This is a genomic window from Mesonia aquimarina (genome assembly GCF_003667275.1).
In the GTDB taxonomy this organism is placed as follows: domain Bacteria; phylum Bacteroidota; class Bacteroidia; order Flavobacteriales; family Flavobacteriaceae; genus Mesonia; species Mesonia aquimarina.
This window is the reverse complement of sequence record NZ_RCNV01000005.1, coordinates 1-57,671: the sequence shown is the minus strand read 5'-3', so window position 1 is coordinate 57,671 and position 57,671 is coordinate 1. Positions and strand designations below refer to the sequence as shown.

At 35.8% G+C, this 57,671-nt stretch carries 45 protein-coding genes and 1 tRNA gene (1 of these 46 running past the window's edge); 32 read left to right on the top strand and 14 right to left on the bottom strand.

The window, feature by feature from the left end; all coding sequences use genetic code 11:
• A protein-coding gene (locus D9R05_RS08305; protein WP_121666762.1) for an NAD kinase crosses the window boundary here: on the bottom strand, window positions 1-660 show its 5' portion. The gene continues 225 nt to the left of window position 1, outside the view; only the first 660 of its 885 coding nucleotides appear in the window; the start codon lies at window positions 658-660; its stop codon lies beyond the left edge, outside the window.
• Window positions 661-662: 2 nt separating this feature from the next.
• A complete protein-coding gene (locus tag D9R05_RS08300; protein ID WP_121666761.1) occupies window positions 663-1,322 on the bottom strand; it encodes a CBS domain-containing protein in 660 nt (219 codons plus the stop codon).
• A gap of 85 nt (window positions 1,323-1,407) precedes the next feature.
• Between D9R05_RS08300 and D9R05_RS08295 the strand changes: the two genes are divergently transcribed.
• From D9R05_RS08295 to D9R05_RS08255, 9 genes are all read left to right on the top strand, one after another.
• Window positions 1,408-2,124: a pyridoxine 5'-phosphate synthase gene (locus D9R05_RS08295; protein ID WP_121666760.1), complete on the top strand. Its 717-nt coding sequence runs from the start codon at window positions 1,408-1,410 to the stop codon at window positions 2,122-2,124.
• Between the two features lie 15 nt (window positions 2,125-2,139).
• Complete coding sequence (locus tag D9R05_RS08290; RefSeq protein WP_121666759.1) at window positions 2,140-2,907, top strand: alpha/beta fold hydrolase; 768 nt, start codon at window positions 2,140-2,142, stop codon at window positions 2,905-2,907.
• Window positions 2,908-3,014: 107 nt separating this feature from the next.
• The gene (locus tag D9R05_RS08285; protein ID WP_121666758.1) at window positions 3,015-4,271 is read left to right on the top strand and encodes an OmpP1/FadL family transporter; all 1,257 of its coding nucleotides are present in this window, start codon (window positions 3,015-3,017) and stop codon (window positions 4,269-4,271) included.
• 11 nt (window positions 4,272-4,282) lie between these two features.
• Window positions 4,283-5,869 (top strand): SGNH/GDSL hydrolase family protein, encoded by a 1,587-nt coding sequence (locus tag D9R05_RS08280; protein WP_121666757.1) that lies wholly within the window; start codon window positions 4,283-4,285, stop codon window positions 5,867-5,869.
• A gap of 73 nt (window positions 5,870-5,942) precedes the next feature.
• Window positions 5,943-6,293: a phage holin family protein gene (locus tag D9R05_RS08275; protein ID WP_121666756.1), complete on the top strand. Its 351-nt coding sequence runs from the start codon at window positions 5,943-5,945 to the stop codon at window positions 6,291-6,293.
• Window positions 6,294-6,362: 69 nt separating this feature from the next.
• Entirely contained in the window at window positions 6,363-7,685 is a 1,323-nt protein-coding gene (gene tig, locus D9R05_RS08270) for a trigger factor (protein ID WP_121666755.1), read from the top strand.
• A gap of 110 nt (window positions 7,686-7,795) precedes the next feature.
• Window positions 7,796-8,485, top strand: a complete 690-nt coding sequence (gene clpP, locus D9R05_RS08265; protein ID WP_121666754.1) for an ATP-dependent Clp endopeptidase proteolytic subunit ClpP — start codon at window positions 7,796-7,798, stop codon at window positions 8,483-8,485.
• Window positions 8,486-8,488: 3 nt separating this feature from the next.
• A complete protein-coding gene (gene clpX, locus D9R05_RS08260; RefSeq protein ID WP_121666753.1) occupies window positions 8,489-9,721 on the top strand; it encodes an ATP-dependent Clp protease ATP-binding subunit ClpX in 1,233 nt (410 codons plus the stop codon).
• 46 nt (window positions 9,722-9,767) lie between these two features.
• Window positions 9,768-11,627 carry a mucoidy inhibitor MuiA family protein gene (locus D9R05_RS08255; protein ID WP_121666752.1) on the top strand — a complete coding sequence of 620 codons (1,860 nt, stop codon included), beginning with the start codon at window positions 9,768-9,770 and terminating at the stop codon, window positions 11,625-11,627.
• A gap of 79 nt (window positions 11,628-11,706) precedes the next feature.
• Here the strand turns inward: D9R05_RS08255 and groL are convergent, their stop codons facing one another.
• The 7 genes from groL to miaB all read right to left on the bottom strand — a co-directional run bounded on the left by groL (window position 11,707) and on the right by miaB (window position 18,341).
• Complete coding sequence (gene groL, locus D9R05_RS08250; RefSeq protein WP_121666751.1) at window positions 11,707-13,347, bottom strand: chaperonin GroEL; 1,641 nt, start codon at window positions 13,345-13,347, stop codon at window positions 11,707-11,709.
• A gap of 21 nt (window positions 13,348-13,368) precedes the next feature.
• On the bottom strand, window positions 13,369-13,644 hold the full coding sequence (locus D9R05_RS08245) for a co-chaperone GroES (RefSeq protein WP_121666750.1): 276 nt from the start codon (window positions 13,642-13,644) through the stop codon (window positions 13,369-13,371).
• Window positions 13,645-13,798: 154 nt separating this feature from the next.
• The gene (gene secG, locus D9R05_RS08240; protein WP_121666749.1) at window positions 13,799-14,155 is read right to left on the bottom strand and encodes a preprotein translocase subunit SecG; all 357 of its coding nucleotides are present in this window, start codon (window positions 14,153-14,155) and stop codon (window positions 13,799-13,801) included.
• Window positions 14,152-15,000: a hypothetical protein gene (locus D9R05_RS08235; protein WP_121666748.1), complete on the bottom strand. Its 849-nt coding sequence runs from the start codon at window positions 14,998-15,000 to the stop codon at window positions 14,152-14,154. The genes secG and D9R05_RS08235 overlap by 4 nt, the downstream gene beginning before the upstream one ends.
• A 3-nt stretch (window positions 15,001-15,003) precedes the next feature.
• Complete coding sequence (locus tag D9R05_RS08230; protein WP_121666747.1) at window positions 15,004-15,528, bottom strand: LptE family protein; 525 nt, start codon at window positions 15,526-15,528, stop codon at window positions 15,004-15,006.
• Window positions 15,528-16,793, bottom strand: a complete 1,266-nt coding sequence (locus D9R05_RS08225) for a sigma-54 interaction domain-containing protein (protein WP_121666746.1) — start codon at window positions 16,791-16,793, stop codon at window positions 15,528-15,530. The genes D9R05_RS08230 and D9R05_RS08225 overlap by 1 nt, the downstream gene beginning before the upstream one ends.
• 102 nt (window positions 16,794-16,895) lie before the next feature.
• Window positions 16,896-18,341, bottom strand: coding sequence for a tRNA (N6-isopentenyl adenosine(37)-C2)-methylthiotransferase MiaB (miaB, locus tag D9R05_RS08220; RefSeq protein ID WP_121666745.1), 1,446 nt, complete (start codon window positions 18,339-18,341; stop codon window positions 16,896-16,898).
• 136 nt (window positions 18,342-18,477) lie between these two features.
• On the opposite strand from miaB, the gene D9R05_RS08215 reads away from it, so the two are divergent.
• From D9R05_RS08215 to D9R05_RS08180, 8 genes are all read left to right on the top strand, one after another.
• On the top strand, window positions 18,478-19,233 hold the full coding sequence (locus tag D9R05_RS08215; protein WP_121666744.1) for a hypothetical protein: 756 nt from the start codon (window positions 18,478-18,480) through the stop codon (window positions 19,231-19,233).
• A 147-nt stretch (window positions 19,234-19,380) separates the two neighbouring features.
• Complete coding sequence (gene topA, locus D9R05_RS08210) at window positions 19,381-21,885, top strand: type I DNA topoisomerase (protein ID WP_121666743.1); 2,505 nt, start codon at window positions 19,381-19,383, stop codon at window positions 21,883-21,885.
• Window positions 21,885-23,054 carry a formimidoylglutamase gene (locus D9R05_RS08205; RefSeq protein WP_121666742.1) on the top strand — a complete coding sequence of 390 codons (1,170 nt, stop codon included), beginning with the start codon at window positions 21,885-21,887 and terminating at the stop codon, window positions 23,052-23,054. The genes topA and D9R05_RS08205 overlap by 1 nt, the downstream gene beginning before the upstream one ends.
• A gap of 117 nt (window positions 23,055-23,171) precedes the next feature.
• Window positions 23,172-24,581, top strand: coding sequence for a T9SS ring complex lipoprotein PorK/GldK (gene porK, locus D9R05_RS08200; RefSeq protein ID WP_121666741.1), 1,410 nt, complete (start codon window positions 23,172-23,174; stop codon window positions 24,579-24,581).
• An 80-nt stretch (window positions 24,582-24,661) separates the two neighbouring features.
• Window positions 24,662-25,300 carry a type IX secretion system motor protein PorL/GldL gene (gene porL / locus D9R05_RS08195; RefSeq protein ID WP_121666740.1) on the top strand — a complete coding sequence of 213 codons (639 nt, stop codon included), beginning with the start codon at window positions 24,662-24,664 and terminating at the stop codon, window positions 25,298-25,300.
• A gap of 48 nt (window positions 25,301-25,348) precedes the next feature.
• A complete protein-coding gene (porM, locus tag D9R05_RS08190; protein WP_121666739.1) occupies window positions 25,349-26,908 on the top strand; it encodes a type IX secretion system motor protein PorM/GldM in 1,560 nt (519 codons plus the stop codon).
• A 20-nt stretch (window positions 26,909-26,928) separates the two neighbouring features.
• Window positions 26,929-27,825: a type IX secretion system ring subunit PorN/GldN gene (gene porN, locus D9R05_RS08185; RefSeq protein WP_121666738.1), complete on the top strand. Its 897-nt coding sequence runs from the start codon at window positions 26,929-26,931 to the stop codon at window positions 27,823-27,825.
• Window positions 27,826-27,889: 64 nt separating this feature from the next.
• Entirely contained in the window at window positions 27,890-28,927 is a 1,038-nt protein-coding gene (locus D9R05_RS08180; RefSeq protein WP_121666884.1) for an NAD(P)/FAD-dependent oxidoreductase, read from the top strand.
• Between the two features lies 1 nt (window position 28,928).
• Here the strand turns inward: D9R05_RS08180 and D9R05_RS08175 are convergent, their stop codons facing one another.
• Entirely contained in the window at window positions 28,929-29,312 is a 384-nt protein-coding gene (locus D9R05_RS08175; RefSeq protein WP_121666737.1) for a DUF983 domain-containing protein, read from the bottom strand.
• Between the two features lie 68 nt (window positions 29,313-29,380).
• Between D9R05_RS08175 and D9R05_RS08170 the strand changes: the two genes are divergently transcribed.
• The 5 genes from D9R05_RS08170 to D9R05_RS08150 all read left to right on the top strand — a co-directional run bounded on the left by D9R05_RS08170 (window position 29,381) and on the right by D9R05_RS08150 (window position 37,231).
• Window positions 29,381-31,300 (top strand): ABC-F family ATP-binding cassette domain-containing protein, encoded by a 1,920-nt coding sequence (locus D9R05_RS08170; RefSeq protein WP_121666736.1) that lies wholly within the window; start codon window positions 29,381-29,383, stop codon window positions 31,298-31,300.
• An 86-nt stretch (window positions 31,301-31,386) separates the two neighbouring features.
• Complete coding sequence (locus tag D9R05_RS08165) at window positions 31,387-32,520, top strand: efflux RND transporter periplasmic adaptor subunit (protein WP_121666735.1); 1,134 nt, start codon at window positions 31,387-31,389, stop codon at window positions 32,518-32,520.
• Window positions 32,520-35,720 (top strand): efflux RND transporter permease subunit, encoded by a 3,201-nt coding sequence (locus tag D9R05_RS08160; RefSeq protein ID WP_121666734.1) that lies wholly within the window; start codon window positions 32,520-32,522, stop codon window positions 35,718-35,720. The genes D9R05_RS08165 and D9R05_RS08160 overlap by 1 nt, the downstream gene beginning before the upstream one ends.
• Window positions 35,707-37,041, top strand: coding sequence for a TolC family protein (locus D9R05_RS08155; protein WP_121666733.1), 1,335 nt, complete (start codon window positions 35,707-35,709; stop codon window positions 37,039-37,041). Before D9R05_RS08160 ends, D9R05_RS08155 begins: the two co-directional genes overlap by 14 nt.
• Before the next feature lie 10 nt (window positions 37,042-37,051).
• A complete protein-coding gene (locus D9R05_RS08150) occupies window positions 37,052-37,231 on the top strand; it encodes a CPXCG motif-containing cysteine-rich protein (RefSeq protein WP_121666732.1) in 180 nt (59 codons plus the stop codon).
• A 90-nt stretch (window positions 37,232-37,321) separates the two neighbouring features.
• Here the strand turns inward: D9R05_RS08150 and D9R05_RS08145 are convergent, their stop codons facing one another.
• The 3 genes from D9R05_RS08145 to D9R05_RS08135 all read right to left on the bottom strand — a co-directional run bounded on the left by D9R05_RS08145 (window position 37,322) and on the right by D9R05_RS08135 (window position 38,977).
• Window positions 37,322-37,483 (bottom strand): DUF1328 domain-containing protein, encoded by a 162-nt coding sequence (locus D9R05_RS08145; RefSeq protein ID WP_121666731.1) that lies wholly within the window; start codon window positions 37,481-37,483, stop codon window positions 37,322-37,324.
• 58 nt (window positions 37,484-37,541) lie between these two features.
• Window positions 37,542-37,841, bottom strand: coding sequence for a hypothetical protein (locus D9R05_RS08140; protein ID WP_121666730.1), 300 nt, complete (start codon window positions 37,839-37,841; stop codon window positions 37,542-37,544).
• A 98-nt stretch (window positions 37,842-37,939) separates the two neighbouring features.
• Complete coding sequence (locus tag D9R05_RS08135) at window positions 37,940-38,977, bottom strand: helix-turn-helix domain-containing protein (RefSeq protein ID WP_121666729.1); 1,038 nt, start codon at window positions 38,975-38,977, stop codon at window positions 37,940-37,942.
• Window positions 38,978-39,093: 116 nt separating this feature from the next.
• Here D9R05_RS08135 and D9R05_RS08130 point away from each other — a divergent pair, with 116 nt between their 5' ends.
• Both D9R05_RS08130 and D9R05_RS08125 read left to right on the top strand, forming a co-directional pair.
• Window positions 39,094-40,176: a glycosyltransferase gene (locus tag D9R05_RS08130; RefSeq protein WP_121666728.1), complete on the top strand. Its 1,083-nt coding sequence runs from the start codon at window positions 39,094-39,096 to the stop codon at window positions 40,174-40,176.
• Between the two features lie 61 nt (window positions 40,177-40,237).
• Window positions 40,238-40,310: transfer RNA gene (locus D9R05_RS08125), tRNA-Met, on the top strand.
• 1,023 nt (window positions 40,311-41,333) lie between these two features.
• Here D9R05_RS08125 and D9R05_RS08115 read toward each other — a convergent pair.
• Window positions 41,334-41,717 carry an HU family DNA-binding protein gene (locus D9R05_RS08115; protein WP_121666726.1) on the bottom strand — a complete coding sequence of 128 codons (384 nt, stop codon included), beginning with the start codon at window positions 41,715-41,717 and terminating at the stop codon, window positions 41,334-41,336.
• A gap of 435 nt (window positions 41,718-42,152) precedes the next feature.
• On the opposite strand from D9R05_RS08115, the gene D9R05_RS08110 reads away from it, so the two are divergent.
• The 8 genes from D9R05_RS08110 to D9R05_RS08075 all read left to right on the top strand — a co-directional run.
• Entirely contained in the window at window positions 42,153-43,778 is a 1,626-nt protein-coding gene (locus D9R05_RS08110) for a tetratricopeptide repeat protein (protein WP_162984928.1), read from the top strand.
• A gap of 71 nt (window positions 43,779-43,849) precedes the next feature.
• Entirely contained in the window at window positions 43,850-45,379 is a 1,530-nt protein-coding gene (locus tag D9R05_RS08105; protein WP_121666724.1) for a tetratricopeptide repeat protein, read from the top strand.
• Between the two features lie 515 nt (window positions 45,380-45,894).
• Entirely contained in the window at window positions 45,895-46,821 is a 927-nt protein-coding gene (locus tag D9R05_RS08100) for a T9SS type A sorting domain-containing protein (protein WP_121666723.1), read from the top strand.
• A gap of 34 nt (window positions 46,822-46,855) precedes the next feature.
• Entirely contained in the window at window positions 46,856-49,417 is a 2,562-nt protein-coding gene (locus D9R05_RS08095) for a T9SS type B sorting domain-containing protein (protein ID WP_121666722.1), read from the top strand.
• Between the two features lie 428 nt (window positions 49,418-49,845).
• Window positions 49,846-50,754, top strand: a complete 909-nt coding sequence (locus tag D9R05_RS08090) for a PorP/SprF family type IX secretion system membrane protein (protein WP_121666721.1) — start codon at window positions 49,846-49,848, stop codon at window positions 50,752-50,754.
• Window positions 50,755-51,179: 425 nt separating this feature from the next.
• Window positions 51,180-53,090 carry an OmpA family protein gene (locus D9R05_RS08085; RefSeq protein WP_121666720.1) on the top strand — a complete coding sequence of 637 codons (1,911 nt, stop codon included), beginning with the start codon at window positions 51,180-51,182 and terminating at the stop codon, window positions 53,088-53,090.
• A 564-nt stretch (window positions 53,091-53,654) separates the two neighbouring features.
• A complete protein-coding gene (locus tag D9R05_RS08080; protein ID WP_121666719.1) occupies window positions 53,655-53,936 on the top strand; it encodes a hypothetical protein in 282 nt (93 codons plus the stop codon).
• A 461-nt stretch (window positions 53,937-54,397) separates the two neighbouring features.
• Window positions 54,398-57,671, top strand: a 3,274-nt coding sequence (locus tag D9R05_RS08075; RefSeq protein ID WP_240463008.1) for a PKD domain-containing protein, incomplete at its 3' end; no start/stop codon positions are given.

The following is a 57,671-nucleotide window of genomic DNA, read 5'->3' as shown; positions in this document are numbered from 1 at the left end:
TGCGTTAAGGTTGTGCGGGGCAATGGGTGTAATTGCTAAAGCATTTGTTTTTGGGTTAATGATCGGTCCGCCGCAACTGAGAGAATAACCGGTAGATCCGGTTGGGGTAGAAACAATGAGGCCGTCTGCCCAATATGCATTAAGGTATTTTCCGTCTAGCCAAGTTTGTATGGTTATCATAGAGGTTGTGTTTTTCCGACTTATGGCAATTTCATTTAAAGCGAAATTGATATCAGAAAGACTTTCGTTTTTTGGGGATGTTGCAATTTCTAACAAACTTCTTCTGGAGATGCTGTATTTTTTTTGAAGAATAGAATTTATGGTTTGACTAATTTCTTCTTTTTGGATCGTGGCTAGAAAACCCAATCTTCCGGTGTTAATACCTACAATAGGAATGTCTAAACTTTTAATGTAGTTAATACTTTTTAGAATAGTGCCATCTCCACCAATGCTAAAAAACAGGTCGTAACTATTGTCTAATTCTTTAAAAGTAGAAAATTCGTTATATTCTTTTTTGATCTCTTCTTTTTGATGAATGATCTCTAAAAATTCTTCTTCAATACGAACTTCTATGTTTTGCTCTTCTAATAGATCTAACAGTTCTTGAATGTACTTCCCGGAATTTTCGTGGTAAAATTGTCCGTAAATGCCTACTTTCATATTTAAATATTCAGGTATTTATTTAGATAGTCAGATCTATCTTTTAAATTCTTTAAAAAAGCGTCTTCTTGGTGAGTGCTCAGCACTTTGTAATTGTATCTTCTAAACGATTGAATAACTTCATTAATACTGGATAACCCGATTTTTATAGTTATTTGAGCAACATCATTTTCTAATTCACTAATAAAAAGACCTAAAATTTTAGCTTCATTAGATTCTACAATTTGGCTTATTTCACTAAACGAATAATCTTTAAAGCCTTTTTCAATAACTAAAATAGAGCCGGCTTCGCTTAAAAAAGGGGTTTCATTAAAAATGGAAATCACATCGTTTAGCTCTAAATAGCCTAGGTATTTGTTATTTCCTTCCTCTAAAACCGGCATAATATTGCTATTGTATCGTGCAAACTTTTCAAGAATATCTAGCCAGTTATCATTTTCGTGTACATAAAAAACCTCAATAGCGTGTTTGTATTCACTAATTTTATTATTATTTTCAAAACAACGAATATCGTTTTCAGATATACTACCTATAAACTCTCCTTCGCTTACAATTGGTAAATGGCTGTATGTAAGTTGATTAAAAAGCTTTTGAAGCTCTTTTACCGTATTTTTTACAGGCTGAATTTCAACATCATTAATTATATAGGTTTGTATATTCATAGCCAAGAGTTTTCTTGCAAATTAATTAAAATATAGCACATGAAAGCTGGTTAACTTTGTATTTTTGTAGTTAAAAATTGTAAAAATGACAAAGCTTAGTGTTAACATAAATAAAATTGCCACGCTTAGAAATGCCCGTGGAGGAAACGTGCCTAATGTTGTTGAAGCTGCTAACAACATCGAGAGGTTTGGTGCTCAAGGAATAACTGTTCATCCCAGGCCGGATGAACGTCATATTAGATATCAAGATGTTCGCGATTTAGCTCCAATTGTTTCAACTGAATTTAATATTGAAGGAAATCCCGTGGATGATTTTATAAGTTTAGTTTTAGAAAACAAACCAACACAAGTCACCTTAGTGCCTGATGATGAAAACGTGCTAACGTCTAATGCGGGTTGGGATACTCTAAAACACCGCGATTATTTGAGGGAGATAATTTCTGAATTTAAAAAACATAATATTCGTACCTCTATCTTTGTAGATCCGATAAAAGAAATGATTGAAGGAGCTGCTCAAACTGGAACCGATAGAATTGAACTTTATACCGAAGATTATGCTACGGGATTTGCTAAGGGAAATAAAGAAAAAGCAGTAAAACCTTATGCAGACTGTGCTAAATTGGCGCAAGAGCTAGGCTTGGGAATTAATGCTGGGCATGATTTATCGCTTCAAAATATTCGTTTTTTTAAAGAAAGTGTTCCTGGTTTGCAAGAAGTTTCAATTGGGCACGCCCTAATAGCAGAAGCCTTGTACGAAGGTTTAGCAACTGTTATTCAGGAATATTTATCTTTATTGAAATAATTGAACTGGTTTTTTATGAAATTACATTCGAATATTATAGGAGAAGGAAGGCCTTTTTTAATTCTTCACGGGTTTTTAGGAATGGGCGATAATTGGAAAACTTTAGCTAAAAAATTTGCAAAGGAAAATTATCAAATTCATTTAATAGATCAGCGAAATCACGGTAGAAGTCCGCACACAAAAGAGTTTAGTTACCAGTTAATGGCAGAAGATATTCAAGAATATTGTAAAACACATCAGCTAGAAAATATTGTTTTGCTAGGACATTCTATGGGAGGAAAAACAGCGATGAAAGTTGCGGTTGATTTTCCTGATCTTATTGAGGAGTTAATAATAGTTGATATAGCGCCGAAATACTATCCGCCACATCATCAAACAATTTTGGAAGGTTTAACGATGTTGAGTGAAAGTGAATTGACTTCACGTGGGGACGCAGATGAAAAATTAAAAGAGTATATTCAAGAATGGGGGGTTCGTCAATTTTTACTGAAAAACTTATATTGGAAAGAAAAAAATAAACTTGCATTACGAATGAATTTGCCGGTTTTGAAAGAAAACATCGAGCAAGTAGGAATTTCATTAAGCGATAATGCAAAGTATAACGGAAGAACATTGTTCATAAAAGGTCAAAAATCCGGTTATATAAAAGAAGAAGATAAGGGCTTACTCAAAAAACACTTTCCAAAAAGCAATCTTGCCACCATAAAAGATGCCGGGCATTGGGTTCATGCCGAAAAAATGGAAGAATTCTACACTATTTGTATAGGGTATCTAAATAATTAATGTTAAATTTTGCTATGCAAGCATAATATTTTAAGATTTTATTCGTGTTTTTTAATTTAATTGTTAAATTAGGCTGCAAATCAATTAATCAATAATTTACTTTACTTATGAGAAAATCGTTACTTTTCATGCTAATCGCATTACTCTCGGCATCGGTTTATGCTGGCGGTTATCGTGTAAGCACGCAGGGACAACGCGCTCTTGCAATGGGGCACGCTGGAGTGGCTGTTGTTAATAGTGCAGAACTGGCATTTTTTAATCCTGCTGGTTTGGTGTACCTAGAAAACAAATTGAATGTGTCTGCTGGAGTTACCGGTGTTATTTCTAATGTTCGCTGGCAAAACGGTGAAACCGGTCAATTTGCAGAAACTGAAAATAATTTAAGTACTCCTTTCTATTTATATGCTTCTTATCAAGTAACCGACTGGTTTACGGTGGGCTTAAGTGCATATACACCTTATGGAAGTAGTGTAGAATATCCAACTGATTGGGCTGGCTCTCATTTAGTTAATGATATTGACTTACAAGCTATTTATATTCAGCCGTTAGTTTCTTTTAAGTTGTCTGAATATTTTAGTGTAGGTGGTGGACCAATTTTCGTTACAGGCGGGGTGAATTTTAATAGAAATATTAACCGAACACTGACCGATGAAAATGGAAACCGATCTAATGTAGAAATTGATGCTTCTAATGTAACCAATATGGGGTGGTCTGCTAGCTTTATGTTTAATCCTACTGAAAACTTACGGATAGGGATGAACTATCGTTCAGAAATTATATTGGAGGCAGAAAATGGCGATGCAACGTTTAGTAATGTGCCTAACTCTCCTTTGGCTCCGGTAGAAAATGGGACTGTAGCATTTGATGCTTCGTTGCCTCTTCCGGCAGAATTTACAGTAGGACTTTCTTATAAATTTTGTGAAAAATGGCTTTTTGCATTTGATTATAATCGTACTATTTGGGAAGTGTATAATTCATTAGATATCGATTTTGCTCCTGAGGGTGTACCGGATTCTTTTAATCCTAGAAATTATAAAAACGCTTCAACTTATCGTTTTGGATTACAATACCAAGCCTTAGATAAATTAACCTTACGTGTTGGGTACTATTTTGATGAAACTCCGGTGCGTTCCGGGTATTTTGCGCCTGAAACGCCAAGAAACGATTCTCATGGATATACCGGTGGTTTATCTTATCAAATCACGCCGGCTATTGCTGTAGATGCTTCATTTGTTTACTTACGATTTGAAGAAGTACAAGAATCATATGATTACTATCAAGAAAACGGACAAAATGTTCCTTTTGGAGGTACTTATAAAAGTAATGCCTTCCTACCGGGTCTTGGGGTGACTGTAAATCTATAAAATTAAAATACATGAAAAATTATATCAAATATATAACTGCAATTTCGCTTGGAGTAGCTTTAGTTTCTTGCGAACCTGAATTTGACAATTCTGTAGAAGACGGAGATTTATATACAAGTGGTGAAGCAGATTTTAGTAATTATGTTGCTTTAGGAAATTCACTGACGGCTGGTTTTGCAGATAATGCTTTATATATCCAAGGTCAAAAAAACTCTTATCCTAATATTTTAGCTCAACAATTTGAACACGTGGGAGGAGGTGAATTTACACAACCTTTAATGGCAGATAATATTGGAGGTTTACTGCTAAATGGAAATCAAATAGTTGATACAAGATTAATATTAGATGTTGGTGCAAGTGGAAGCCCGGCGCCTACAAATATTGAAGGAACACCATCCACAGAAATAACTAACACACTTTCCGGATCATTTAATAATATGGGCGTTCCCGGAGCGAAGAGCTTTCATTTGTTAGCATCCGGTTACGGAAATGCTTCAGGTGTAGCTACGGGGCAGGCAAATCCTTATTTTGTCAGATTTAGATCCTCTGCTGAAGCAACAGTTTTAGAAGATGCGGTTGCGCAAAACCCGAGCTTTTTTTCGCTTTGGATTGGGAATAATGACGTGTTAAGTTATGCCACTTCTGGAGGCATTGGTGTAAACCAAACGGGAAATTTAGATCCAACAACTTATGGGTCTAATGATATTACAGATCCTAATGTATTTGCTAGTGTTTACTCGCAAGAAGTGGAGGCGTTAATGTCTTCAGCTAGTGGAGGGGTGTTGATTAATATTCCGGATGTTGCAGCAACTGCTTTTTTTACTACGGTTCCTTATAACCCTTTAACACCAGCTCTTTTAGGAGATCAATTAGCGACACTAAACGCAACTTATGCTCAGTTAAATCAAGCGTTTGCAGCCTTAGGTGTGCCGGAACGGTCTATTCAGTTTTCTACTACGGGACCAAGCGGAATCGTTGTGCAAGATGAATCTTTAACTGATATTTCTCAACAGTTAACACAAGCCTTAGTAGCCGGTGGGCTTCCGGCACCTACGGCTGCAGTTTACGGCCAGCAATACGGTCAAGCACGTCAAGCTAATGAAAATGACTTAGTATTATTAACTAGCCAGAGTGCTATTGGAGTTGTGAATACTGATCGAGTTCAAGAATTGGTTGGCTTGGGAGTGCCGCAAGAATTAGCAGGACAATTGTCTGTCAATGGTGTTTCTTACCCGATGCAAGATCAATTTGTTTTAATTCCGGCAGAGCAGGAAGAAATTGCTGGCATCACAGCAACCTACAATGCAACTATAGAAGGTATTGCTAATGCAAATAATTTGGCATATGTTGATGCTAATGAATTGCTTAACAATGTGGCCAATGGAGGCGTGATGTATGACGGCGGAATGATAACATCTGAATTTGCAACCGGTGGGGCTTTTTCTTTAGATGGCATTCACTTAACTCCTCGCGGTTATGCGGTAGTTGCTAATAGAATTATTGAGGAGGTTAACCAAACTTATAGCGCAACTGTTCCTAAAGTAAATGTTGGAGCATATAACGGTGGTCCTTCAATCGGATCTGGTGTAACAGAATAGAAAATACTGTTTAAAAAAATAAAAAAGTGCCGAAATTCCTCGGCACTTTTTTATTTTTATAAAAAGAATTGTTATGAATTTACTTTTACGCATTTTAGTGACTGCCTTTATTGTAGTTGCTTTAGCAAATTTATTGCCGGGTGTGGCGGTAGAAAGCTATTTTACGGGAATTGTTATTGCTATTGTTTTGGGCTTGATGAATATTTTAGTAAAACCAATACTTATTTTATTCACCCTACCCGTTACGGTTGTAACTTTTGGTTTGTTTTTACTTGTAATTAATGCCTTAATTATTTTAATGGTTACCGGTTTAGTTGGTGGTTTCTATGTAGATGGTTTTTGGTGGGCGCTACTCTTTAGTTTATTACTTTCTTTTTGTCAATCTATTCTATTTAAAGCTTTTGAAAATTCAAAATCGAACTGATTAAAAACTTGGTTGGCAGGTAAATAAATTGTAATTTTGCACTCCAATTTTTAGAAAGAATAGTTAAGAATGAACATCACAAGAGAAAATATTGACGAGCTCAATGCAGTGGTTAAGGTTGAAATCGCTAAAGAAGATTACAATCCTAAAGTAGAAAAAGTTTTAAAAGACTATCGTAAATCGGCTAATATTCCTGGTTTTAGAAAGGGGCACGTTCCTATGGGGTTGGTCCAAAAGCAATATGGAAAAGCTGTACTTGTTGATGAAGTGAATAAACTTCTTCAAGAATCGTTGAATAAGTATTTAACCGAAGAAAAATTAGATGTTTTAGGGAATCCGCTTCCTAAAGAACAAGAAAATTTCGATTGGAGTGATGATAATTATGAATTCGAATTTGAATTAGGGCTTTCTCCTAAATTTGAAGTTGAGTTAAATACCAAAAAGGCAATCACCCATTATACAATTGTTGCTGATGATGAAATGATTGAAAATCAAATCAAAACCATTCAGAAACAATATGGTAAATTAGTGGCTAAAGATGAAGCTGCAGAAGGCGATCAAGTTACCGGAACCTTCAAAAATGAAGAAGAAGGAATTGAAAATACTACAACGCTTCCTTTAGAAAAGATTAAGGGAAAAAGAAATCTTAACAAATTTGTTGGAGCAAAAGTTGGAGATACAATCAGTCTAAAAACTAAAAACTTATTTGAGAACGATCACGAATTAATGGAGTTCTTAAAAGTTGAACATGAGAAAGCGCACGATTTAGATATTGAAGTGACTTTTGAAATTTCTGAAGTAAATGAGCAAATTCCTGCTGAATTGGATCAAGAATTATTTGATAAATTATTTGGAGAAGGAAAAGTAACTTCAGTAAGCGAGTTAAAAGAGAAAATTAAAGAAGATGCTGAAGGACAGTTTGTGCAACAAAGCGATCAGCAGTTGTTAAATGATGTAACTGAGCGTCTTATAGAGCAAACAGAATTTGATCTGCCAAAAGAATTTCTTCAACGTTGGATTCAAGTAAGCGGTGAGAAAGAATTAACTGCAGATGAAGCTAAGGAAGAATACGAAAAAAGTGAAAAAGGACTTCGTTTTCAGTTGATCGAAGGAAAATTAATTCAAGAAAACGAGCTTCAGGTTCAGTTTGAAGAATTAAAAGAAATGACCAAAGAACGCATCAAGATGCAAATGGCGCAATTCGGTCAGATGGATCCTTCAGACAAAGATTTAGAAGATATCGCAAGTCGCGTACTTTCTAACCAAGAAGAGGTGAAAAAATTATCAGAACAAGTAATGAATAAAAAGTTACTTGATCTTTATAAAGAAAAGGCAAACTTAGAGAACAAAGAGTTAACATACGAAAATTTTGTTAAGGAAGTTTATAAGTAGTCTTTTATAGAATTAATACTTATCTTTAAGGCGTTTAACCCAAATTGGGCTAGCGCCTTTTTTAGTACTAGTACAAACGCTTTTCAGCAATAAAATAAGAAGAGAAATTTATGGATTTCGGAAAAGAATTTGAAAAATTTGCCATTAAAGATCAAGGGATCAATAGCAATTATTACGATAAAATTATCACCAGTATGACGCCGGTAGGAATGACGCCTAATATTATTGAGGAGCGTCAAATGAATGCCGTGGCTATGGATGTGTTTTCTAGATTAATGATGGATAGAATCATTTTTTTAGGAACAGCAATTAACGATCAAGTTGCAAATATTGTACAAGCACAGATGCTTTTTTTAGAAAGTACAGATGCTAATAAAGATATTCAAATTTATATTAATTCTCCAGGAGGTAGTGTGTATGCAGGTTTAGGTATTTATGATACGATGCAATTTATTAAGCCTGATATTGCAACAATCTGTACAGGAATGGCAGCTTCTATGGGAGCAGTTTTATTGTGTGCCGGAGAAAATGGAAAACGCAGCGGATTACCACATTCTCGCGTGATGATCCATCAGCCTTTAGGTGGAGCACAAGGGCAAGCAAGTGATATAGAAATTACTGCTAGAGAAATTGTTACCTTAAAAGAGGAATTATATAAGATAATTTCGAAACATAGTGGGCAGTCGTACGACAAAGTTTATGAAGATAGCGACCGTGATTATTGGATGAAAGCAGAAAAAGCCAAGAAATACGGAATGATTGACGAAATTTTAACGAGAGAAGAAGAGAAGAAAGCATAATTTATGGCAAAGGAAGAGTTAGAATGTTCTTTTTGCGGGCGTAAAAAACCCGAAACAAACTTATTAATCGCGGGATTAGATGCACACATTTGCGATCGTTGCATTGAGCAAGCGCACGGAATTGTAGTAGAAGAATCTAAGCAAGAGGGAACAAAAGAATTAAGTTCTGAGTTAATGCTTAGAAAACCAAAAGCGATTAAAGAATTTTTAGATAGTTATGTCATCGGTCAGGAATACAGTAAAAAAGTACTTTCTGTAGCTGTATATAACCATTATAAACGGTTGCTTCAGCCGGAAGACGAGAACGAAATCGAAATCCAAAAGAGCAATATTGTTATGGTGGGTCAAACCGGTACTGGAAAAACCTTAATGGCAAAAACCATCGCTAAAATGCTAAATGTTCCGTTAGCAATTGTTGATGCAACTGTATTAACCGAAGCAGGTTATGTTGGAGAAGATGTAGAAAGTATTTTAACGCGTTTATTGCAAGCGGCAGATTATAACTTAGAAAAAGCACAGCAGGGAATCGTTTTTATTGATGAAATTGATAAAATTGCCCGTAAAGGTGACAATCCTTCTATTACTAGAGATGTAAGTGGAGAAGGTGTTCAGCAAGCTTTGTTGAAACTGTTAGAAGGAACTACAGTAAATGTTCCGCCAAAAGGAGGAAGAAAGCATCCCGATCAAAAATTTATTGAAGTAGATACAAGCAATATTCTATTTATTGCCGGTGGAGCTTTTGATGGAATTGATAGAAACATAACCAAAAGGCTGAACATGCAAGCTGTTGGTTATAGCGCTTCTAAAACTGAGGATACCATAGAAAAGGATAATTTACTGAAATATATTATTCCAAAAGACTTAAAAGATTTTGGATTGATTCCGGAAATTATCGGTCGTCTACCGGTCTTGACCTATATGAATCCATTAGACGAAGAAACCTTACGTCTTATTTTAACGGAACCAAAAAATGCATTAGTAAAGCAATACACGAAGCTTTTTGGAATGGATGATATTGAATTTGAAATTACCAATGGTGCCTTAGATTATATTGTAACTAAAGCGGTAGAATATAAATTAGGAGCCAGAGGATTACGTTCTTTATGTGAAGCAATTTTAACTGATGCTATGTTTGAATTGCCCGAAAGCGGAACAACAGAATTAAAAGTAACCAAAAGCTATGCTGAAAAAGCTTTACAAAAATCAACCATTAAAAAGTTGAAAGCAGTTTCGTAAATAGCAATTTATTTATCTTATTTTAGAGGAAGAAAAAACTGTCATTATGAACATTAAATTCTTCCTCTTTTTATTTTTACCTAGTTTGCTTTTTGCAAGCGAAATAAACCCGAAACTGACACCTAAAAAAGTTACGGTTTTTCTTAGCGGAGCGCAAGTTACTTCCGAAGCATCTTTTAATTTACCCGCCGGAAGCTCTAAAGTTGTTTTCTCAGATTTATCGCCTACAATTAATCAGAATAGTATTCAGGTTAGTGGGGTAGGAGAAGTAACTATTTCGGCAGTAAATTATAGAATTACGTATTTAGGAAAAGATGAATCTTCTCCTCAAATGATTGCTTTGAAAGAGCAATTAATCACTAAAAACCGTGCGTTAACTTTACTAAGAAATAAAATTGCAGGTTTAGAAGAAGAGGAATCTGTTTTAATTACCAATAAGAAAATTAATACCGATAATGAAAGTGCTTCCTTAGAAAAACTAAAGCAATACGCGGTTTATTATCGCAATAGAATAAGCGAGATAAAAACGGAGATATACGATACTAAGCAACAATTAAATGAATTACAGGCTGAAACTACTAAAATTCAACAAGAAATAAATCAGCTAAAAAGTGAACAATCCGGTCGTCGTGGAGAAATTGAACTCTTATTGGATGCCCCACGTTCACAAAATGTTGTATTAAGCATTACCTACAATGTGTCAAATGCAGGTTGGTTTCCGACCTATGATATTAAAGCTGATAATACCGAAGAGCCTTTACATTTTTCATACAAAGCAAACGTCTTTCAAGAAACTGGCGTAAATTGGAATGAGGTTGAATTAAAATTATCGACGGGAGACCCGAGTATTCCTTCTGAAAAACCAAGTGTAAATCCACATTACTTAAATTTTATTAACTCAAGAAATAGTAATCAAAATTATTATCAAACCAATCAACCTTATAATCCTTCGGTAAAAAAAGTATACGGAACAATTACCGATTCTGGAGGTTTACCATTACCGGGAGTGAATATTGCTGAAGAGGGAACAAGTAACGGAACACAAAGCGATTTCGATGGAAATTATAATCTTTCAGTAACAAGAGGAAAAAAATTGGTCTACAGTTTCGTAGGTTTTCAAACAGCACGAATTCCTATTTATGCAAATCAAATGAATCTTCAAATGCAAGCGAGTAACAATACATTAGATGAGGTAGTTATTACGAGCTATTCTGGAAAAGTTTCTGGCGTTAGAGTTGAGGGTGATCAAGCGGAACCGGAAGTCATGCAAACGCCGAAAGTGGTGAGAGAAGAAAATATTATGACTACTGAATTTACCATTGATAAACCATATTCAATTCCATCGTTAGCTGAAAATACAGTAGTAACTATTAAAAGTTTTACTATCCCTGCCGAATATGAATATTATAGTGCTCCATTGCTTAAAACTTCTGTATACTTGACTGCTACCTTGAAAAATTGGGAAAACTTAGATTTACTTCCTGGGGATGCAAATATTTATTTTCAGAATAGTTTTGTAGGAAACACTTTTTTACAAACAAAAGAAATCGATAAAGATCTAAAAATATCTCTAGGTTCAGATCCTTCTATTGTTGTAGAACGGAAACAAGTAAATAATAAAAAGGATAAATCTTTTTTCGGCGGAACTCGAATTCTTAACCGTAATTACGAAATCACCTTAAAAAATAACAAGAATACTGCGGTAGAAGTTCATTTAGAAGACCGAATTCCTATTTCTCAAAATGATGAAATTAAAGTCGAAGAACGAGAATACGGAAAAGCTTCTTACAATGAAAAAACAGGAATTTTATCTTGGAGCGTTAACCTTTCAGCTAAAGAATCGCAAAGCAAAAACTTTAGTTATGAGGTGAAATACCCGAAAGAAAAATCCATCAATTTAAATTAATTGCATTCAGAAAAGAATATAAAAAACCTCGAATTTTCTAATTCGAGGTTTTTTATGGTTTAGATAGAATCAGGCTGAATTACATCATTCCTGGCATTCCGCCGCCCATTCCTTGTGGCATTCCGCCGCCGCCATTGTCATCTTCAGGAATATCGATTAACGCACACTCAGTGGTTAAAATCATTCCAGAAACTGAAGCTGCATTTTCTAAAGCAATACGGGTAACTTTTTTAGGATCAATGATTCCAGCTTTAAGCATATCTACATAGCTTTCACTTTTAGCATCATAACCAAATCCTTTTTTACCTTCTAATACTTTATTTATAACAACAGAACCTTCACCTCCGGCGTTTTCAACAATTGTTCTTAGTGGTGCTTCAATAGCACGACTTACTATTTGTACTCCGGTAGCTTCGTCTGCATTATCAGATTTTAATTTCTCTAGTACAGAAATTGCTCTAACTAACGCAACTCCACCTCCGGCAACAATACCTTCTTCTACGGCAGCTCTTGTTGCATGTAAAGCATCGTCTACACGATCTTTCTTCTCTTTCATTTCTACCTCAGAAGCAGCACCTACATAAAGTACAGCAACACCTCCGGCTAATTTAGCTAAACGCTCTTGAAGTTTTTCACGATCGTAATCTGAAGTAGAGCTTTCAATTTGCGCTTTAATTTGGTTGATGCGACTTTTGATCGTTTCATCTTCACCTGCACCGTTTACAATTGTAGTATTATCTTTATCGATACTTACTTTTTCTGCAGTACCTAATTGATCTAGCGTTGCATTTTCTAAGGTGAATCCTCTTTCTTCAGAAATTACCGTTCCGCCGGTAAGCATAGCGATATCTTCTAACATTGCTTTTCTGCGATCTCCAAATCCAGGAGCTTTAACAGCAGCAATTTTTAAAGAACCTCTTAACTTATTAACCACTAAAGTAGCTAAGGCCTCTCCGTCAACATCTTCGGCGATAATTAATAAAGGTTTGCCACTTTTAGCAACAGGTTCTAGAACCGGCATTAAATCCTTCATCGTAGAAATTTTCTTATCGAAAATTAAGATGTATGGATTTTCTAAATTAGTGGTCATTTTTTCACTATCAGTCACAAAATATGGAGAAAGGTAACCTCTGTCAAATTGCATACCTTCAACAACATCTACGTAAGTTTCAGTTCCTTTTGCTTCTTCGACAGTGATAACGCCTTCTTTTCCTACTTTACCAAATGCTTTGGCAATTAGTTCGCCAATCACATCATCATTATTTGCAGAAATAGAAGCTACTTGTTTTATTTGATCAGAAGAGCTTCCAACTTCTTTGGTTTGCTTTTCTAATTCTTTGGTAATTGCTATAACTGCTTTATCAATTCCTTTTTTAAGGTCCATTGGGTTAGCACCTGCAGCAACGTTTTTAAGTCCTTCTTTTACGATAGCTTGTGCAAGAACGGTAGCTGTTGTGGTACCATCTCCGGCTAAATCGTTTGTTTTAGAAGCAACTTCTTTTACCATTTGTGCTCCCATGTTTTCTAAGGTATCTTCCAGCTCAATTTCTTTTGCTACAGAAACCCCGTCTTTAGTTACAACCGGTGCTCCAAATGATTTACCAATAATTACATTACGTCCTCTTGGGCCTAATGTTACTTTTACTGCGTTTGCTAAAGCATCTACACCACGTTTAATTCCGTCACGTGCTTCGATGTCAAATTTTATATCTTTTGCCATTTTATTTTAATTTTTTGTTGATTAAAGAGTTCCTAAGATTTCATCTTCTCTCATGATAAGGTAATCGTTTCCGTCTAACTTAAGTTCTGTTCCGGAGAATTTTCCATAAAGAACTTTATCACCTTCCTTTACGGTCATTTCGTGTTTCTTGGTTCCGTTTCCTACTGCCACTACTGTTCCGTGCTGTGGCTTTTCCTTTGCTGAATCAGGAATGTAAATTCCGGAAGCTGTTTTTGTTTCAGCAGCTTCGGGCTGTACAACAACTCTATCGGCTAGAGGTTTAAAATTTAATCCCATTGGTGTGACTATTTTTAGTTAGTATTATATTACATTAATTTCACTCTGCTTATTTCGAAAATTGTGCCAATTCACGTTTACGGACAGGATGAAATAAAAAATGCCAACTTGTCATTGATAGTTGGCATTTTTTAAAACTATATAGTTGTAAACCTTATTCTGCGTTTTCAGAAGAAGTTTGGTTTTCTTGTGTAGTTGGTGCTGGTGTAACCGGTTGCTCTTGTGTTGCTGCCGGTGTATTTTCGTTGATTATTCTAGATTCAGAAACACCTCTGCTATCCATAATTGCTACATTAGAAAGTAGAATTAAAACTAATAAAACAGTGGCAAGTGTCCATGTACTTTTATCTAAAAAATCTGTGGTCTTTTTTACACCACCCATTTGCTGACTTCCGCCGCCTCCAAAAGAAGAAGATAAACCACCTCCTTTAGGGTTTTGAACCATAATAACAACTACCAGTAGAAAAGCTACGATAACGATTAATGCTAAAAATATTGTAAACGTACTCATATGTTTTTATTTTCTTGTAATTTTTCGATTGACCGAATTTGGTCTGCAAATAAACCACTTTTTTCGGGATTTTTCAAAATTAATATTTTAAATGCTTGAATTGCTTTGGAATAATTTTTTTGTTCTAGATAAACACGCGCTAAAGTTTCTGTCATTAATTGCTTGCTAGGGCTGTCTTGACTTAAAGGTTGTTGTGAAATAGAACTATTTTTATCGGGCTTTATTTTAGGGTTTTTTGCAATAAATTCTTCGATTAATTGAAACTTTCGAGAACTTTCTGCTGATTCCTCCGTATTTTTTTCCGTTTCTTTTTCGTTCGCTTTTCGCTCAATAGGTTTTGTCTTGGTTAATTTTAACCATTCTGAAAAAGAATGTGATTCTGATGCGTCAAATTCTAAAGGTTTACCTATTGCTAATTTTTGTTCTGCTGTTTCAACAGATTTTTCTTCGCTTGTTTTTTTAGAGGGTGTAAAAAGCGAAGGATCTAAAACCTTGTTTGCTTCTTCCAGATTCATCTGCAAATCATTTGTTTTAGATTTTTCAGTTGAATCTTCTTCTTGTTCCGCAATGATGCGATGTTTTATTTGTGCTGAAATTTGATCTTGTTTAAACTCTTTAGAAGTAATAAGATCAAATAATACTGCACGATCTGTAGTGTAGGCAGCAGTTTTTTTGAGTGCTGTATTATAACTAAAACTATGATTTTGTTTTAAGCCTTTTAAGCGTAAAGCTCTAGCCGATTGAAAGTAAGGAAATTCTTCAATTAAATTTTTTAATTGCTCTGTCTCGCTTGTAGAAATAAGCGCTGATTCTTGTAAGAGTTTATGAAAATTTTCCGGTTGCATAGCTTACCAATCAGTTAAAGATTCATTGAAAATTTCTTGCGTAATTCTGCTAAAAATATCTTCTAAAGCAGTATCTAGTCGAGCGCCAACTAATTGTTCGTTTGCAGGGTAATCGTGGTAAAAAGAAAAACGCTTCTCAAAATCTTTTTCCGGTTCAAGATTGTTATAAAAGCGAACATTAACTGCTATGGTTAAACGGTTTTGTGCCGCTGTATTCTGACTGGTAGAAGTCATGGGTGAAACATAATACTGGACTATTTCTCCTTCGTAAACCAAATCTCCACCGCTGTTTGTTAAGCTCAGGCTGGTTTGGTTTTGAATTAGATCTTGTAATTGTAAGGTAAATGTTCTATCAATTCCGGGTTCAAATAAATCGGCGTTATTCTGAAATTGATCTACTTGAAAGCTTTCTGCATTTCCGGTATCAGCTCCTGAAAGTGAATAAATGCCACAAGCATTTAAACTTGAAAACAACACTAGGGTGAAGATAAAAAAACAGCTTCGTAAAAATATTGATTTATTATTCATTACAAATCGTATTGTTTTATTTTCCGGTATAAAGTACGCTCGCTAATACCAAGTTCTTCAGCGGCGGCTTTGCGTTTTCCGGCATGACGTTCTAATGATTTTTTAATAAGTTCTAATTCTTTATCTTGTAGAGAAAGTGTTTCTTCTTCTTGAATTTCTTCAGCAAACGAATATTTATCTTCTTTGGGAGCAGAAATTTCTTGCTCATGTTTTTCAGGGATTTGAAGCACTTCCATTTGTTCTTCTAATTCCTCTTCGTAAGCTTCTTGCTCTTCATCGTTTCCGTAAATTTTACGAATCAGATTTTCATTATCGTTTTGAACTTCTTCATTATTACCACTTTGCATTAACTCTAAAGTCAATTTTTTGAGATCGTTCAAGTCGCTTTTCATATCAAAAAGCACTTTATAAAGAATTTCGCGTTCGTTGCTAAAATCGTTTTCTTTTTTCTTATCGCCAATTACTGCTGGCAAGTTACGCCCCATATCGGGTAAATAACCTTTTAGGTTTTCCGCGTCGATGATTCTGCTTTTTTCTAACACTGAAATTTGTTCGGCAACATTTCGTAATTGACGAATATTTCCTGCCCAGCGATATTTTAACAACATGGCGGTAGCTTCATCGTCTAAACGAACAGATGGCATTTTATATTTTAATGCAAAATCTGAAGCGAACTTTCTGAATAATAAATGAATATCTTCTTTCCGATCGCGCAAAGGAGGAAGATGAATTTCTACCGTACTTAATCTGTAATAAAGATCTTCTCTAAATTTTTCTTTTTTAATGGCATCAAACATATTTACATTTGTTGCCGCAACAATTCTAACGTTGGTTTTTTGCACTTTTGAAGAACCAACTTTAATAAATTCTCCGTTTTCTAGTACACGCAATAAGCGAACCTGAGTAGTTAAGGGAAGTTCTCCCACTTCATCTAAAAAAATAGTTCCGCCATCGGCAACTTCAAAATAACCATTTCTGGTTTGGGTTGCGCCGGTGAAAGCACCTTTTTCGTGGCCGAATAATTCACTGTCAATAGTTCCTTCTGGAATAGCACCACAGTTTACGGCAATATATTTTCCATGTTTTCGGTGAGAAAGCGAATGGATTATTTTAGGAATACTTTCTTTCCCAACACCGCTTTCTCCGGTTACTAATACAGAAATATCGGTTGGGGCGACTTGCATTGCTTTTTCGATAGCTCTGTTTAGCGCCGGGTCGTTACCGATAATTTCAAAACGTTGTTTTATAGCTTGAACTGATTCCATACGTTGTACTCGATAATCGAGATTTAAATGCTTCGAGCCTTGCCTCGAAATTCAACTATTTTTTTCTTTAAATATTTTCGGAATTTTTTCCGAAGTAGTATTTTAATTATTTTCTGAATAACCAACAGCTTCACCAATTAGCGTTGCGCTGGTACAATCGGTTATTTTTACGTTTACAAACTCTCCAACTTTGTAGTCTTCTTTTGGAAAAACAGCTACCGTATTCTGTGTGATGCGACCACTCCACTGTTCATTAGATTTTTTAGATTCTCTTTCGATTAAAACTTCTACGGTTTCTCCCAAGAATCGTTGTGTTCTAAAATGGTTATGTTCTCGCTGAAGTTTTACTATTTCTGCCAGTCTTCGTTGTTTTGTTTCTGCAGGAACATCATCTTCCAGTTTACGCGCAGCCATAGTTCCTGGTCTTTCGGAATAAGCATACATATATCCAAAATCATACTTTACGTATTCCATTAAAGATAAAGTGTCTTTATGATCCTGCTCTGTTTCAGTTGGGAAGCCAACTATTAGATCCTGAGAAATGGAGCATTCTGGCATTAATTCTCTTATGTAATCTATAAGCTTAAAATATTCTTCTCGAGTGTGCAACCTGTTCATTTCCTTTAGCATTCTATTGCTTCCGCTTTGAACCGGTAAATGAATATGCTTGCAAATGTTGGGGTAGTTAGCCATAACTTCAATAACGTCCAAAGTCATATCCTGTGGATTTGAAGTAGAGAACCTAATTCTCATTTTTGGTTGTGCTTCTGCAACTAATTTCAAAAGTTGTGAGAAATTAGTAGCCGTAGCTTTTTGTATTTCAGAAGCTTTCTTAAAATCTTTTTTAAGTCCGCCGCCATACCATAAATAACTATCAACATTTTGACCTAAAAGTGTAATTTCTTTGAATCCTTTTTTCCAAAGATCGTTTACTTCTTCTACAATACTTTGTGGGTCTCGACTTCGTTCTCTTCCGCGGGTAAACGGAACCACGCAAAACGTACACATATTATCGCAACCACGAGTAATGGAAACAAAAGCTGAAACGCCATTGGTTTGTAAACGAACGGGAGAAATATCACCATAAGTTTCTTCTTTAGAAAGCAGCACATTTATAGCGTCACGACCAGCTTCAACTTCGTCTATTAGATTGGGTAAGTCTTTATATGCATCTGGCCCGACTACCAGATCGACTATTTTTTCTTCTTCCAAAAATTTCTCCTTAAGACGTTCGGCCATACAACCTAAAACGCCCACTTTCATTTTTGGGTTTGTTTTTTTTACTGCATTATATTTTTCAAGCCTTTTTCTAACGGTTTGTTCGGCTTTTTCTCGAATAGAACACGTATTCACTAAAACAAGATCTGCTTCTTCAAGCTTTTGCGTGGTATTAAAACCTTCTTTAGCAAGGATAGAAGCTACAATTTCACTGTCGCTAAAATTCATTGCACACCCATAACTTTCAATAAAAAGTTTGCGGCTATTTTCTTTCTTAGGTTCTATGTTTAGTGAAGTTCCTTGTTTTTTTTCATCAATTACCTTCTCCATAAATCAACGTTCAAAATTAAAGTGAAGCGCAAAGATACATTGAAATCAACTAGCTGACAAACTGACAGCACGAAGTTTTTTGTATAAAGTTAAAAATTGTGGTTTCTTTGGTGTAACTAACCAAATTTCTGATTAAATGAATTTACAAGAAATAGAACAGCGAATTAATAAAGCACCGGAATTAAATTTCGGGAATATTTTTGATGAATCTACGGCCTTATTTAAAAAAGTATGGCTGCAGGGTTTAGTGATTATTTTATTGACCGTACTTTTAATGTTGCCTATTTATCCTATTTTTTTTATTTCGTTTTTAGGTGTAGAAGCATTAGAAATTCCAACCACGTATTCTATTGAAAACAATGATATTTGGGTTGCGATTCCGAGTATATTATTAATGATTATTTTCATGTTATATGCAATGGTAATTTCCTTTGCATTTCAAGCCGCTTTTTTTAGGATTTGCCGAAATGAAGATTTAGCACTCGGCGAAGTCAATAATTACTTTTACTATTTTAAGGGAAAATACATCTCAAAAATACTTTTAATAGGTTTAGCTTCGTTTGGTATTTCATTAGTAGCTATGCTGTTGTGCCTTTTTCCCCTCATTTATGTAAGTGTGCCTATTTCTTTCTTTGCGCTTGTTTTTGCATTTAATCCAGAATTGAGCGTTTCAGAAATTATTAAGGCAAGCTTTTCTTTGGGGAATAAAAAATGGCTCATCACTTTTGGCTTAACGATTATCGCGAGTTTTTTAGCACAAATTATAGGAATGTTGTTGTGTTTTGTGGGAGTTTTATTTACCGCTTCTTTTGTGTATTTACCAACTTATTTTGTCTATAAAAAAGTAGTAGGATTTAAAGAACAAACAGATAGAAATTTTATTGATTTATAAAAAAGAATGAAATTTTTTCTTGAAAAAAAACTTTAAAAAAAGGGACTTTAAATGGATGAAAAATAAAAGGTTCAGTTATAATTTTTAAGTGTCTAATACAGCAAATAAAAAAAATACCCTAGTTTTGCAACCATAAAATCGATACGAATGGCGAAGAATTTAGTGATTGTTGAGTCCCCTGCAAAGGCAAAAACCATTGAAAAATTTTTAGGAAAAGACTATAAGGTAGAGTCTAGTTTTGGGCATATTGCAGATTTGCCAACCAAAGAATTAGGGGTAGATGTTGAAGCAGATTTCAAGCCGAAATATGTAGTCAGTAAAGATAAAAAAGATGTCGTAAGACGTTTAAAAAAACTAGCCGATCAGTCTGAGTTAGTTTGGCTGGCAAGTGATGAAGACCGAGAAGGAGAAGCAATTGCATGGCACTTGGCTGAAGAATTAAAATTAGATAAAGAAAAAACAAAGCGAATTGTTTTTCATGAAATCACCAAAAACGCCATTTTAAAAGCTATTGAAAATCCGCGTACGATTGACTATAATTTGGTGAACGCACAACAAGCCAGGCGCGTATTAGACCGCTTGGTAGGTTATGAGCTTTCACCGGTTTTATGGAGAAAAGTAAAAGGAGGTTTGTCTGCAGGTCGTGTACAATCGGTCTCGGTGCGATTGATTGTAGAACGCGAACGCGAAATTCAAAAGTTTACGCCCAAAGCTTCATACAGAGTAGACGCTGAGTTTACCACAGGAGCCGGAAAAAGCTTTAAAGCGAAACTTCCAAAAAACATTCAGACTAAAAAAGAGGCTGAAGAATTTTTACAAGAAAATATAGGAGCTAATTTCAAAGTAGCCGACCTCACCAAAAAACCGGCTAAAAAAACACCGGCTCCGCCATTTACAACTTCTACGCTTCAGCAGGAAGCAGCAAGGAAATTATATTTTTCAGTAAGTAAAACGATGACCATGGCGCAGCGTTTGTACGAAGCCGGTCATATTACTTATATGAGAACGGATAGCGTTAATCTTTCAGATGAAGCAAAAAAAGGAGCAGCGCGTGAAATAAATTCGGCTTATGGTGAAAAATATTTAAAAGCGAGAAATTACAAAGGGAAATCTAAAGGAGCGCAAGAAGCGCACGAAGCAATTCGTCCTACAAATTTTGCTAATCATTCGGTAAATGCAGATTACGATCAGCAGCGTTTATATGAACTGATTTGGAAAAGAGCTATTGCTTCACAAATGAGCGATGCACAATTAGAGCGTACTAATGTGAAAATTGAAGCCGACAAACACGATAAGCAATTTACAGCTAACGGAGAAATATTAAAATTCGATGGTTTCCTAAAGGTTTACTTAGAAGGGACCGATGATGAGGAAGAAGAACAAGCAGGATTATTGCCGGCGATGAAGGCAAATGATGCGCTGGAAAATGAATACATAAAAGCGACCGAACGATTTACGCGACCGCCATCACGTTACACCGAAGCTTCGCTGGTGAAAAAATTAGAAGAATTAGGAATTGGACGACCTTCTACTTATGCGCCAACCATTTCTACTATTCAAAACAGAAAGTATATAGAGAAAGGTAGTATTGACGGGAAAGAACGAGAATACAGTCAGTTTCGCTTAAAAAATCAAAAAGTAGAAGAAAAAAGTCTTACCGAAATGGTAGGCAGCGATAAAGGAAAATTAATTCCTACAGACGTGGGAATGGTAGTAAACGACTTTTTGGTCACGCATTTCAGTAATGTATTGGATTATAATTTTACGGCAAAAGTAGAACAAGATTTTGATGATATTGCCGGAGGAAATGAAAAATGGACAGAAATGATGAATTCGTTTTATAATGAATTTCATCCCACTGTTCAAGATGTAGCAGAAAATGCAGAGCGTGAAGTTGGGGAACGTGTTTTAGGAAAAGACCCGGAGAGCGGAAAACCGGTAAGTGTCCGTTTAGGAAAATTCGGTCCCATGGTTCAAATTGGATCGGTTGAAGATGATGAAAAACCAAAATTTGCGAGTTTAGGTCCGGACCAAACCTTGAGTAATATTACCTATGAAGAGGCGATGGATTTGTTTAAACTTCCAAAAGAATTAGGTGAATATAAAGAGGAACAAGTTGAGGTGAATAATGGGCGTTATGGTCCTTATGTGAAATTCGGAAAAAAATATGTTTCTCTGGCAAAAGGAGAAGATCCGATGAATGTAACTTTTGATCGTGCCTTAGAATTGATAAAAGAAAAGGAAAAAGCAGACGCTCCTATCTATAATTATGAAGGAGAAGATGTTCAAAAAGGAGTAGGTCGTTTTGGTCCTTATTTAAAATGGAACGGAATATTTATCAATGTTAGTAAGAAGTACGATTTTGATAATCTTTCCGAAGATGATATTGTTACCTTAATAGAAGATAAGAAGAAAAAAGAGCGCGAAAAATTAATTCACCACTGGAAAGACGAAGGAATTAAAGTAGAGAAAACACGTTGGGGGAGAAGTAAAATTACCAAAGGAAGAACAAAGGTAGAGCTTCCAAAAACGGTAGACGCTAAAGCGCTTACTTTGGATGAGGTAAAAGATATCATCGAAAAGAACACCAAAAAGAAAAAAACTACACGAAAAAAATCTACTAAAAAAAGTACGACTAAAAAGAAAAAATAATGGCATTTGATTTTTTAGAACCGGTAGCAGATGAAGTTTTAGAAATTTTATCTGATGCGCCGGACACTTCGCTTGCAAAGCAAATTCAAATCCATTCTTATGAAAACGGATTGCCAAAACTAGAAAATGTTCAAGTGGCCATCCTAGGTGTTAGAGAAGATAGAAGAGCTTTAGCAAGTTTAGATAATTCATTTAATTTTAATAAGCTTAGGCAGAACTTTTACCAATTATATAATGGTAATTGGCATACCTCTATTGTTGATTTAGGCGATATATTGCCTGGAGAATCTGTAGACGATACCTATTATGTTGTTAAAACAATTGTAGAAGATTTAATTAACCGTAAAATTATTCCCATTATTCTTGGTGGCGGTCAAGATTTAGTTTACGCACAATACAGAGGTTATGATAATTTCGGTAGAATGGTAAACCTTGTGAATGTAGATGCCTGTTTTGATTTAGGAGATGCAGAAAAAGAAATTAGCGATCGTAGCTATGTTGGTAAAATGGTGGTAGACCAGCCTTATAATTTGTTTAATTATGCAAACTTAGGCTATCAAACATATTTTAATTCGCAAGAAGAGATCGGCTTATTAGATAAACTTTATTTTGAATCTTATCGCTTAGGTGAATTAACTGCAGATATCTCAAAAGTAGAACCTGTTATGCGAGATGCAGATATGGTTAGTATAGATATTAATGCAATAGAAAACTTGCAAATTAGTAATGATGCTGCTTTAAGTTCACCTAATGGGTTTACCAATAGGGAGATTTGTGCACTGGCAAGGTATGCGGGTATCAGCGACAAGGTGAGTTCTTTTGGTTTTTATCAGCTTCAAAATTTGGAATTATCGAAAAATAACTCTATGTTGGTCTCCCAAATTTTATGGTATTTTATTGAGGGAGTAAATTTTCGAAAGAATGAAAACAATATATCTTCAAAAAAAGAGTTTCTACAATATAAGGTGCCTATTCAAGATGAGGTTCTAATATTTTATAAAAGTGAACGCTCAGGTAGATGGTGGATAGAAATTCCGTATTCTTCAACTTTTAACAATAAATTAAAAAAGAATACGTTATTGCCATGTACGTACCAAGATTACTTAGAAGCTTGTAATCAGAATATTCCGGAACGTTGGTTCAAAGCGAGACGGAAAAATGAGCTTTAAAAAACCACTCTTTTTAGCGTGTTTTTTTAGAATTTTTTAAGAAAAAAATTGTTTTTTAATAAATAAATAAATAGGTTTACGCCCTTTAATCAAGATTATCTTAACCTAAATTAAGTTATGAAGAAAATATTTTCTATTGTTGTATTAGTTTCTTTTCTCGCAAGTTGCGGTGGAGGAGATCGAGGACAATTAGTTGGAGCTCAAGGAAATGACTGGCACCCTGAGAAGCCTTTTGGAATGACATTGGTTCCTGGAGGTTCCTTTGTTATGGGGAAGTCTGATGATGATGTTGCCGGAAGAAAAAATGCGCCAACAAAAACGGTAACGGTTAGTTCATTTTATATGGACGAAACTGAGATTACCAATTCAGAATACAGACAGTTTGTTTTTTGGGTAAGAGATTCTATCGTGAGACATCGCTTAGCTGAAGAAGCAGAGTTCGCCGGTGGCGGAGGTCAAGGCCAAGGTGGTGGCGGAAATAATGGAGGTTCAATCCAGGATTTCGCTTTCAAAGGGGCAGGTAACCAAAACAATAATAATAACGGGGGTGGTGCAAATGGTGCAAACTCAAACCAAACACCTTACCAACAATATTCTATACATTACGATCCAACAAATCAAAGTATAAACTGGGAGCCTGAGATTTTGTGGGAAACTGCAGAATACCCGGATGAGCCTTATGTGCGTGTGATGGATGAAATTTACCTTCCTCCGGAGCAATCTTATAATGGTCAGCGTTTAATGGATGTTACTAAATTCAAGTATAGTTATAAGACCTTAGATATAGAGGCTGCGGCTAGAGAGCAAGGAAATCGTGAAGATTTTATTGTGGAAAATGAAGTGGAAGTTTATCCGGATACCACTGTTTGGATTAAAGATTTTAACTATTCATATAATGAGCCAATGCATAATGATTATTTCTCTCACGCTGCTTATGATAATTATCCTGTAGTAGGGGTAACTTGGCAGCAAGCAAAAGCTTTTTGCGATTGGAGAACCCTATATCACAATGGTTATAGAAGAGAAAAAGGCTTGCATAATGTTCGTGTATATCGTTTACCGCACGAGGCAGAATGGGAATATGCTGCTCGTGGTGGAATAGAAGGAGCTACTTACCCTTGGGGTGGTCCTTATTCAAAAAATGATAGAGGTTGTTTCTTAGCAAACTTTAAACCTTTGCGTGGAGATTACGCAGCAGATCAAGCATTATATACCGTAGAAGCAGAATCTTTTGAGCCAAATGATTATAATCTTTATAACATGTCTGGTAATGTAGCAGAATGGGTAGATTCTTCGTATAGCCCAGATTCTTATGAATTTTATTCTTCTATGAATCCAAGTGTTAACGATAAAGAAAACAAGCGTAAGGTTGTACGTGGAGGTTCTTGGAAAGATGTTGCTTACTTCTTGCAAGTAGGAACTAGAGATTATGAATATTCAGATTCCGCTAGAAGTTATATCGGCTTTAGAACAGTTCAAGATTATTCAGGAAATAGTGATATTCAGTTAAATCAACCGCCTAGATAATCAACTAAAATTTAGAATTACAATTATTTTACTCAAATATTTACATTTAACTTAACTTAAAAACAACTAAAATTTTTATTATGGCAAAATCAAAAAACAGTAAGAAGGTAATGAATATGGTGTATGGTCTAGGTGCAGCAATTGTAATCCTAGGAGCATTATTTAAAATTATGCACTGGCCTTTTGGTAACGCAATGTTAATTGCAGGATTAATTACAGAGGCACTTGTATTTACCGTTTCTGCTTTTGAACCAGTTGACGATGAATTAGATTGGTCTTTAGTTTACCCGGAATTAGCTGGTGGTGCAGTAAGCACTAAAGGCAAGAAAGAAGCACCTCAAGATGCTGAAGGAATGTTATCTAAAAAATTAGATAATATGTTAAAAGAGGCAAAGATTGATGGCGCATTAATGGCAAGTCTTGGAGACAGTATCAAAAATTTTGAAGGTGCTGCAAAAAATATGGCTCCAACAGTAGATGCTATTTCTTCTCAGAAAAAATACAGTGAAGAAATGACCTTGGCTGCAAGTCAAATGGAATCATTAAATAATCTTTATAAAGTACAATTAGAATCAACAAGTAAGCAAGCAGAGGCTAACCAGGCTGTTGCTGAAAACGCTTCTAAGTTACAAGCTGAAATGCAATCATTGACATCTAACCTTTCTTCATTAAATGGAGTGTACGGAGGTATGTTAACGGCAATGAGACCAAACGCCTAATCCATATTGTATAACTAATTTTATTAATTAAAAAATTTAACTAAGAATATGGCAGGAGGAAAACAAACCCCAAGGCAGAAGATGATTAACCTGATGTACTTGGTTTTCATCGCGATGATGGCATTAAATATGTCTAAAGAAGTGTTGAGTGCTTTTGGTATGATCAATGAAGATTTAACTGAGGCAAATACTAACGCAGAAAGTCGTAATCAAAACTTTATGGCGGGATTGGCAGCGAAAGCTTCAGAACAGCCTAAGGTATATAAACCATTACAGGAAAAAGCACAAGAGGTACAAACCATTTCTTCTGATTTGAATAACTACATTGCTGGACTAAAGCAAGGTGCTCTTGAAACAGAAGATGATCCAAAGGATTATGAAGCAATGGATAAGTCTAGTTATTTTGATGAGTTATTTTATCAAAGCAAGATAACAGATGAAGGTCAGAAATTTGTGAATAAGATGGATACTTACCGTACTGAAATGCTTAGTCTACTAGGATCTCTAGAAGGACCGCAGTATCGTCAGATAGAGAAAACAGTACAGGACAAATTTAAAACTGAAAAAGTTGATGTTGGAGAAGGTGTTAAAAAAGAATGGATTAACTATCACTTTATTGGTTTCCCTTTAATCGCTTCATTGACAAAAATGACCCAGTGGCAAAACAATATCAAGACTGTTGAAAATCAATTGCTTTCTGCAATGATGCAAGGAGAGCAAACAGCTCAATTATCTATGAGTAAATATCAAGCTATTGTTATTCCAGATAAAACTGCTTTTTTTAGTGGAGAAAACTTTAAAGGTAAGGTTGTTCTTGGGCGTTTTGATGATCAGCTTAGTTTTGATAAAGTAATGATTAATGGAGAGGAAATGAATAATGCTGGTTCTACTGGTACTGTTGAGTTGGACTTTCCAGCTGGTAATGTAGGAGAGCAAAATATTGAGGGTGAGCTTCAATTTAAAGAAGGTGATTCTATTGTAAAAATTGATGTAAAAACTTCTTATGCAGTAATTCCTAAACCAAATGCAGCAGTAATTTCTGCCGATAAAATGAATGTGGTTTACAGAGGGGTAGACAACCCAATGACTGTTTCTATTCCTGGAGTTCCTAGTGTATCGGCTAATGGTCCTGGACTTCGTTCTGCAGGTGGTGCTGGAAAATACGTGATGAACGTAACTAGTGTTAAAGCTCGTGAAGTAAGTATTAATGTTTCTGGTAAATTACCAACGGGGGAAACTGTTTCTGATAGCAAGAAATTTAGAATTAAAGAAATTCCACGTCCGGTTGGAACTGTAAGAGGGGAAGATGGAAACGGTGGTCCGGTAAGAATGCAACGTAATGGTTTAGAGATCTCAACCATCAGCGCTGAAATCCCGGATTTCGATTTTGACCTGAAATTAAATGTTTCTGGATTTAAAATGCAAATTCCTGGGCAGCCAATTGTTCAAGTAAACGGACAGAAATTAAATGGAGCCGCTAAACGTGCCCTTCAAGGTGCTAAGCGAGGTGATATTGTTCAAATTTTTGACATTCAAGCAAAAATTGCAGGAAATTCTAGTTATAGACTTCCGGCAGTATCGCCTGTAATTGTGCAGCTTACAAATTAAGAATAAAATATTATTAAGTTATGAAGATGAAGAATCTATTTGTATTACTAATAGTTGCCGTTTTAGGAGGAAATACATATGCGCAAACAAATATTTTGAATGCGGATACTCCTTCTGAAATAGGAAAGAAAACCGATGCTCAGATCGCAAACGACAATGATGAGCCATTGCCTTATGGTTATGTTGACGAGCGTGATATTCTTTGGGCAAAAACTACTTGGGAATATATTGATTTGGATGAGCGTGTTAATTTACCACTGCTTTACCCAATTGATACAGGTAGATTAGGAAGTGAGCGTTTGTCACTTTTTAATGTCCTTTTAAAAGGAATTAGAAGTGGCGAAATAAAAAATGTTTATGCGGACTCTTATTTCAACAGAAAGAGAACTTTAGAAGAATTAGGGCCTACATTATCTCGTAGAGATACGCTTCAAGGAGGTTACGATCAATTAAATGCGGGAGAAGAATTAGATCCGCAGTTTGTGAGAAGAACCGATGTAGATGGAGCTGATGTAGAAGGCTACAGAATTAGAGGCTATTGGTATTTTGATACGCGTCAAGGTGAGTTACGTTACCGATTATTAGGGATTTGCCCGATGGTAATTGATGCTTATGCGAAAAGCACGAATAATCCAAATGCTAAACCTGTAGAGCTTTTCTGGGTTTTTTATCCGGAAGCACGAAAGGTCTTGCATGATGCTCAAGTCTTTAACAGGGCTAATACAGCACAGCCACTCACGTTCGATCATTTGCTCAATTCTCGTCGCTTTGATGCGGTTATCTATAAAGAAGATAATGTACAAGGAGATCGTGAAGTAGATGAATACGTAGCTGATAACGCGCTAATGCAGTTGTTAGAATCGCAACGTATTAAAGAAACAATCCGAAATTTTGAATCGGATATGTGGAACTATTAATTCATAACTTATCAAAAATGAATCAAGCGCCCTTTATCTTAAAGGGCGCTTTTATATTATGGCTATGTTAGATTATCTTATAATTGGTGGAGGTTTAAGTGGTATCGCTTTCGCCGAACAATTACGAAAACAGTCCAAAAGTTTTTGTCTTATTACTGATGATTCGCAGCAATCTTCTAAGGTAGCCGGTGGAATATTTAATCCGGTAATCTTAAAACGCTTTACTTTGGCCTGGAAAGCCGACAAGCAATTAAAAGAGGCTATTCTGTTTTATCAAGCTATTGAAGAAATATTAGGCGAGAGTTTACTGAAATTTATGCCTATCTATCGCCGCTTTAATTCTGTCAAAGAACAAAATGATTGGTTTGCATCGGCTGATAAGCCTTTGTTATCTAGTTTTTTATCGACCGATTTAATGAAAAATATACCGGGTATTCATTCGGAATTTAGTTTTGGTAAAGTTGAACAAACCGGTGTACTGGATACAAAAAGATTATTAAAAGCTTATCGAGCCTTTTTACAGGCTAATGATCTGTTACTTGTCGATACTTTTGATCATCAGCAAATGCGGATAGAGGATGATGTTGTTTATTATAAAGATAAAGTTGCTAAACGAATTATCTTTTGTGAAGGATATGGTTTAGTTCAAAATCCTTTTTTTCGAGATCTATCCCTGAAAGGAAATAAAGGTGAATACCTCATCATCAAATCAGAAGAGCTGAAATTAACAGCCATGATAAAATCTTCGGTTTTTATCATTCCACTTGGGGATGATTTATATAAAATAGGGGCAACTTACGAGCGTAAATTTGAAAATCAAAAACCCAGCGAAGAAAAGAAAACTTATCTTCAGCAAAAATTAGATAAGGTGCTTGACTGTCCGTATGAAATAATTGATCAACAAGCTGGAGTTAGACCTACAGTTCCGGATAGAAGACCCTTAATTGGTCAACACCCAAGACATAAGCAATTATTTATTAGTAATGGTTTTGGCAGTAGAGGTGTTTTAATAGCACCTTCTGCAAGCGAAATGCTTTTCAATTATATAGAACATAAAACGCCACTTGATGCAGCAGTAGATTGCAAGCGTTATTTTAATTAGTTTAATCGATGGTTTTCTGCTGATAACTAAAAAAGAAATTAATCCAAATATTTCTAGATAAACGCATAATAATTGGCATTAAACCGATAAGAGTAGCTACGATGACAACAAAAGAAGTCAGTAGGTTTGCTCCAAAAAAATAATAGGCAATAATAAAGGCTGCTACAGAAAAAGCAACGCCTAGCGCATAACTTACATACATGGCGCCATAAAAAAATGAAGGTTCAATCTTATATTTCGTTTGGCAATTGCTGCATTTGTCGTGCATATCGTACACACTCCCTAATTTATAAGGGTTAGCGGTTTTATACATATTTTCTTCGTGACAAACCGGGCATTTTCCTGTTAAGATGCTGTAAATTTTATGGCCTTTTAATAATTTCATTGCTTGAGTTTTATACCTATACAAATTTAAGCATCTTTGCAAATAATTATGTCACATACGTTACACTAATGTTGAATATTCACAATTTATCGATCTCTTTTCAAGGAGAATTTTTATTTGAAGAAATTACTTATCGTTTAGGTGCGGGAGATCGCATCGGTTTGGTAGGGAAAAACGGCGCCGGAAAATCGACGATGCTAAAAATTTTAGCCGGCGATTTAGAAGCCGATACCGGACAAATAGCAAAAGAAAAAGACCTGCGAATAGGATTTTTGCGTCAGGATATCGATTTTGAAGAAGGAAGAACAGTGCTTGAAGAGTCTTATCAAGCTTTTGTAGAGATCAAGAGACTCGAAAAAAAGCTGGCTGAAATAAATCACGACCTAGCAGAACGAACCGATTATGAAAGTGATTCGTATCATCAGCTTATGATCGACTTAAATGATGTTCAACATCAATATGAAATTCTAGGCGGGTATAATTATCAGGGCGAGACCGAACGTATTTTACAAGGTTTAGGTTTTGAAAGAGAAGATTTCAATAAACTTACCGAAACTTTTTCCGGCGGTTGGCGTATGCGTATCGAACTCGCCAAATTGTTGCTTCAGAATAATGATATTTTATTGCTCGATGAGCCGACAAACCATTTGGATATTGAAAGTATTATCTGGCTGGAAGATTTTTTAAAAGCCTATTCGGGTTGTGTCGTAATTGTTTCGCACGATAAAATGTTTTTAGACAATGTTACCAATCGCACTATAGAGATTTCACTTGGTAAAATTTACGATTACCCAAAACCTTACTCTACGTATTTAATTTTACGTAAAGAACGCAGAGAGCAACAAGCTGCTGCACAAAAAAATCAGCAAAAGGAAATTGAACATACCGAAAAGCTAATCGATAAATTTAAAGCAAAAGCCAGTAAGGCATCGATGGCAAAATCGCTTGAAAAAAAGCTTGATAAAATCGATCGTATTGAAGTTGATGAAGACGACAATAGTGTAATGACTTTAAATTTTCCAATTTCGGTGAATCCCGGGAAAGTAGTCATCGAAGCCGAAGACATATCTAAAAGCTATGGAAATAAAAATGTGCTTCAACACATAGATTTAGAAATTGCGAGAAATGCGAAAACAGCATTTGTAGGTCAAAACGGACAAGGAAAATCTACCTTAGCCAAAATTATTGTCGGCGAAATTGAGCATCAAGGAAAGCTGAAATTAGGTCATAATGTGCAAATCGGATATTTTGCTCAAAATCAAGCCGAATATTTAGACGGAAACAAAACCGTTCACGATACAATGCTAGATGCCTCTAATGAAAAAACACGAACTAAAGTCCGCGATATTTTAGGGTCGTTTTTATTCAGAGGCGATGATGTAGATAAATATGTAAAAGTTCTTTCAGGAGGTGAGCGAAATCGTTTAGCGCTTGCAAAAATGTTACTGGAGCCATTTAATGTGCTCGTAATGGATGAGCCTACAAACCACTTAGATATTCAGTCTAAAAATGTTTTAAAAGATGCCTTGGCAAAATTTGAAGGAACCTTAATTCTAGTTTCACACGATCGTGATTTTCTTCAAGGCCTAACCCATACCATTTATGAGTTTAAAGATCATAAAATAAAGGAATATTTAGGGGATATCGATTATTATTTACAAGAGCGAAATATCGAAAATTTACGGGAAGCAGAAAAAAGGACTAGTGTAAAAAAAGAAGCAGCTCCGTTAAACCAAAAGCCTTCAAAACAGTCCTATAAAGACCAGAAGAAATTAAAGTCGCTAAATAATAAGTTGAGCAATGTTGAAGCAAACATAGGAAAGCTGGAAAAAGAAATTAAGGAAGATGATGTGGCACTGGCAACAAACTATGATAAAACGGTTTCAGATCCTGAATTTTTCACCCGTTACGAAGCAAAAAAAGAAGAGCTAAATACCTTGATGCAAAATTGGGAAGAAATTCAAGAACGTTTAGAGCAATTCAACTAGCCTTAAAATATTGCTAAACTTTTAATTTTTTCAGGGGGTTTATTTCAACTAATCTTATTATTACTAAATTTTGTAAATAACGTTGAATGAGAAAGTTTGTTAGTATTTTTATCGGGTTGCTTATTTTAATCGGTGCCGGCGCATTCGCCTACTATTTAATAGACAGCAATAAAAAAGAAAAACCACCGGTGCAAAAAACTGTAAAAACAGTTTTTGTAGATACGGTTCAAAACACAAGCGTTCCGGTTCAACTTCCCGCAAACGGAAGCTTAATTGCAAAAAACAGAATCGAATTATTTTCTGAAGTACAAGGGGTTTTTCAGTACAGCGCAAAAGAATTTAGGCCCGGGCAAAGCTATAAACGAGGCCAAGTCTTAATAAAACTAAATGCACAAGAATATACGGCGTCAGTTCAATCGGCTAAAAGTGAACTCTACAATCAAATTGCCGCAATCATGCCCGATTTGCGTTTGGACTATCCCGAAGTTTTTCCGAAGTGGGAAAAGTACCTCAATGATTACGACCTTGAAAAAACTACACCACAACTTCCTGAAATTTCCAATTCTAAAGAACGCTATTTCATTACCGGAAGAGGTATTTTATCAACCTACTATAATGTCAAAAATTTAGAAGAACGGCTGATTAAGTATACGATCATCGCTCCGTTTGATGGTGTTTTAACCGAAGCTGTTGTAACTAAAGGCGCATTGGTTCGACAAGGACAAAAACTGGGAGAATTTATAGATCCTTCGGTTTATGAGTTAGAGGTTTCGATAGCAAAAGAATATAGTGATTTGCTAAAGGAAGGAGAGAAAGTAAAGCTTACAGATTTAGAAGGAAAGAAAAACTATAGCGGGATTGTTTCACGTATAAACGCTAGTATAGATCAAAATACACAATCCATTCGCGTGTATATTGAAGTGAAGAATGACTCCTTAAAAGAAGGCATGTATCTCGAAGCGCAAGTGGAAGCAAAGCAAGTAGAAAATGCCATTTTAATCGATCGAAAGTTATTGGTAGATCAAACGCAGTTGTACATCGTAAGAGATAATGTCCTCGATTTAGTAGAAGTAAATCCGGTGTACACCTCAGAAGAAAAAGCAGTTATCAAAGGATTGAAAAACGGGACTCGGTATGTAAATAAACCGGTTTCCGGTGCCTATGCAGGAATGCCGGTAAAGGTCTTTCAAGATCAACAAAAAGCTAAAACTCCCAACTAATGCGAAATGTCATCAGTTATTTTATTCGCTACCAAGTTGCTGTTAATGTTGTAATTCTGGCATTTATCGCCTTCGGAATTATAGGCTTGACAAGAATGAAGTCTTCGTTTTTTCCGTTGATAGAATCTAAGATTGTCAACATCGATCTAAATTATCCCGGTGCCACTCCACAGGAAATCGAGGAGGGAATTGTTCTTAAGATTGAAGATAATTTAAAAGGTTTAGCCGGCATAGATCGGGTAACATCAACTTCGCGTCAAGGAGGAGGAAGCATTACAGTAGAAATCGATCAGGATGAGGATATCGATATTATGCTTACCGAAGTTAAAAATGCCGTAGATCGTGTGCCTACTTTCCCGGCAGATATGGAGCCGCTGGTTATCGCAAAAGAAGAGAATATTCGTGAGACTATTTCCTTTGCAATAAATGGCGAAGGCGTTTCACTTACCACTCTAAAAGAAATTAGTCGTTCCATTGAAGATGATTTACGGAGATTAGACGGGATTTCACAAATTGAAATTACCGGTTTTCCGGAAGAGGAAATACAAATTGCCGTTCGTGAAAATGACTTGTTAGCCTATAATTTGACTTTTCAAGAAGTAGCCAATGCAGTGGCGGAAACTAATATTTTAACTACGGGAGGTGATATTAAAACCAGCGCTGAAGATTTTTTAATCCGCGCGAGCAATCGGTCGTATTATGCAGACGAATTAAATAATATTGTAGTAAGAGCAAATGATAACGGAACGCTGGTTCAGTTAGAAGATGTAGCGACCGTTCGAGATCAGTTTTCAGAAACGCCCAATGCCTCTTATTTCAACGGAAATGTTGCCGTAAATGTCAATATCAGCAATACCAATAATGAAGATTTACTTTCTACAGCTGAAAAAATTAATGATTATGTAGTTGATTATAACGAAAGTCACGAAGTTGTTCAACTTGATGTTACGCGCGATTCTTCGGTCCGTTTAAATCAACGTACGCAATTGCTTATCGAAAATGGAATTATGGGGATTGCTCTGGTGCTTATTTTTCTTTCGTTCTTTCTGAATACTCGACTCGCTTTTTGGGTAGCCTTTGGCTTACCGGTGGCTTTCTTGGGGATGTTTATTTTTGCAGGTTCGCTAGGTGTTACTATAAATGTGCTTTCCCTTTTTGGAATGATTATCGTTATCGGAATTTTAGTAGATGACGGAATTGTAATATCCGAAAATATCTACCAGCATTATGAAATGGGAAAATCTCCGATTAAAGCTGCAGTAGACGGAACCATGGAGGTGATTCCTCCCATTGTTTCGGCTATCATTACAACGGTTTTAGCCTTTGCTACCTTTCAGTTCTTAGATAGTAGAATAGGCGAATTTTTTGGGGAGGTTTCCACCGTGGTGATTCTTACTTTGGCGGTTTCCTTAGTAGAGGCGTTAATTATTTTACCGCCACATATTGGGCATTCTAAAGCACTGGTGAGAGAAACTGCAGAAGAACAAAACAATAAAAAAGGAATCGATAAAATTTTTTATAAACTGCGCTGGTTCAATAAAAAAGGGGATCAGTTTATGCAGTATTGCCGTGATCATATTTATAGCCCGGTCTTAAAGTTTGTATTGCGTCAGCGGTTTTTATCCTTTGCTATTGTCATTGCTGCTTTTCTGGTGACTATCGGAGCCATTGGAGGGGGGATTATTAGAATTACCTTATTTCCGAGTATTGCTAGCGATACGGTAAGCATTGATTTGTTGATGGCTGAAGGAACAAATCCTAAACGAACCGATTCGGTTATTTCGATGGTTGAAGCGGCTGCGTGGCGCGTAAATGAAGAATTTACCAAAAAACAAACCGGAAATAAACAGGTAGTAGAAAACATCATTAAACGCGTAGGTCCCGGAAATAATAAAGCTTCCTTGCGGGTGAATTTATTACCGGGCGAAGAACGTGATTTCGGTTCGCCTGAAATTACCAATGCCATTCGTGATGAAGTTGGAGAAGTCTACGGCGTAGAACAATTAACCTTCGGTTCCGGTGGAAATTTTGGGGGGAGTCCTATTTCAGTTTCATTGTTGGGGAATAATACCGAAGAATTAAAAGCGGCAACAGAAGAATTACGTGAGGCCTTGCAAAGTAATTCTTTGTTAAAAGATATTACCGATACTGATCCTGAAGGCGCTAAGGAATTAAACGTAAGCTTAAAAGATAATGCGTATGCGTTAGGGTTGACACTCAACTCCGTTATGCGTCAGATACGCGGCGGATTTTTCGGAGCCCAAGCACAACGCTTTCAACGCGGACAAGATGAGATTCGGGTTTGGGTGCGTTATGGTTTAGAAAATAGAAATTCCTTAAGCGATTTAGATGAAATGCGAATCGTTACTCCAACGGGAGAACGGGTTCCTTTTCAAGAAATTGCCAATTATAGAATTGCGAGAAGAGATGAATCAATTCGGCATTTAAATGGAGTTCGGGAGATTCAGGTAAATGCTGATATGGAAGATCCAAATGGAAGTTCAACGGAGATCTTGCTTGATATTCAAAATAATATTATGCCTGAAATTACATCAAAATATCCTACGGTTAAAGCCTCATATGAAGGGCAAAATAGAGAAGCGGGAAAATTAACCGATTCTGCCAATAAAGTTTTTCCTGTTATCTTATTTTTAATTTACGCGACGATCGCGTTTACGTTTAGAAGTTATAGTCAGCCGCTCTTGTTAATGTTGATGATTCCGTTAAGTGTGATTGCAATTGGGTGGGGACATTTAATTCATGGTTTCCCTATTAATGTACTTTCAGCTTTGGGAATTATTGCGCTCATCGGTATTATGGTAAATGATGGCTTGGTGCTTATCGGAAAATTTAATGCCTTTTTAAAAGAGGGAATGAAGTTTGACGATGCATTGTATGAAGCAGGAAGATCAAGGTTTCGCGCTATATTTTTAACTTCTGTAACCACCATTGCCGGTTTAGCACCCTTATTACTGGAAAAAAGTAGGCAAGCACAATTTTTAAAGCCGATGGCCATTTCAATTGCCTACGGAATAGGAATCGCTACAATGTTGACACTTTTGTTTTTACCGTTATTATTATCGGCAACCAACGAATTGAAAACAAAAATAAAGTGGTTAAAAACCGGAGATAAAATTTCGAAAGAAGAAGTAGAACGCGCTATTAAAGAACAAAAAATAAAAGAAGATGAAGAAAATTAATCAATTTCTTTTAGCGATTATTTTATTAGCCGGATTTGTTGTTCAAGCGCAAGAACAGGTTCCGTTTCTATCGAAGAAAGAAGCGATAGAACAAACCTTAGAAAATAATTTCGGAATAGAAATAGCTGAAAATAATACGGAAATAGCCGAAAATAATGCAGGGGTTTTAAATTCGGGATATTTGCCAAGTTTAGTGGGAAATGCTTTTGCCGATTATAGTTTAAACGATCGTTTAACAGAAGTAAACGGTGAAGAGCCACGAGACCAAAACGATTTGGAAAATACGGGCTATGGCGGCTCTATTGCCTTAAATTATACGCTTTTTGATGGTTTAGGAAGATTGTACAATTACCGGCAGTTAAAAGAACAATACAATTTATCTGAGCTGGAAGCCAGGGAAACGATTGAAAATACAATGTTAGAACTCTTTTCAGTATATTTTGAAATTGCTCGACTGTCAGAAAATGTAGAAGTCTTAAAACAAACACTTGCCATTTCCAGACAACGCGTTACACGGGCAGAATATCAATTTGATTACGGCCAGAGCAACAAGTTAGAAGTATTGAATGCTAAGGTTGATGTAACCAACGACAGCATTAATTTAATTAGCACCAAACAACAGCTGCGCAATACCAAAAGAGATCTGAGCGTAATTTTAAACCGAGAGCCTTCTGCTCAGTTTGAAGTAGATACCTTGGTCTCGTTTACACCGGAAATCACTATTGAAAATTATGTGGAAAAGGCGAAAGAAAATAATGTTTCGCTATTACAAATTGAACAAAATTTAGTGATTAGTGAGTATGATGTTAAGGTGAATAAATCAGGCTATTTACCTACTGTGGGCTTAACCGGATCTTATGGGTGGAATAGAAACAGAAGTGCAGAAAGTCCGTTTTTTCCGGGTTCATTGCAAACTACCTCAGGACTTTCAGCAAGTGTGAATTTATCTTGGGATCTTTTTGATGGCGGTTCAACCTCCGTTCGGGTAAGAAATGCAAAAATACGCTATGAAAATCAGCAATTACAAAAAGAACAAATTGAAAATGAAGTTCATCGAGATTTAAAAAATGCGCTGGATAGTTACCAAAACCGATTGTATATTTATAGATTACAAGAGCAAAATGTGATCACGAGTCAGGCTAATTTTGAGCGATCAGAAGAGCGATTTAAGATAGGGCAGATTTCTTCGATAGAATTTAGGCAAGCGCAAATTAATTTGATCAACGCAAAAACAAGTAAAAATTTAGCTAAGTATGATGCAAAGTTAGCAGAACTGCAAGTCTTGCAATTATCGGGTCAGCTGTTAAATGTAGAATTTTAGAAACCTATGTATGCTAGAACATTTTTTTCAATGTCCCCATTGCTGGGAAGAAATATCCATGCTATTGGATCCTTCGGTGAGTCAGACTTACGTTGAAGATTGCGAGGTCTGTTGCAATCCCATAAAAATAGAAGTGAAATTTGAATCCGGAAATTTAATAGACTTTCGTACCGGAAGTTTAGAGCAATAAAAACTGCTTACAGCTAATCAAGATGTGCTTTAAAGATGTTATAAAAAGCAGTCCTAAAAAGGTGTAAGCAGCAGTTTATTCTGTTTATTTTTATCGTCTAAATAATCTTGAAATTAAAGAGATAACCAGCAGCACAATAAAGATGTAAAAAATAATTTGTGCAATATCTGCAGCTCCATCAGCTATTCCGCCGAAGCCAAAAATTGCGGCAACTAGAGCGATAATCAAAAAAATAACAATCCATCGTATCATAATAATAAAGTTTAAGGTTAGTTCGTATTTTGGTTAATAATTAAAATTCAGTAAAAAATTAATAAGCTTGCTTAAATTCTTCTAAGTTGTTTAATACCAATTGACGCAGTGAACTAAAGTGCATTTCTACAATTTTAGTTGAAGCTCTTAAGAGGCGCTCATCGGTATGTGAAACAGCATGGCTGAATTGCAAATAGGCGATTTTTCGTTCAAAATCTATGGCTACTTCGTCTGCATTGTATTTTTTCTTTAGTATAAAGGTATACAGCTTTTCGGTAGCACGATTTCTTGAACAGGAAAATGTTTCTTTTATTTCCTGAATAATGGCCTCTTCGTAATAGTATTCTTTAACTTTCATTTTTTCTTTTAAAAATAGAATGAAAGTAGATGATAATCAAGCTTTAAAAGACAATTGGCGCATTTTTAACACAAAAATGAACAAATCTTAAAAAAAGATTAATCTTTAGGGATCAGTACCTTAGGAGGTTTTCCTTTTCTAAATTGGTTGGGTGTTAAGTTATAACGCTCTTTAAAGAGTTTAGAAAAATAACTCGGATTACTTAAACCAATTTTTTCGGTAATTTCCTGAATACTGCACTCAGTGTTCATCAATAAATCTTGCGCTTTTTCCAGTCTTTTTTTCTGTATAAAATTATTTACCGTATCCTGATAAAGGTATTTAAAGCCTTCTTGTAATTTGTTAATATTAATACCAATGGCATTCGCAAATTCTTTTACAGTGTAGGTTACCGAAAGGTTTTTTGTCATATTTTCTGTAAATGCAATTATTTTTTCAATTTCTTGTTTGCGGAGCACTTGCTGATTTTTATCGAGTTTTAAGTCGTCTTCATATTGCTCAATTTGTACGGCAAGCATTTCTAAGGCTTGCGACTCTAATTTAACGGCTCGTATAAAATCAGAAAAGAGGTCGGTATTCATTTCTTGGATTAGATCAGCGGTACGTAAACTATAATTTCCTTTATAGTAGAATAGTTTATGCGCCTCCACATCTAATAGTAAATTTTTTAGAGGGTGACTAAATTTTTTAAGGCTACAAGAAAACTCGCTTAAAAAGACTTCGCGGTCTATCTCTAAACTGTTCATATGTACACGTTTACCGGCTTCAAATTCCAAAACATGACCGTTATGTGCGCTGCTTCCAATTAGGGCGTTTTGATAGGTTTCTATCAAATTAGGCTTGTTTAACTCTTCAAAGCTGTGTTTTACCACTCCCTTGCTGCAAAATATAAATTTTAAGGGGTGAATCTGACTCAACGAAAAATGAATATGAATGTCTTCTTTAAACACGCAATCATATTCAATTACGCCTATTCCTTTTCTAAAATTAATTCCCCGAACATAGCCTTGTCCATGTGCTTCAGGTATTTCAATAATGTATTCATCACAATGTTTAATTACTTCTCCTTGTAATTCTTCAGCTAAATCCTTGATAACATCCTTTAAGGGTAATGATTTTACATACAGATTTTTCATGTATTTGTCTTATTATTTATGTGTAATGCGTTGCTGTTCGTCAGTCATTCTAGAGAACTTTGAACCCTAAAGGTAGCGATTTCCGAGGAAGTTGTTAAAATTAAATTTAATTCTTGATGAAAATAGCATTTATTGCACATAATGATTACCCAATTACGAAGGCTTGTACAGGCTATAATGACAGGTTTATGCTACGTTTAATAGAGTCCTTAAAACAAGAAGGCATAAAAGTTCTGTTGTTTGCACAAGAAGGATCGCAAGTCGATTGCGAATTGTATAGTTTCCATACGCATTCTGTTGATTGGCAATATGACGATGAAGTTTCATCAACACAAAAAAAAGAAGTAGAAGATCAACACGCCTATGCTGAAGCCTTTCAGTTGTTAGCCACATCAGATGTAGATGTGGTGCATAATTTCAGTTTGCATTCTTGGCCTATTTATACGGCTCAATTTTTACCTATGCCAAGTTTAACGGTATTGTCAAAAAAGCCATTGGCTTTACTACAAAGTGCAGTAAAATTAAATTCGCATTCGCATAGCTATTATGTAAGTCCTACCTACTATTTTAAATCGCTTTGGGAATCCTATACGCCTATCAATGAGGTAATTTATCAAGGTGTAGATACTGTTAAATGGAAATTTAGAAATGCCTATGAGGAGAAGCAACTTATTTATTGGGGACCCATAGAGCGATCAGGGAAGCTGGATGAGTTGATCAAAGTGTGTCAAGAAAACGGCTGGAAATTATGGATTGTAGGCGAAATAACCAATAAGGCTTATTTTGAATATATGATTCAGTCGAGTTTAAATACAGCCATAGTTTATTTGGGTGATTTAGCAGAAGAACAAGTGGTACCTTATTTAGGAAGCGCACAAGCGGCTGTATTCTTAGATGAAAAATCAACGACACCCGAAAATATTTTAAAGTCTTTAAGCTGCGGGACTCCGGTAAGCTGCATTGCTCATGAACGTTTTATGGAATATGTGCCGGCTAGCTGTGGAAGTTTGATTTATGACCTTACTAAAGAAACTTTAAAACAAGCGATAGTCGATAGTTTGCAAAAAGATAGAAAAGATTGCCGTAGTTTTATTGAAGGAAACTTTACGGTTCAACAAGGAGTAGATACGTATCAGCTTCTTTATCAGAAAATTATCAATCAATTTCAAGCCAATAAAAAAGTAAACGCATACTCGTAAAATAAATCTTGATTTTTATTTGGTTTTAAGTGATTTAATGTTGTATATTTGCAGTCGAAATCGCGGGATAGAGCAGTAGGTAGCTCGTCGGGCTCATAACCCGAAGGTCACTGGTTCGAGTCCAGTTCCCGCTACTAATTTATGAAAGCCCTTGTATATACAGGGGCTTTCGTAGTTTTAGCCCTTAATTGTGGTTCATATTTGGGTCATCATTTTTTAGCGATAACATATTAGGTCTAATCGTTATGTTTAAGCAAAAACTGTAGTTAACCTATATTTATTTTTACTCCTCTAAGCTGAGTATTAAAGTCTTTAATTTTGCATAAAAAGATTCTACTGATGTGTTTGCATTCCTATCTATAACCTAATTTAATATTGATTTATAATTTAAGTTTCAAGTTCTTAATATAGGCTATTTTCGCTTATAAAATTATTCACAATTTAGAAGATCTACTATAAAAATCTAGTTTCTGTTTTTTTGGTGAAAACCTCGCTAGACTTGACTTTGGTATAGCTGCTCTTGGAGCTCTTTTAAAAGTTGTAAACAATTTTAACAGGATGTAGAAATTGCTTATGCTTGTTTTATACGCTATTTATTTGGGTCTTATGCGCTCAAATTATATATTTACCTACATAAACTTACCCGAAAATAGGGGGTTTCTACATTAATTACAGCTCAAAAAAAGAAATCGTGGTGCTAGCCTTTAATATTTTTTTGAGCTTTTTTATGCTTTTTAATCAGTCGCATTCCCTTAAAAGCTAGAATAATCTACTTTAAATAAGAGCACTTCGTTAGTACTATAACGATCTTATAAACAGGGATCTAGTGCGTGAATATTATTTGTTTTATGAATTGTAAGTATTTATTTAAGCAATAACGTTTTTATGTGTATGAGTTTTGTTCTTCTTATACTTTTGCGGTTAATTCCTTTAAAATCAAGAAGGTTTTTGTGAAAATAGGATAAAAAATAGATGTTGCTAGGGCAGATTTTAAAGCTTGCTGTGCATGTATAAAAACAAACGCGGCGTATAGAAGTATGCCGCGCGGCAATAAAAATAGCTTGCGGCAGGAAAAATACGGATATTCAGCAAAAAACATAAAAAACCCCAAGCAAATTGCTCGGGGTTTCTACAAAAATTACAAATTAATCGTGGTGCTAGCCGGTAACTAATTGATAATCTAAGGTGTCTAACATCTTTCGTATGGGTTTTCCGGGACGAAAATTCATATGAGCGCTTTTAACGTTTTGGACGCTTACCTCCTCTTCCAAATCACTCGGTAAGGAGCGAACTCCTACTTGAAAATTGCCCAGACTACCCAGCTGTACGACTTTTCCATTGCGTAGTTCATCAATGATGTTGTGCTGTAAGGCACGCAATACCGCAACACAATCGGCTTCGCGAACAGTAGATTGGTTAGACACTAAATAGGCTAATCGTTCCAGATCAACCAGCCCCACCGCTTTGGTGTGAGCGTAAAATCGAATAGGGGCTTCCACATCTTGTGGGTTAATTTTCCCTACTTTAGTTAATTGTACCATAATGGTAATTTATTTAAAGACAGCCTTTTTCTCGGCCGGTAAACCATATTATCACGGCTTACAAGTATAAAATTACTGAAAGTAAAAGAGTTCCTTTATAAAAGATCAGATAGCTTTTCAACAAGTTCTTAACAGCGCGTATAAAAGCTTATATATGTTGAGGTCATCTGAAAAGTTGAATGTTAAATGTTGAATTGAAACATTATTTTTTTTAGAGAAGGGGAGTGTGTAATGTTTTATTTCTATTTTTTTATCTTTTAAGAGTCAGTATTAAATTGAATTTGAAAACAAAGTTCAACTTAATATGTAGAATTATGTTTAATTCACTCTTTTAATAGTAGTTAAAGATAAACTTTTTAAGGTTAGATATGCAAAACCTTTGATAAATAGGAATAAACTATTATTTTAGAAATGATTTTACTATTCCTTAGTTTTATGAAAGTTATATTTCGGTTTTCTCTTATTTTTTTATTAACGATGCCATTTGTAAGCGTTTCTCAAGAGCTTATATCTAAGAAAGAATGCGAAAAATTGATTGATGAAGGAGTGACTGCTATGGAAAACCGTGATTATGCAATAGCTTTAGAAAAACTCACCAAAGTAGAATTAATTGCTGATAAGAAAAAATGGGATGATGAGTTAAGTAGAGCAAGAATGATACTTGGGGTAATTTATAATGATTTATCTAATTATGGAGAGTCTTTACAGTATTATCGAAAAGCTTATGAGATTGCTATTAAAAATCCTGAGTTTAACAAACGGAGTGCCAACATTCTTAATAATATTGGGGAGTTGTATTTTGAAGAGGAAAACTATAGTCGAGCGTTAGAATATTATAAAAAAGCTCATGAGTTTTCTAAATCTTTTGACGCACCATACTATAATACTCCTTTATACGCAACTAATATAGCTGTAGTTTATAATAAATTGGGTGATCTGAATGAATCTGATGTTTATTTAGAACAGGCTTTAGCCGCGATAGATAAAATTAAAAGCGTAGAAATTGAGCTTCCTTCTCGTATTGAATATGCTAGAAAAGTAGCCAAAGGAGAAAATCTGCTGCTTCAAGAAAAATTTGAAACAGCTAAAGATACATTGTTGGTGTTATACAACACTATAAGAACTGAAAGGGAAAACGAATTTAATGTGCATGCTTTATTTTATTTATCCAGAATTTATGAGAATCAGGGAAATATTAATGAAGCAATTAAAATGGCAAAAAAAGGATTACTATATAGTAACGAAATAAAGGATCTATATTGGAAATTACAACTTTATAATCAGGTTTCAGAATTATATTATAGCAGTCAACAATTTGAATTGGCTAGAAATTATAAAGACTCCATTATTATGGGGAAGAATGCTTTAACGCAGCGTGTTAAAATGGGGCTATTTGAAGCAAATAAAGTTAAATTAGGAATTCAAGAATATAAAAATCAACTACAATTTACAAAACAAAAACAGCGTTCAGAGCGAAGAATTTATATATTGATAAGTGTGTTTGCAATTGTATTATTTTTGTTTGCCTATAGAGGTTTGCGTAACCGGGTGATTAAGCAAAAGCAAAAACAACAATTAATAGAAAATAAACAGCGAATCACTCAACTTGAAGTTGAAGATTTAAAAAATAAAATTGCTCAAAAAAATAGAAGACTAGCCTCCAAAGCCTTATATTTTTCGGGGAGAAATGAGGTGATTGAAAATACAATAAAGTCTTTATTAAAAATACCGGTGGTCGCACAAGACAAAGAGGTGCTAAATTACATTGAAAACCTACGAAAACATCTAATAACAGAAGAGGAATGGGAGGAATTTATAATGCACTTTGAAAAAGTGAACCCTAACTTCATAACTCAATTAAAAGAAAGGCATCCTTCACTAACCAGCAAAGATATCCGTTTTTTATGTTATATCTATATGAATTTAGATATTCAAGAAATCAGTAATCTCTTTAATATTACTTATAACGCAGGACGAAAACGAAAAAAACGAATTCTTAAAAAAATGAAACTGGAAGAAAGCGAGCTAGCGTTATATGAATACCTATTTAAATTAAGCTGATTGGATTTTCTTACATTACAATTATGATATACTGTATAATTTTTTCCTTTTTATTCCAGCCCATAAACGGGATGGAAATTCATAAGGCTGATGATTTACAAATGATGATGGAAAATTATCAAGAAGCTTATGAATGTGAAAATTATACTACGGCTTTAAAACATTTGGCAAAAGCAGAGTTGTACACAAAAGAAAAGCAAGACGTATACAGGCTTTCTGAAGTTAAGTTTATTACGGGAATCATGTATGAACGTTTATCAAATTACGGTCAGGCCCTCCATTATTATAATCAAGCTTTAAGCTTATTACAGGATAAAAAATTTCATAAGGAGCGAATAAGCATCATCAATAATATAGCCAATTTATATGCAAGTGAAAAAAACTATACGGAAGCACTTTTTTATTATCAACAAAACTATCAACGAGTTAAGTATTCAAAAGAAAAGGATGATATATACTTAAAAATTGTTTCAGGAATAAACGTAGCGCGAAACTATAATGCTATAGGTAAATACACAGAGGCACTTAAATATTTGCAGGAAATAAAAGAGCAAGCCTTAACCAGTAATTTTGCAGAACAATGGAAAGTTAGTCATGCAAGAGCTTTATTTATAAAAGGAGACTTAAAGAAATCAAAAAAAATACTTAAAAGACTCATGCCTGCTGTTGATAAACAAAATGAAGTAGAGTGCTATATCTGTATTACAGATTTGTTGGTCGATATTTATGAAGAACAGGATAGCATTGCACAAGCAATAAATTATATGAGACTTCAAGGTCCTGCTAAGAGGCATAGTTTACATAATCAAATTAATTTTTATAAAAATTTTTCTCGATTATTTTATAAACAAAAAGCATATGCAATAGCAAATAGATATCAAGATTCTATCATTTTTACAAAAGATATCTTGGAGAAAGTGGTTAACCGCGATCTGTTTGAGATGAATATGGTTAAATTAGAGATTAATGAATATAAAAATCAAATCCTACTAGAAAAAGAAAAACAAAAAGAGGAACAAATAGCTTTTGGTTTAATTTTTTTAATTTTTTTACTGGTACTTGCTTTTATATATATATTATACAAAAACCGATTAAATAAAGCAAAAAATAGACAAACCACTCTCCATGATCAACAATTGATTACGGAGCTGGAACTTAATCAATTAAAAAGTAAAATTGAAAAAAAGAATACAAGATTACTTTCCAAAGAACATTATATTAGAGGAAAGAATACTATACTTAAAGAAATTTTAGATAAACTAATTCCTTTTAAACAGAAATTTCAAGACCCTACTTTCTCCAGACATATTCAATTTTTAAAACAAAAGATAAACTCAGAGCAAGAGTGGGATAATTTTGTTTATCATTTTGAAAAAGTGAACCCTAAATTTATTGATAAATTAAAGGAGAAACACCCTGAACTAACCAGTAAAGATATTCGTTTTTTATGTTACCTTTATCTCAATTTAGATAAAAAAGAGCTTAGTGATTTATACCATATCACTCATAATGCGGTAAGAAAAAAAATAAACCGCTTAAGAAAAAAGATGAATATAAATGATAAAAGGCTTTCTATAGAAAATTATTTAATTAATTTATAAATAGCATTTTAAAAGATTTTAAAATAAACTTTTAAAGCCTTTTTTAAGCAGCTTTCAACTTTTGAAATTTTTTTGGTATACGGTGAAATTTTAGGCTTTTTGAGCTACCTATAACATTTCGTAAAATACTGTTTTTGAAAGTGAATCCTTAAAACTTAGGAGTAATCAAAAAATTAGATAAAATTTGATAATCTTATTCTTTTGATTTGTTTTCATCAATGAAAAGGATGAATAAAGAGAATTGTCTAATACAGGATTGTCGTTTTATAATATTTTTTTCTATTAATAAAGGGAAATAATGAGCCTTGTTATGTTTTGGCTACCTTAAGTGTTAAAAAATAATTATTTTTTTTCATTCAGCTTAACATTCACTTTTTCAGCACTTTACGAGATTTGTTTTCTTTGTGTCACACTTTTTCCTCCCTCAAGGCCGTTTCTTTCCGCCCTAAAATCAATGATTTAGCAAATGTTTTTCCAAATTTGATTAAATCAATTAAGCATAAAACGAATTAAGCATGAAAAAAACTACCTTATTTTTTAGCGTTATTATTTTTGGGAATTTATTATCCCTTCAAGCGCAAAACACCTTTTCTTTTGAAGCCGATGAAGGCTATAGTTTAGGCGAAGTCCATGGCCAACAAGGCTGGGAAGCAGAAAACACCTTTACTTCACTGTTTGTAATTAGTGATGTACATTCCAGTGATGGAGACTATGCTTTAAAAGGACAAGTAGACGCAGCGGTTAACGTGGGCGGAAACGAACTTCCCGGTATTACGAATAGTACTTTAGCTATAGGGTCGGGAAACCTAAGCGTGAGTATGGATCTGTATTTAGAGACTCCTAATCAAACCGGGGCTATGGATTTGTTTGCCAGCGCGATCGATGATAGTTCGGCTTCCCCGCGTTTAGCTTTTGTGAATGGTTTTATCGTTGTGGTCGATATCGACCCGCAAAACCCTACTGATTATGACTTTGATCAAGTCGGGTTCTTTGAATATAACACCTGGTTAAGCTATCGAGCGGAATATGATTTTACAGCAGGGCAAGTTGCTTATTATGTAAATGATGAATTATTGTATACCGGAGCAATTAACAATCTTTCTCAATTTAATAAATTGTGTTTCTTTTTTCTAAATCAAGGCGATTTTTATGTAGATAATGTAAGTCTGCAAGAAACCGGTCTTTCCATAGAAAATATTAACACGCAAGACTTCACCTATCATTTGTCCAATAGTAATGGTGTGTTAACCCTATCGTCCAATAATAGACAGATTACCAGTGTAGAGATTTTTAATATCCTTGGGCAAGAAGTTAACCATAGCCGTGGAAACAATTCAAAACAAGTATTAGTAGATATGGCTTCTTATAAAGAAGGCGTATATATTGTTAGAACAAGCTTTACTTCAGGCGAACAAAACAGTTTTAAAATACTAAAAGATTAGATAGAAGAATTTATGAACCTAAAAACCTATACTTATGAAAAATAAACTACTTGACACACCTTGGTTGTTGTGTATGCTATTGATAATGTGTGCTCAGATGAGCTATGCCCAATGGCAAAACGGCTTATGGACCGAAAAACAAGCCTATAATTGGTATTTTTATGAAAAAGCTGGTTTAGATTTTAATACTTCACCACCCACCGTTTTATTGAATGGAGAGTTAAGTTCAACTGGAGATAAAGAAGGGGTTGGGTCAATTTCTGATGAAAGTGGAAACTTACTGTTTTATACGAATGGGGTAACGGTATGGAATGCTAATCATCAGATTATGCAAAATGGCACTGGGCTTTTAGGAAATGAATCTACTTCACAAACTGGATTAATTGTTCCTAAACCAGGAAGTTCAACAGTTTACTATATTTTTCATATGGAAGAAGAATGTGATTACTCACCTTTATACTTTTCAGAAGTAGATTTAAGTCTAGATAATGGATTAGGGGGGGTAACTTCTAATAAAAATATTCAATTATCTACTGATAGTGTAGGGGAGCATTTGACTGCTATATATAATGATGAGAAAGATGGAGTTTGGGTGATCGGTCATAAAGGAAATAGAGTTGATCATCCAGTAGATGGATGTGCTCCAGAATCTAGTAATGAGTTTTTAGCATATTTGGTTTCAAGTGGAGGTATCTCAACTAGCCCGGTAAGTAGTTCAATTGGTAATAATTTAAATTATTCTTATGGTCAAATGAAAGCATCCCCTGATGGTTCAAAAATAGCTATTAGTAATTCATTTTTAGTAGGTCCTCCTTCCTTACAAGTGTTTGATTTTGATTCTGCTACTGGACAATTATCCAATCCAGTCACGCTTACTTCTGCGATTTCTTTTTTAGGATATGGTCTTGAGTTTTCTCCCAACAGTCGTTTTTTGTATACTATCGATCAGGGATTAAGTATAGATTTTTCGAGAGTTCATCAGTTTGATCTTGAGGCAGGTGGGGAACAAGATATATTGAATTCTGATGTAGTTCTAATAGAAGAACAGCTAAATGGCTTTCTTGCTTTACAATTAGCTCCTAATGGAAAAATATATATGACTAGTGCATCATCTTCTCTTAATGATTTTTCCAATTTAAGTGTTGTAAACTTTCCTAATAATAAAGGGTTAGATTCAGGTTTTAATTTGGAAACAATTAATTTAGGGGGGAAGCAGAGTGGCTATAGCCTCCCCGGTTTCATCCAGAGCTATTTCGAGTCAGGAATATTGTATGAGGGGGAGTGTCCCGGGGAAGAGATAGCCTTTAGTACGATCCGTATTCCGGGGATTGATGCAATAAGTTGGGATTACGGCGATGGGAATACCGGAACCGGCATTACCCCAACCCATACTTACGCACAAGCGGGCACCTATACGGTAACGGCTACGATCACGAGTAATGGCGCCCAGCAGACGGCTGAGACTGAGGTCACGATTTTAGAAGGCGCCGAGGCTAGAACTCCCGCTGCTCCTTTACTGGCTTGCGGGGGAACGAACAACAATGGAGAATTTGATTTAACTAGCCTTAACGATACAATTTTGGACGGACAAAATTCCAACACCTATACGGTGAGCTACCACGAAGACCAAAACGGCGCTGAGAATGATGTAGCGGTGATTAGCCCTGCCGATAGCTATGAATCTGCTACCGGTACGGTCTATGCACGAGTTACCAATACCGATACGGGCTGTTATGCGGTCACACCTGTTGCTTTGGAGACCACCCCGCAACCTACAGCTCCGAGTGTCGCCCCGATCACCACCTGTGATACGGAAGCTTTGGATGGGATAACGACAATCGATTTAACCCAACGCTCGGCAGACTTTCAGGAAAACCAGCCCGATACGGACTTAGCTTATTTTGAAAGCCAAGGAGATGCGGATAACAATACCAACGCAATCACCGACCCTACAGCATATACCAATACCAGTAATCCACAAGTGATCTATGTACGCATCAGCAACAGCAGCCTGCCGAATTGCTATGCAGTAGCTTTATTGGATATCGAGGTAGAAGCTGCAAGTCTTACTGGAACTAGTTTAGAGCTGATGGGCTGTTCTCCCTTTGATTTAACAGACATCGCAGCTGAAGTGGACAGCGGTTTGAGTTTGGAGTATTATGCAAGTGAAGCCGATGCGGAGGCGAATACCAATACGGTAGAAAACCCTACGGCTTATGTTACCACTAGCCAAGAAGAACAGGTGTATGTCCGTCTTACCGATAGCAATGGCTGCGCAGGGGTAGCCGAGCTTAGCCTAGTAACCGGAGATTGTAAGATTCCCGAAGGAATCTCTCCCAATGGTGATGGAGCGAATGATAGCTTTGATTTAAGCTTTTTAACAGCAACCTATGGCGGAAAACATATTTCGATTTTCAATAGAAACGGCCGTGTGGTTTATGAGACAAATAATTATAGTGACCAATGGTTTGGTCAGGATAACAACGGAAATAATTTACCGACGGGCACCTATTATTATGTACTGGAATTAGCCGAACCCCACCCGGAATATGGCGGAGCCATCAAGAAATGGGTGTATGTACAGCAGGAGCTTTAAATAAAAAAATACCTGTTCTCGGATAAAAAGGCGATTGGCCGTCATCTTGTTTTTTAGTTAAACAAAAGTACTTTTTCTTCATATGGTTAAAAAAAGAAGTACCCACAAGATGTTCCGAGACAGGTATTTTATAAAAAAGCACGCTAGTTAACCTGTTCCCGGAACAAATGAAAGATAATTGTAATGATTTTCATAAGGTTTTTATAGTTAAGCTGATAACGCACTTTTACCAATTAGGGGTAAATGGTAGAAGTGCAACTGTTCCGGGGCAGGTATATTAACAAAGGCCTGTCTGTACGAACACCCTGTACTAGTTTCAATAATGTTTCATATAGGCAATTAAAAACACCCTACTAGTAAGATGTACAGACAGCCTTTAAAATACAATAAAATTTTAAACGATGAAAAAATCATATAAAAAATACAGGATGAAGAACCTATACCTATTCATATTCGCGCTATTTCTATTGGGCAGTAGTTATCAAGTTTGGGCACAACAAGATCCACAATACACACAGTATATGTATAATATGAGCGTAGTTAATCCGGCTTATGCAGGCTCTAAGGAGAGTTTGTCTATCGGTTTGCTTTATCGTGATCAATGGTCAGGATTTGAAGGCGCTCCTCGGACCTATACATTTTTTGCTCATTCTTCTGTAGGAGAGAAGACTGGTTTAGGTCTTTCGGCTATATCTGATGAGAATGGTCCGGTAAAAGAGACCAATGTGTATGGTGATTTTTCTTATACCCTACAATTAGGAGGGGATCATAAATTAGCCTTTGGGGTAAAAGCCGGAGCAACCTTTCACGATGTAGGTTTAATACCTTTAAGTCTTCAGAATGAGTTTGATGTAGCTTTTAGTGAGAATATTAATGAAACCTATTTAAACTTTGGAGCCGGTTTTCTTTATTATACTGATAAATACTACATCGGTGTGTCGGTTCCTAACTTTTTAAATTCGAAACATTTAGATGTAGATGGGAGAGAATTTGGAACAGAAGAGCAACACTATTTTGCTACTGCAGGATATGTGTTTGAATTGAGTGAGAATTTAAAGTTCAAGCCTTCGACTTTGGTAAAGGCATCTTTTGAGTCTCCTATGTCCTTTGATGTAAATGCTAACTTTTTGTTTTACGAGCGATTTGAGATCGGCGCATCTTATCGTTTAGATGATGCGGTAAGTGGTTTAGTGAGTGTTCGAGCGACGGACTGGTTACAATTAGGTTTTGCTTATGATCATACAATTTCAGATATAGAGGAGCCTTCTTATGAAGCTTTTGTATTGTTTGATGTGCTGTTTAGTAAGAAGTCTTACCGTTCACCAAGATATTTCTAAGACTATCCCCCTCGGTCCCCCCGAAGGGGGGATACGTGGACTGGATATAGACTTAATAAATTAAGACTAAATACAAATGAAAAAAAGAACTTATTTTAATCAACAACCATCTATGCTAACTCCTTCCCCTTCGGGAAAATCGGGACGGGGTTATAATATAAAACGATGAAGATTTTAGATGAAGGTTTTTCAGAAATAACTGCAAATCAAGCGGAAGTGCGTTTTGCGATAGCAAAAAAGAGCATGTAGTGCAGATTTGGTAGTGGTTTCGAGAACAGTGTTCGAGAAAATTTCCTTAAAACCTTCTTGATTTTTTGGTTCGTTTTGTATCAAGACAAAATGAACAGAGGTTAATTAAAAGTAATTATTTTACTCGATGACTAATACTTTTTAAAAGAAATAGAATTAAACCAAATAAAGATCCAATGAAAAAAATATACTATATAGCAAGTCTACTGTTGCTCTTTATGAGCGGAAACAGCTTTGCCCAAAGCAATGCTACCAAGAAAGCTGACAAACACTACGATCGTTTAGAATATGTAGATGCCATTGAAGATTACAAAAAACTAGTAGACAAAGGTGATGCGACTCCTTATGTTTATCATCGTTTAGCAGATTCTTATTACAATTTGTATAACAGCCAAGAGGCAGCACGTTATTATTCGATGTATATAGATGGTGCTTCAGATGCTTCAGGAGAGGCTTATTATCGTTATGCTCAGATGTTGAAAGCCAATGCAAATTATGAAGAAGCAAACCGGGCGATGCAAGCGTTTGCTTCTCGTTCACCACAGGACAAGCGAGCTCAAGCCTTTAAGTCTAATCAAAATTACTTATCAGATATATTAGATAAGGAAGCGAAATTTAGCGTAGAGCGTTTATCATTAAATACAGATTTTATTGATTTTGGAGGTTATGAAAAAGATGGTAAGCTTTATTTTGTATCCGCTCGAAACAAATCAAGAAGGAATTATGGATGGAATGATCAACCGACTTTAGATGTTTATGTATCAACTAGAGAGGGAGAAGAGTTTACCTCACCAGAGCTTTTAGAAGGAGAGGTAAACACTAAATTTAATGAAGGAACTGTAGCGATCACCCCTGATGGAAATACGATGTATTTTACGCGTAATGATTATTTGGATGGAGATTATGAAGAAGATGAGCAAGGAGTGGGGCAGTTAAAACTATTCCGTGCAAGATTAGTTAATGGAGCGTGGGATGATATTCAATCGGTACCGTTTAACAGTTCAGCGTACTCTACCGGACATCCGGCCTTAAGTGCTGATGGAAAAACGCTTTATTTCTCTAGTGATATGCCAGGAGGAATAGGGCATTCTGATTTGTATAAAGTATCAGTGTCTGAAGACGGTTCTTTAGGAGAGCCTCAAAATCTTGGAGCAGGAATAAACACGGAAGGAAGAGATAGTTTTCCTTATATAGATGAAGAAGGCACACTTTACTTTTCTAGTGATGGTCAATTAGGCATAGGAGGATTAGATGTATTTTATGCGAAGGCTAAGGGAAGTAACTTTGGAGAGGTTAACAATATAGGACAACCTATTAATAGTAATGGCGATGATTTTGCTTTCACTTTTAGTACATCAGCAAAGAAAGGTTATGTAAGTTCCAATCGAGGTGGTTTAGCAGAAGATGCACAAACGGCCAATGACAATATTTACCGTGTAGTCCAATTAGAACCTATCGAAGAAATCGATATTATGGTTAAGGTAATCAATGCAGAGACCGGAGCGCCAATCACACAGGCAGAAGTACTGAATTATAATGAAGCTAAAACCCAAGTAGGGAAGAAACAAACCAATAGAGAAGGACAAGCCGCTTTTCAAGGATTAAGAGTTGATAAGGCTTATAGTTTACAAGCCAATGCCACAGGATATAAAAGTGGTTTAGCCCAAGTAAGTCCGGAAGAACGCGGAGAAGTAGGCGTGACCATAGAATTAAGCCCCATAAAGCCCATCATCAAAAAAGAAGAGATTGTGTTAAATCCAATTCTGTTTGATTTTGATAAGGCGACGATTCGTTCACAAGCAGCTTTAGAATTAGATAAGCTTGTAGGAGTGATGAAGAAACACCCGGAGATGGAAATTAAAGTAGAAGCCCATACCGATAAAAGAGGTTCAGCTGAATACAACCAGAAGCTATCAGAGAGACGTGCTAAGAGTACAGTTGGTTATGTAGTTTCTCAGGGAATTGATAAATCAAGAATAAGCTGGGAGGCTTTTGGTGAATCTAAACCAAAAGTAGAATGCGACAACTGTAGCGAAGAGCAATACCAAGAGAATAGACGTTCGGTGTTTCGGATAATTCGTGATTAGTTTTTCGTAATGAGTAAACGAGTTTAGAGTTCAGAATGCAGAATTAAGAATTATAAATGTTGAAGGAAGAAATTAATCATATAGAATCAAAAGTTATGAGTAGAAATAGAAAACCAGTTGGTCTATCGAAAAAATAATTAAAAATCAAGGAAGCCGATATGGCTGAACATAAAAATCTTTTTGAGACCGACCGATAGGAAGGTTGAGTTATTTTTATCAGTGGCTGTGGGTTCCGTAGTATTTTTTATGATTTTTTCGTAAGCCTAGACCTTTTTCTTTCTCCCGATATATATCGGGATTATGGCAATGATAAAAAGAAAAAGATCTTTTAAATATTAAATTAAGCTAACCGCCAAGAGCTAACGGCTAACAGCTAAAAAAACGACCTGTCACTTCGAGTGTTTTTTAAATGAAATGCAATGGAATTAAAAAATGTATCGAGAAGTAATCGAAAGTTATTGAACTTTGAGAGATGTGTAAAAATTTATAATTCAAAATCGTGCAAGCTAATAGCTAAAAGCTAACAGCCAAGCGCTAAAAGCTAAAGAATAAAAAACAACCGCTATGAAAGAGAAAAAATCCAGGGTTTTTCACCCGATGTCAGAAATTCCTGAACGGGATACAGATGACCACAGTTTTAGCAAAACGGTCTTGGTGTATAGTGAAGACTTAAGTTTTATTGAATTAGGCTATTTTGATTTTGAAGATGAGCGTTGGTATCATTTTGGCTCGGATTCTTTTTTGCTCAAGTGCTGGTGCTATATCCCCAACCCGATGGAATGCTTAGAAGAACATCAAGAATGGCCCTTAGCCAAGCATAAAGGTTATCAGGAACCCTTGTTTTGATTATGAATTTGTAGAACGTTGAGTGAATTAATAAGGTTATGGAGTGATGGAGTTATTAAGTGATGAATCAAGAATTAGTAATTAGTAATGAGTAAACGAGTTCAGAATGCAGAATTAAGAATTATAAATGTTGAATTATGCTAATCGCTAAGAGCTAAAGGCTAATAGCTAAAAGAAAACGAACTGTCACTTCGAGTGATTGCGACTGAAAAGAATAATTGTATCGAGAAGAGGTTATAAAGGTTTAAAGTTTAGTTAATAATGAATAATGCAGAATTATAAAATAAATATAAACAAGCTAACAGCCAAGAGCTAAAGGCTAACAGCTAAAAAAATAAACAACAGCTGACCACGCTTTTAATCCCCAAATAATAAAAGCCAATAAAAAAGCTGATGATATGAGAATCTTAAAAAATTTGATAAAAAAAATAAAAGAATATAATAAAAGCCCTTTGAAAAAGGTGATCGTTTTTCTCCATGGCGTTCAATTACCTGATCTCCATAAATTCTTTCCACAAAAGGAAAGACAAAAAGGAAGAAAGAGCTCTCCTTCCCCTTGGGGGAAGGTCGGGATGGGGATTTTACTATTCCTTTTTTCCTTAAACACCTACGCCCAACTCGAAGCCGCCAACTGGTATTTTGGTGATCATGCTGGGGTAAATTTCAGCACGGGTGTACCTGTTGCGTTAACTGATGGACAGCTGGAACAACAAGAAGGTTGTGCCACGATTTCCGATAGTGAAGGTAATTTATTGTTTTATACCAACGGTATTGATATTTACAATGCTAACCATAACTTGATGCTAAATGGAACAGATTTGTTAGGAGATGATAGTAGTACCCAATCAGCGATTATTGTACCGGATCCCGGCGATGATGATCGGTATTATGTATTTGCGGTGGATGCCCAAGGAGGACCAAATGGCTTAACTTATTCCGTAGTGGATATGAGTTTGAATGGAGGCTTAGGAGGAGTGATTTCAACTGAAAAAAACATTCAATTGGAAACACTGGTGGCTGAAAAATTGACTGCGGTGTATCATGATAATGGAGATGATATTTGGGTGATTGCACACCGAATGGGTTCAAATGATTTTGTAAGTTATTTAGTAACTAATAGCGGAGTTAATAGTACACCTGTAATAAGCAGTAGTGGGTTAGTCCACTTATCCGCCGGAGCAGGAACTGGTGCAATAGGATATTTAAAGGTTGCTCCGGATGGTTCAAAATTGGCCTGTGCTATAAGTTTTTTTAATACCGGTTTAGAGTTATTTGATTTTGATAATAGTACGGGTGTGGTGTCCAATGCTCAATTGATTACTAGTAATTCCGCTTATGGCGTAGAGTTTTCTCCCAACAGTAAGGTTCTTTATTATACGCGTTCAGGAGCAGGGATCGGTCCAATTTACCAATATGACATTACTCAACCTACCTTACCGGCGATTCAAGCTTCAGAAACGCTTGTTGCTGCTGCTTCTGAATATTCTGCTCTACAATTGGGGATAGACGGTAAATTATATACCACGAACCATCTAAACCCTTATTTAAGTGTGATCAACAACCCAAATGAGCTCGGCGCTGCTTGTAATTTTGTAGATGATGCGGTAGATTTAGCGGGTAATAATTCCCGTTTAGGCCTCCCCCCATTTATCACGAGTTATTTTCAATTTGAGATTGCTTATGAGGATTTGTGTTCGGGTAGTCCGACGCAGTTTGAAGTAGAGACCCGCTCTGATTTAGCCGTGACGGATTGGGACTTTGGCGACCCCGATAGCGGCAGTGCCAACACTTCGGCAGAGGAGATGCCGAGTCACACCTATGAATCCCCCGGCACCTATACGGTGACGGTAGATCTAGAGACCGCTCTAGGCTATGACATTATCTTGACCGAAGAGATTACGATTTTAGCTAGTCCTGAAGCAAATCCGGTGGAGGATCTGGAGCTTTGTGATGAGCTTCCCAACGACGGACAAGCCGTTTTTGACTTGAGTCAACAGAGCCCGGAGATTTTAGGAGATCAAGAAGTCGGTAGCCATTCGGTGAGTTATTACACCGCTATGGAAGATACCGAAGAAGCCTTAAACCCTATAGAAAGTCCTGCAGCCTATTCCAATACGGAAAACCCCCAAACGATCTGGGCCCGGGTAGACCATGCGGCTAATGACTGCTATGCGCTCACCAGTTTTGATTTGAGGGTTTATGCCAGTCCTTTTTTAGAAGCACTCGATTTGGAACCCGAGTGTACGAGTACCCCTGTAGAAAGCATTGATCTGACAAGTTATCAAGACGACTTAATAAACGGACAAGACCTAAACACCTTTAACTTGACTTACCATAGTAGTCAAAGCGATGCGGATGAAGGTGAAGACGCCTTAAGCAATCTTAGTGCTTACCCGATTGGAAATAACAGTTGTACGAGTTTTTATGTTCGTTTGGAAAACACGGAGTATCCGGATTGTTATGTGACCAGTAGTTTTGACTATTGCAGTTACGCTACTGCAGTCGTAGCAACTCAAGATTTAGAAGAATGCGATTCGGACAGTAATGGAAGTGCTATTTTCGATTTAACTCAAAACGATTCGGTAGCATTAGGCGCAGACCAACCAGCTTCCGATTATAGTGTAAGTTATTATGAAGATGAGGCTTCGGCCGAGGCAGGCACTCCATCGATAGGCACCCCAACAGCTTATGAGAATACTGCAAGTCCTCAGACGATCTGGGTACGTGTAGAGAGCAATACGCTAACGAGCTGTTATGCAGTAGATAGTTTTACGATTACCAGTTATGAAAGTGGAATCGCAAATCCGGTTCCTGATTTAAGCTATTGTGATACCGATACCAATGGTGATGCAGTATATGATTTAACACAAAATACGCCTATTTTATTAGGCGCACAAGATGCGAATGATTTCACGGTAAGTTATTATGAGACCATAGCGGAAGCTAATGTACCGACTAATGCGATAGCAGACCCTGCTAACTATATAGCCGGTAGTAATAGCCAGACCATTTATGTACGTATAGAAAACGCGATCAATGGGGACTGTTATAATTTAACCGACTTTACTTTAGAGACGACTCCGGTTACAGTAGGAGTGGTTAGTGATAAATATGCGTGTGATGGCGGTACTACCGGGACAGCAACCTTTGATTTAACCGATAGTGACCAAGAAGCTTTATCGGGACAAAGCCCTCAGGATTATAGTGTAAGTTATTATGCCAGTCAAATAGACTTGGATAATGACAATGCCATAGCTACGCCAACAGCTTATGAGAATACGAGTAATCCCCAAGAGGTTTTTGTACGTGTAAGTGCCGATGATTTAGGAAGTTGTTTTTCAGAGACTAGCTTTATGATAGAAGCAACGCCTTCGGCTCCTATCGCAGATCCAAGTCCTTTAATAGCTTGTGATACGGATAATGATGGTTTTTATACTTTATTTGATTTAGAGAGCAAGACCGATGAGATTACTTTAGGTAATGCAGATTTAGAAGTAAGTTATCACTTGACCTCTAGTGATGCAAACTTAGGCGTATCGTCAGTAAGTTCTCCTTATGCCAATACGACGGCTTATAACGATGTAATTTATGTGCGCGTAGAAGATGCTGTTAACGGCTGTGTATTACAAACCGAGCTTGCCTTAGAAGTATATGATAGTCCTATGATCGAGGCACCAGCAGAAGCACTTTCTCAATGCGATGATGATGGGGATGGCTTTTCCATTTTTGATTTAA

Bases quoted from the DNA above. Each gene is read 5' to 3' on its own strand.
- D9R05_RS08300 (WP_121666761.1), bottom strand. From the start codon at position 1,322: ATGAATATACAAACCTATATAATTAATGATGTTGAAATTCAGCCTGTA.
- D9R05_RS08295 (WP_121666760.1), top strand. From the start codon at position 1,408: ATGACAAAGCTTAGTGTTAACATAAATAAAATTGCCACGCTTAGAAAT.
- D9R05_RS08290 (WP_121666759.1), top strand. From the start codon at position 2,140: ATGAAATTACATTCGAATATTATAGGAGAAGGAAGGCCTTTTTTAATT.
- D9R05_RS08285 (WP_121666758.1), top strand. From the start codon at position 3,015: ATGAGAAAATCGTTACTTTTCATGCTAATCGCATTACTCTCGGCATCG.
- D9R05_RS08280 (WP_121666757.1), top strand. From the start codon at position 4,283: ATGAAAAATTATATCAAATATATAACTGCAATTTCGCTTGGAGTAGCT.
- D9R05_RS08275 (WP_121666756.1), top strand. From the start codon at position 5,943: ATGAATTTACTTTTACGCATTTTAGTGACTGCCTTTATTGTAGTTGCT.
- tig (WP_121666755.1), top strand. From the start codon at position 6,363: ATGAACATCACAAGAGAAAATATTGACGAGCTCAATGCAGTGGTTAAG.
- clpP (WP_121666754.1), top strand. From the start codon at position 7,796: ATGGATTTCGGAAAAGAATTTGAAAAATTTGCCATTAAAGATCAAGGG.
- clpX (WP_121666753.1), top strand. From the start codon at position 8,489: ATGGCAAAGGAAGAGTTAGAATGTTCTTTTTGCGGGCGTAAAAAACCC.
- D9R05_RS08255 (WP_121666752.1), top strand. From the start codon at position 9,768: ATGAACATTAAATTCTTCCTCTTTTTATTTTTACCTAGTTTGCTTTTT.
- groL (WP_121666751.1), bottom strand. From the start codon at position 13,347: ATGGCAAAAGATATAAAATTTGACATCGAAGCACGTGACGGAATTAAA.
- D9R05_RS08245 (WP_121666750.1), bottom strand. From the start codon at position 13,644: ATGGGATTAAATTTTAAACCTCTAGCCGATAGAGTTGTTGTACAGCCC.
- secG (WP_121666749.1), bottom strand. From the start codon at position 14,155: ATGAGTACGTTTACAATATTTTTAGCATTAATCGTTATCGTAGCTTTT.
- D9R05_RS08235 (WP_121666748.1), bottom strand. From the start codon at position 15,000: ATGCAACCGGAAAATTTTCATAAACTCTTACAAGAATCAGCGCTTATT.
- D9R05_RS08230 (WP_121666747.1), bottom strand. From the start codon at position 15,528: ATGAATAATAAATCAATATTTTTACGAAGCTGTTTTTTTATCTTCACC.
- D9R05_RS08225 (WP_121666746.1), bottom strand. From the start codon at position 16,793: ATGGAATCAGTTCAAGCTATAAAACAACGTTTTGAAATTATCGGTAAC.
- miaB (WP_121666745.1), bottom strand. From the start codon at position 18,341: ATGGAGAAGGTAATTGATGAAAAAAAACAAGGAACTTCACTAAACATA.
- D9R05_RS08215 (WP_121666744.1), top strand. From the start codon at position 18,478: ATGAATTTACAAGAAATAGAACAGCGAATTAATAAAGCACCGGAATTA.
- topA (WP_121666743.1), top strand. From the start codon at position 19,381: ATGGCGAAGAATTTAGTGATTGTTGAGTCCCCTGCAAAGGCAAAAACC.
- D9R05_RS08205 (WP_121666742.1), top strand. From the start codon at position 21,885: ATGGCATTTGATTTTTTAGAACCGGTAGCAGATGAAGTTTTAGAAATT.
- porK (WP_121666741.1), top strand. From the start codon at position 23,172: ATGAAGAAAATATTTTCTATTGTTGTATTAGTTTCTTTTCTCGCAAGT.
- porL (WP_121666740.1), top strand. From the start codon at position 24,662: ATGGCAAAATCAAAAAACAGTAAGAAGGTAATGAATATGGTGTATGGT.
- porM (WP_121666739.1), top strand. From the start codon at position 25,349: ATGGCAGGAGGAAAACAAACCCCAAGGCAGAAGATGATTAACCTGATG.
- porN (WP_121666738.1), top strand. From the start codon at position 26,929: ATGAAGATGAAGAATCTATTTGTATTACTAATAGTTGCCGTTTTAGGA.
- D9R05_RS08180 (WP_121666884.1), top strand. From the start codon at position 27,890: ATGTTAGATTATCTTATAATTGGTGGAGGTTTAAGTGGTATCGCTTTC.
- D9R05_RS08175 (WP_121666737.1), bottom strand. From the start codon at position 29,312: ATGAAATTATTAAAAGGCCATAAAATTTACAGCATCTTAACAGGAAAA.
- D9R05_RS08170 (WP_121666736.1), top strand. From the start codon at position 29,381: ATGTTGAATATTCACAATTTATCGATCTCTTTTCAAGGAGAATTTTTA.
- D9R05_RS08165 (WP_121666735.1), top strand. From the start codon at position 31,387: ATGAGAAAGTTTGTTAGTATTTTTATCGGGTTGCTTATTTTAATCGGT.
- D9R05_RS08160 (WP_121666734.1), top strand. From the start codon at position 32,520: ATGCGAAATGTCATCAGTTATTTTATTCGCTACCAAGTTGCTGTTAAT.
- D9R05_RS08155 (WP_121666733.1), top strand. From the start codon at position 35,707: ATGAAGAAAATTAATCAATTTCTTTTAGCGATTATTTTATTAGCCGGA.
- D9R05_RS08150 (WP_121666732.1), top strand. From the start codon at position 37,052: ATGCTAGAACATTTTTTTCAATGTCCCCATTGCTGGGAAGAAATATCC.
- D9R05_RS08145 (WP_121666731.1), bottom strand. From the start codon at position 37,483: ATGATACGATGGATTGTTATTTTTTTGATTATCGCTCTAGTTGCCGCA.
- D9R05_RS08140 (WP_121666730.1), bottom strand. From the start codon at position 37,841: ATGAAAGTTAAAGAATACTATTACGAAGAGGCCATTATTCAGGAAATA.
- D9R05_RS08135 (WP_121666729.1), bottom strand. From the start codon at position 38,977: ATGAAAAATCTGTATGTAAAATCATTACCCTTAAAGGATGTTATCAAG.
- D9R05_RS08130 (WP_121666728.1), top strand. From the start codon at position 39,094: ATGAAAATAGCATTTATTGCACATAATGATTACCCAATTACGAAGGCT.
- D9R05_RS08115 (WP_121666726.1), bottom strand. From the start codon at position 41,717: ATGGTACAATTAACTAAAGTAGGGAAAATTAACCCACAAGATGTGGAA.
- D9R05_RS08110 (WP_162984928.1), top strand. From the start codon at position 42,153: ATGAAAGTTATATTTCGGTTTTCTCTTATTTTTTTATTAACGATGCCA.
- D9R05_RS08105 (WP_121666724.1), top strand. From the start codon at position 43,850: ATGGAAATTCATAAGGCTGATGATTTACAAATGATGATGGAAAATTAT.
- D9R05_RS08100 (WP_121666723.1), top strand. From the start codon at position 45,895: ATGAAAAAAACTACCTTATTTTTTAGCGTTATTATTTTTGGGAATTTA.
- D9R05_RS08095 (WP_121666722.1), top strand. From the start codon at position 46,856: ATGAAAAATAAACTACTTGACACACCTTGGTTGTTGTGTATGCTATTG.
- D9R05_RS08090 (WP_121666721.1), top strand. From the start codon at position 49,846: ATGAAGAACCTATACCTATTCATATTCGCGCTATTTCTATTGGGCAGT.
- D9R05_RS08085 (WP_121666720.1), top strand. From the start codon at position 51,180: ATGAAAAAAATATACTATATAGCAAGTCTACTGTTGCTCTTTATGAGC.
- D9R05_RS08080 (WP_121666719.1), top strand. From the start codon at position 53,655: ATGAAAGAGAAAAAATCCAGGGTTTTTCACCCGATGTCAGAAATTCCT.